Origin of the sequence: Xanthomonas sp. BRIP62409 (genome assembly GCF_003992965.1) — a bacterium.
GTDB lineage: Bacteria > Pseudomonadota > Gammaproteobacteria > Xanthomonadales > Xanthomonadaceae > Xanthomonas > Xanthomonas euroxanthea.
On the sequence record NZ_QEZJ01000012.1, the window covers coordinates 168,671 to 210,840 of the forward strand.

The 42,170-nt window shown below is 65.7% G+C and carries 39 protein-coding genes, 10 tRNA genes and 1 other RNA gene (1 of these 50 cut by a window edge); 34 read left to right on the forward strand and 16 right to left on the reverse strand.

Annotation, left to right across the window (positions count from 1 at the left end; all coding sequences use genetic code 11):
* Window positions 1-51: the 3' end of a zinc-dependent metalloprotease gene (locus tag EO170_RS03150; RefSeq protein WP_126942412.1), read on the forward strand. It extends 1,203 nt beyond the left edge of the window; 51 of the gene's 1,254 nt are visible here — the last part of the coding sequence; its start codon lies off the left edge, out of view; its stop codon occupies window positions 49-51.
* Window positions 52-183: 132 nt separating this feature from the next.
* Window positions 184-603, forward strand: a complete 420-nt coding sequence (locus EO170_RS03155) for a hypothetical protein (RefSeq protein ID WP_104582294.1) — start codon at window positions 184-186, stop codon at window positions 601-603.
* Between the two features lie 250 nt (window positions 604-853).
* On the opposite strand, the gene lpxH is transcribed toward EO170_RS03155, so the two are convergent.
* The 8 genes from lpxH to EO170_RS03195 form a co-directional block, all read right to left on the reverse strand.
* Entirely contained in the window at window positions 854-1,597 is a 744-nt protein-coding gene (gene lpxH / locus EO170_RS03160; protein WP_104582295.1) for a UDP-2,3-diacylglucosamine diphosphatase, read from the reverse strand.
* A gap of 198 nt (window positions 1,598-1,795) precedes the next feature.
* On the reverse strand, window positions 1,796-2,338 hold the full coding sequence (locus tag EO170_RS03165) for a phosphatase PAP2 family protein (protein WP_126942415.1): 543 nt from the start codon (window positions 2,336-2,338) through the stop codon (window positions 1,796-1,798).
* Window positions 2,319-3,455, reverse strand: coding sequence for a glycosyltransferase family 1 protein (locus EO170_RS03170; protein ID WP_126942418.1), 1,137 nt, complete (start codon window positions 3,453-3,455; stop codon window positions 2,319-2,321). The genes EO170_RS03165 and EO170_RS03170 overlap by 20 nt, the downstream gene beginning before the upstream one ends.
* A gap of 229 nt (window positions 3,456-3,684) precedes the next feature.
* Window positions 3,685-5,205, reverse strand: coding sequence for an exopolyphosphatase (gene ppx, locus EO170_RS03175; protein ID WP_026064255.1), 1,521 nt, complete (start codon window positions 5,203-5,205; stop codon window positions 3,685-3,687).
* A 62-nt stretch (window positions 5,206-5,267) separates the two neighbouring features.
* Window positions 5,268-7,370 (reverse strand): polyphosphate kinase 1, encoded by a 2,103-nt coding sequence (ppk1, locus tag EO170_RS03180; protein WP_126942481.1) that lies wholly within the window; start codon window positions 7,368-7,370, stop codon window positions 5,268-5,270.
* A gap of 121 nt (window positions 7,371-7,491) precedes the next feature.
* The gene (phoR, locus tag EO170_RS03185; RefSeq protein WP_164740269.1) at window positions 7,492-8,820 is read right to left on the reverse strand and encodes a phosphate regulon sensor histidine kinase PhoR; all 1,329 of its coding nucleotides are present in this window, start codon (window positions 8,818-8,820) and stop codon (window positions 7,492-7,494) included.
* Window positions 8,821-8,897: 77 nt separating this feature from the next.
* Window positions 8,898-9,587: a phosphate regulon transcriptional regulator PhoB gene (gene phoB, locus EO170_RS03190; protein ID WP_104582300.1), complete on the reverse strand. Its 690-nt coding sequence runs from the start codon at window positions 9,585-9,587 to the stop codon at window positions 8,898-8,900.
* A 172-nt stretch (window positions 9,588-9,759) separates the two neighbouring features.
* Window positions 9,760-11,466 carry a M48 family metalloprotease gene (locus tag EO170_RS03195; protein ID WP_180496891.1) on the reverse strand — a complete coding sequence of 569 codons (1,707 nt, stop codon included), beginning with the start codon at window positions 11,464-11,466 and terminating at the stop codon, window positions 9,760-9,762.
* Between the two features lie 88 nt (window positions 11,467-11,554).
* Between EO170_RS03195 and grxC the strand changes: the two genes are divergently transcribed.
* The 3 genes from grxC (at window position 11,555) to EO170_RS03210 (ending at window position 13,635) form a co-directional block, all read left to right on the forward strand.
* A complete protein-coding gene (gene grxC, locus EO170_RS03200) occupies window positions 11,555-11,863 on the forward strand; it encodes a glutaredoxin 3 (RefSeq protein ID WP_104582301.1) in 309 nt (102 codons plus the stop codon).
* Window positions 11,860-12,255, forward strand: a complete 396-nt coding sequence (locus EO170_RS03205; protein WP_104582302.1) for a carboxymuconolactone decarboxylase family protein — start codon at window positions 11,860-11,862, stop codon at window positions 12,253-12,255. The genes grxC and EO170_RS03205 overlap by 4 nt, the downstream gene beginning before the upstream one ends.
* A 372-nt stretch (window positions 12,256-12,627) precedes the next feature.
* Window positions 12,628-13,635, forward strand: coding sequence for an isocitrate dehydrogenase (locus EO170_RS03210; protein ID WP_104532882.1), 1,008 nt, complete (start codon window positions 12,628-12,630; stop codon window positions 13,633-13,635).
* A 144-nt stretch (window positions 13,636-13,779) separates the two neighbouring features.
* Here the strand turns inward: EO170_RS03210 and EO170_RS03215 are convergent, their stop codons facing one another.
* Window positions 13,780-14,541, reverse strand: a complete 762-nt coding sequence (locus tag EO170_RS03215) for a Bax inhibitor-1/YccA family protein (protein ID WP_126942421.1) — start codon at window positions 14,539-14,541, stop codon at window positions 13,780-13,782.
* A 153-nt stretch (window positions 14,542-14,694) separates the two neighbouring features.
* On the opposite strand from EO170_RS03215, the gene EO170_RS03220 reads away from it, so the two are divergent.
* From EO170_RS03220 to EO170_RS03240, 5 genes are all read left to right on the forward strand, one after another.
* Window positions 14,695-14,771: transfer RNA gene (locus EO170_RS03220), tRNA-Pro, on the forward strand.
* 42 nt (window positions 14,772-14,813) lie between these two features.
* Window positions 14,814-14,890: transfer RNA gene (locus EO170_RS03225), tRNA-Arg, on the forward strand.
* A gap of 31 nt (window positions 14,891-14,921) precedes the next feature.
* Window positions 14,922-14,998: transfer RNA gene (locus tag EO170_RS03230), tRNA-His, on the forward strand.
* Between the two features lie 83 nt (window positions 14,999-15,081).
* Window positions 15,082-15,157, forward strand: a tRNA-Lys gene (locus EO170_RS03235).
* Between the two features lie 227 nt (window positions 15,158-15,384).
* Entirely contained in the window at window positions 15,385-15,822 is a 438-nt protein-coding gene (locus EO170_RS03240) for a hypothetical protein (RefSeq protein WP_126942424.1), read from the forward strand.
* Between the two features lie 127 nt (window positions 15,823-15,949).
* On the opposite strand, the gene EO170_RS03245 is transcribed toward EO170_RS03240, so the two are convergent.
* The gene (locus tag EO170_RS03245; protein WP_126942427.1) at window positions 15,950-17,245 is read right to left on the reverse strand and encodes a PAS domain-containing sensor histidine kinase; all 1,296 of its coding nucleotides are present in this window, start codon (window positions 17,243-17,245) and stop codon (window positions 15,950-15,952) included.
* Between the two features lie 267 nt (window positions 17,246-17,512).
* Between EO170_RS03245 and EO170_RS03250 the strand changes: the two genes are divergently transcribed.
* From EO170_RS03250 to EO170_RS03295, 10 genes are all read left to right on the forward strand, one after another.
* Window positions 17,513-17,597 (forward strand) — tRNA-Leu (locus tag EO170_RS03250).
* Between the two features lie 200 nt (window positions 17,598-17,797).
* The gene (tig, locus tag EO170_RS03255) at window positions 17,798-19,090 is read left to right on the forward strand and encodes a trigger factor (RefSeq protein WP_126942430.1); all 1,293 of its coding nucleotides are present in this window, start codon (window positions 17,798-17,800) and stop codon (window positions 19,088-19,090) included.
* A gap of 98 nt (window positions 19,091-19,188) precedes the next feature.
* Complete coding sequence (clpP, locus tag EO170_RS03260; protein WP_002806026.1) at window positions 19,189-19,815, forward strand: ATP-dependent Clp endopeptidase proteolytic subunit ClpP; 627 nt, start codon at window positions 19,189-19,191, stop codon at window positions 19,813-19,815.
* A 125-nt stretch (window positions 19,816-19,940) separates the two neighbouring features.
* Window positions 19,941-21,227, forward strand: coding sequence for an ATP-dependent Clp protease ATP-binding subunit ClpX (gene clpX, locus EO170_RS03265; protein WP_104582306.1), 1,287 nt, complete (start codon window positions 19,941-19,943; stop codon window positions 21,225-21,227).
* A 144-nt stretch (window positions 21,228-21,371) separates the two neighbouring features.
* Window positions 21,372-23,843 (forward strand): endopeptidase La, encoded by a 2,472-nt coding sequence (lon, locus tag EO170_RS03270; RefSeq protein WP_126942433.1) that lies wholly within the window; start codon window positions 21,372-21,374, stop codon window positions 23,841-23,843.
* Window positions 23,844-24,057: 214 nt separating this feature from the next.
* The gene (locus EO170_RS03275; RefSeq protein WP_024938423.1) at window positions 24,058-24,330 is read left to right on the forward strand and encodes an HU family DNA-binding protein; all 273 of its coding nucleotides are present in this window, start codon (window positions 24,058-24,060) and stop codon (window positions 24,328-24,330) included.
* An 11-nt stretch (window positions 24,331-24,341) separates the two neighbouring features.
* A tRNA-Val gene (locus EO170_RS03280) sits at window positions 24,342-24,416 on the forward strand.
* Between the two features lie 28 nt (window positions 24,417-24,444).
* Window positions 24,445-24,521 (forward strand) — tRNA-Asp (locus EO170_RS03285).
* Between the two features lie 96 nt (window positions 24,522-24,617).
* Window positions 24,618-24,694 (forward strand) — tRNA-Asp (locus EO170_RS03290).
* Between the two features lie 165 nt (window positions 24,695-24,859).
* A complete protein-coding gene (locus tag EO170_RS03295; protein WP_126942436.1) occupies window positions 24,860-26,830 on the forward strand; it encodes a peptidyl-prolyl cis-trans isomerase in 1,971 nt (656 codons plus the stop codon).
* Window positions 26,831-27,467: 637 nt separating this feature from the next.
* Here EO170_RS03295 and EO170_RS03300 read toward each other — a convergent pair.
* Entirely contained in the window at window positions 27,468-28,652 is a 1,185-nt protein-coding gene (locus EO170_RS03300; RefSeq protein WP_126942439.1) for a lytic transglycosylase domain-containing protein, read from the reverse strand.
* On the reverse strand, window positions 28,649-29,416 hold the full coding sequence (gene gloB, locus EO170_RS03305) for a hydroxyacylglutathione hydrolase (RefSeq protein WP_126942442.1): 768 nt from the start codon (window positions 29,414-29,416) through the stop codon (window positions 28,649-28,651). Before gloB ends, EO170_RS03300 begins: the two co-directional genes overlap by 4 nt.
* A 12-nt stretch (window positions 29,417-29,428) precedes the next feature.
* On the opposite strand from gloB, the gene EO170_RS03310 reads away from it, so the two are divergent.
* Genes EO170_RS03310 through dnaQ form a run of 3 tightly spaced genes read left to right on the forward strand, consistent with a single transcriptional unit; the run spans window position 29,429 to window position 31,316 of the window.
* The gene (locus EO170_RS03310; protein ID WP_104582311.1) at window positions 29,429-30,085 is read left to right on the forward strand and encodes a hypothetical protein; all 657 of its coding nucleotides are present in this window, start codon (window positions 29,429-29,431) and stop codon (window positions 30,083-30,085) included.
* Window positions 30,086-30,116: 31 nt separating this feature from the next.
* The gene (gene rnhA / locus EO170_RS03315) at window positions 30,117-30,569 is read left to right on the forward strand and encodes a ribonuclease HI (protein WP_104560340.1); all 453 of its coding nucleotides are present in this window, start codon (window positions 30,117-30,119) and stop codon (window positions 30,567-30,569) included.
* 12 nt (window positions 30,570-30,581) lie between these two features.
* Complete coding sequence (gene dnaQ / locus EO170_RS03320) at window positions 30,582-31,316, forward strand: DNA polymerase III subunit epsilon (protein WP_126942445.1); 735 nt, start codon at window positions 30,582-30,584, stop codon at window positions 31,314-31,316.
* Window positions 31,317-31,890: 574 nt separating this feature from the next.
* Here dnaQ and EO170_RS03325 read toward each other — a convergent pair.
* Window positions 31,891-32,595, reverse strand: a complete 705-nt coding sequence (locus tag EO170_RS03325; protein WP_024938430.1) for a PP2C family serine/threonine-protein phosphatase — start codon at window positions 32,593-32,595, stop codon at window positions 31,891-31,893.
* Between the two features lie 198 nt (window positions 32,596-32,793).
* On the opposite strand from EO170_RS03325, the gene EO170_RS03330 reads away from it, so the two are divergent.
* Window positions 32,794-32,884 (forward strand) — tRNA-Ser (locus tag EO170_RS03330).
* Between the two features lie 98 nt (window positions 32,885-32,982).
* Window positions 32,983-33,387, forward strand: coding sequence for a DUF6165 family protein (locus tag EO170_RS03335; protein ID WP_104582314.1), 405 nt, complete (start codon window positions 32,983-32,985; stop codon window positions 33,385-33,387).
* Window positions 33,388-33,621: 234 nt separating this feature from the next.
* On the opposite strand, the gene EO170_RS03340 is transcribed toward EO170_RS03335, so the two are convergent.
* Complete coding sequence (locus EO170_RS03340; RefSeq protein WP_126942448.1) at window positions 33,622-34,671, reverse strand: glycosyltransferase family 9 protein; 1,050 nt, start codon at window positions 34,669-34,671, stop codon at window positions 33,622-33,624.
* Window positions 34,672-34,691: 20 nt separating this feature from the next.
* Between EO170_RS03340 and EO170_RS03345 the strand changes: the two genes are divergently transcribed.
* From EO170_RS03345 to EO170_RS03370, 6 genes are all read left to right on the forward strand, one after another.
* Complete coding sequence (locus EO170_RS03345) at window positions 34,692-35,441, forward strand: 3-deoxy-D-manno-octulosonic acid kinase (protein WP_104582316.1); 750 nt, start codon at window positions 34,692-34,694, stop codon at window positions 35,439-35,441.
* Window positions 35,441-36,190 carry an MBL fold metallo-hydrolase gene (locus EO170_RS03350; RefSeq protein ID WP_126942451.1) on the forward strand — a complete coding sequence of 250 codons (750 nt, stop codon included), beginning with the start codon at window positions 35,441-35,443 and terminating at the stop codon, window positions 36,188-36,190. The genes EO170_RS03345 and EO170_RS03350 overlap by 1 nt, the downstream gene beginning before the upstream one ends.
* The gene (gene moaA / locus EO170_RS03355) at window positions 36,190-37,221 is read left to right on the forward strand and encodes a GTP 3',8-cyclase MoaA (protein WP_126942454.1); all 1,032 of its coding nucleotides are present in this window, start codon (window positions 36,190-36,192) and stop codon (window positions 37,219-37,221) included. The genes EO170_RS03350 and moaA overlap by 1 nt, the downstream gene beginning before the upstream one ends.
* Window positions 37,222-37,296: 75 nt before the next feature.
* On the forward strand, window positions 37,297-37,794 hold the full coding sequence (gene moaC, locus EO170_RS03360) for a cyclic pyranopterin monophosphate synthase MoaC (RefSeq protein WP_126942457.1): 498 nt from the start codon (window positions 37,297-37,299) through the stop codon (window positions 37,792-37,794).
* A complete protein-coding gene (locus EO170_RS03365; RefSeq protein ID WP_104582320.1) occupies window positions 37,791-38,036 on the forward strand; it encodes a MoaD/ThiS family protein in 246 nt (81 codons plus the stop codon). The genes moaC and EO170_RS03365 overlap by 4 nt, the downstream gene beginning before the upstream one ends.
* Window positions 38,033-38,482: a molybdenum cofactor biosynthesis protein MoaE gene (locus EO170_RS03370; protein ID WP_104582321.1), complete on the forward strand. Its 450-nt coding sequence runs from the start codon at window positions 38,033-38,035 to the stop codon at window positions 38,480-38,482. The genes EO170_RS03365 and EO170_RS03370 overlap by 4 nt, the downstream gene beginning before the upstream one ends.
* A gap of 48 nt (window positions 38,483-38,530) precedes the next feature.
* On the opposite strand, the gene ffs is transcribed toward EO170_RS03370, so the two are convergent.
* Together ffs and EO170_RS03380 are read right to left on the reverse strand one after the other, a co-directional pair.
* Window positions 38,531-38,627: signal recognition particle sRNA small type (ffs, locus tag EO170_RS03375), an RNA gene on the reverse strand.
* 69 nt (window positions 38,628-38,696) lie between these two features.
* Window positions 38,697-38,789, reverse strand: a tRNA-Ser gene (locus EO170_RS03380).
* A 235-nt stretch (window positions 38,790-39,024) separates the two neighbouring features.
* On the opposite strand from EO170_RS03380, the gene dnaX reads away from it, so the two are divergent.
* From dnaX to recR, 3 genes are all read left to right on the forward strand, one after another.
* Complete coding sequence (gene dnaX, locus EO170_RS03385; RefSeq protein ID WP_126942463.1) at window positions 39,025-41,052, forward strand: DNA polymerase III subunit gamma/tau; 2,028 nt, start codon at window positions 39,025-39,027, stop codon at window positions 41,050-41,052.
* Window positions 41,053-41,058: 6 nt separating this feature from the next.
* Window positions 41,059-41,379, forward strand: coding sequence for a YbaB/EbfC family nucleoid-associated protein (locus tag EO170_RS03390; protein ID WP_005913896.1), 321 nt, complete (start codon window positions 41,059-41,061; stop codon window positions 41,377-41,379).
* A gap of 97 nt (window positions 41,380-41,476) precedes the next feature.
* A complete protein-coding gene (gene recR, locus EO170_RS03395) occupies window positions 41,477-42,070 on the forward strand; it encodes a recombination mediator RecR (protein ID WP_119130890.1) in 594 nt (197 codons plus the stop codon).
* Window positions 42,071-42,170 lie beyond the last annotated feature (100 nt).

Here is a 42,170-nt window from a genome sequence, read left to right on the forward strand (position 1 = left end):
AATCAGCGCGTGCTGGTCAATACCAAGGCCACCATCGCCGGCTTCCGCTGAGGGCCACGCGTCTACCGCTGTCGGCCCGGCACCGCAGGTGCCGGGCCTTTGCCGCTACACGCAGGCGCAGTGATCGCGCAGACTAGAGGCACTGCCGGTTGTCGCCGGCGTGTCCTGCGGAGCGGAGCACCCATGTCCAAGTCCCTGCGTTACGCGGCGCTGTGCCTGGCCGCGCTGGCAGTTGCCGGCTGCAAACAGCAACCTGCCGACCCAGCCCCTGCGCCACCCACACCGGCCGTGTCCGCGCCGGCCGCGCCGACCGGCAACGATGCCCGCGCCCGCGCGCTGCATGTGCTGGAAACCCGGCTGCAGGCTGACCATTTCTATCCGGACAACTGCATCAGCATCGTCGAGGAAGACGACGCTGAGTCCGCAGCGGATGCGTTCGACTTCGCAGTGCGCGAGCGGCATGGCAACGAGTGCCCCGGCGACCCGCAGACCAACCCGGTGCGCGATCGTTTCCGCGTGCAGGCCGATGGCACGGTGCTCTGGTACGACGTGGTCAACGCCGACTTCGTCGACTATGCCGAACATGCGCGCAGCATGCAGTGATGCTTCTGGATACTGCATGACCGTGCGGTTACGTATCAGCAGGCTGTCGCGAGCAGGCGTGCCGACAGCGCGTCAAGCTGCATTCCAGCACGGGTGAGCAGCACGCCGAGGATGCGCATGCCTGATCTCGAAGCAAGACGCTCGCCTGCAGACGGCGCGGCCTGTGCCCATCGCGGTCTGTCGCTTGCAAACGGGTTCCGGACGAGCGGCCTGCGTCGAGCTGGCCGCTCGCTAGCTGCTGACAGCCACGTTAAAGACTCAGCTGCTCCAGCGAAACGCCGTCGGCATCCACGTGCAGTACCGAGCCTTGTTCGTACCAGTCGCCCAGCACGATGCGGGTGCAGGTCTGGCCGCCGGCCTGCAGGGTGTGGATCGCAGGGCGATGGGTATGGCCATGGATCAGACGGTCCAGGCCATAGCGCACGAAGGTGGTTTCCACCTCGGCCGGGGTGACATCGGTGACGGTCTCGAAGCGCGACTGGTCGCCTTGCTTGAGTTCTGCATGACGCGCCTGGCTGGCAGCGCGTGCCTGCTGCGCGAAGGCGACCCGCGCGGCCAGCGGCTGCGCCAGGAACTGCGCCTGGAAGACCGGATCGCGCGTCTGTGCACGGAACGCCTGGTAGGCGGTGTCGTCGGTACACAGCAGGTCGCCATGCATCAGCAGGGTCGGGTGTCCGTACAAGTCGACCACCGTGGGATCGGGCAGGATGCGGAAGCCGGCGCGTTGCGCGTATGCCTCGCCCACCAGGAAGTCGCGATTGCCCGGCATGAAGAACACCGGCACGCCGCTATCGGCCACCGCATGCAGCGCCACGGCCACCGCATCGGCAGCGGTCGATGGCGTGTCATCGCCGATCCAGGCTTCGAATAGATCGCCGAGGATGTAGAGCGCGTCGCTGCCCGGCACCTGCGTGCGCAGGAAGTCCAGAAACAGCTCGGTGATCGCCGGCCGGGCCGGATCCAGGTGCAGGTCGGAAATGAACAGGGTCGTCATTGCGCCATTGTACGGCGGCAGCGCGGGACGGGAATCGGGAATGGAGAATCGGGGTGGGGAATCGAGAATGGGGAATCGAGAATGGGGAATGGGGAATTGCTGGAGCGTTGCATTGCGGCGCGAGCGCCGGGAACGGCCGGCTGGGCGACGAGGGGCATCGGCTTGGTCAGGCAAGCACGGCGATGGCAGATCTCACGCTTAGCCGAGCAGCACCGGCACTCCCCACAGCGACAGACTGGCCAGCACCACGCCGATCGCCGTGGCAGCCAGCACATCGCTGGGATAGTGCAGGCCCAGCACCACGCGCGACAGCGCCACGCCGGCCGAAAACGGCACCAGCACCGGTGCCAGCCACGGGTAGTAGGCCACCGCCACGATGCTGAAGGACACCGCGTGCAAGGTGTGGCCGGACGGAAAGCTGAACTCGTCCAGCGGTGCCACCCAGGCGCGGATGCGCACGTCGGCCGCGTACGGGCGTGGTCGGCGCGTCCAGCGCTTGAGCGACTTGTACAAGCTCAGCGCGAGCACGCCGGTGGCGGCCATGTGCGCAGATGCACGCACGCCGTCCATGCCGTCGAGCAGCACCAGCAAACCCATCAGGCTGTACCAGAACACCCCATCGCCGAGCCGGCTGATGGTGGCGAATGCACGCCGCACCGGGTGGCGCCGGCACCAGTGATTGGCGCGCCGGCACCAGCGCGCTTCGTGACCGCGCAGGAGCTCAAGCCGCGTTGCCGACATAACGCCCCCGTGTCGCGGTGATGCCCATCAGCAAGGCCTCGAAGTCGGACACCACCGTGTCCGGATGCAGTTTCTTCATCGCCTGTGCGGCCGCAGCCCCCAGGCGCCGGCGCAGCGCATCGTCCTCGGTGAGTGCGACGGCGGCCTGGATGAACGCCTCATCGTTCTCCACAGCCGCACCGCTGTGGCCGTTGCGCAGATACTCGCGCGCGGCGCCGTAGTCGAAGGCGACCGTGGCCACACCGCTGGCCATTGCCTCCAGGGTCACGTTGCCGAAGGTCTCGCTGCGGCTGGGGAACAGGAACAGATCGCCGCTGGCGAAGTGGCGTGCCAACGCCGCGCCGCGCTGGACGCCGCAGAAGAGGAAGTCCGGATTTTCATGCGCGATCTTTTCGCGTGCCGGGCCATCGCCGACCCAGACGAAGCGCGCCTTCGGGCGGATCTGTTGCAACTTGCGGAAGGCGCGGATCGCCAACGGCAGATTCTTTTCATTGGCGATGCGTCCGACGTAGATCGCGGCGAAGCCTTCGCCTTCGATGCCCCATTCGGCACGCAGGGCCGGATCGCGCCGGGCCGGATCGAACTGCTGGCTGTCCACCGCGCGCGCCAGCAGCTGCACCCGCTCGAAGCCGCCGTCGCGCAGGAACTGCTGCAGCTCGCGCGTGGGCACCAGCGTGGCCTCGGCCTGATTATGGAAGCGGCGCATCCAGCGCAACGCGGTGCCCTGCAGCCAGGCGGCACCGTAGTCGGGCAGGTACTCGTCGAACCGCGTGTGGAAGCCGGTGGCGACCGGGATGCCCAGTCGGCGTGCCGCACGCATCGCCGACCAGCCCAAGGGGCCTTCCGTGGCCACATAGACCGCATCCGGTTGCGTGATCTGCCAATGACGCACGAGGCGTTGTGTTGCCGGTAGCCCGAATTTCAGTCCCGGATAGCGCGGCAGCGATGCACCGCGCACCAGCAGGGCCGTGGCCGCATCCGTATCGCCGCTCTGCCGTGGACGCACCACGTCCACCTGGTGTCCGCGTGCGCGCAGGCCGGTCTCCAGCCCGTGCACGGTCAGCGCAACACCGTTGATTTCAGGGGGATAGGTTTCGGTAACGATCGCGTAGCGCATGCCCGTTCTCCGGTTTTCGCTAGCTTCCGGGAGGGCGATGGCATGGATGTTGCGCCCACAAGTCGCGGTGGTGACAGTGGAGCCGGGAATGGGGAATGGGGAATGGGGAATCGCAAAGGCAGCGTGCTGCACTCGTTTAGCGCAATCGCCACCAGTCAGAACTTCTCAGAGCTCCGTGGTCGACTATTCCCGAATCCCCATTCCCGATTCCCGCCTGAGGCCGCAGGCCTCAGGTCACAAACGGTTTGAACGCAATCCCCAGCCCGGCCATGCTTTCGACTTCGCCGATCAGGTCGGCGCGCAGCAGCGGGCGCGAGTCGATCCAGCTTTGCGACAGGATCAATGACAGGCGGGTGTCATCGGCGGTGAGTTCCAGGGTCGGAATCGGGTCGGATTCGTGCGCGCGATGCAGCAGCACCGCCAGCCGCAGCAGTGCGGCCTTGCGTCGGGTTGGCAGCAGCAACCGATCCGGCAGCGCATCGAACGCGGTCTTGGGCACATTGCGCCGATGCGTGCGCACTAGCGATGCCAGTACCTGCTGCTCCTGCCGCGAGAAACCGGCGATATCCGAGTGCTCCAGGATGTAGCTGCCGTGCACGTGATACTGGCTGTGCGCGATGATCAGCCCCAGCTCGTGCAGGCGGGCGGCGCGGCGCAACACCTGCGCGTCGTCGCCATCCAGCTGCCAGGACTCGCAGACCTGGTCGAACAGGCGGCAGGCCGTGGCCTCCACGCGCTGCGCCTGCACTTCGTCGATGCCGTAACGCTGCACCAGCGAGGCCACCGAGCTGTCGCGCGGGTCGTTCTCGCCGCCGCGTCCGAGCATGTCGTAGAGGATGCCTTCACGCATCGCCGCCTTGCTGACCATCAGCTTTTCCAGCCCCAGGGCCTGGAACGCCGCTTCCAGCACCAGAATGCCGCCGGCGATGATCGGCCGGCGTTCGGCAGCCAGGCCGGGCAACTGGATGTCCTCGATGCGCTTGGCCTTGAGCAGTTCGTCGCGCAGCGCCGGCAGCGCCTCGGCAGTGATCGCGCCCTTGGTGAGCTTCATCGCCGCACAGATCTCGCCGATGGCCTTGTGCGTGCCCGACGAGCCGATCGCCTCGTGCCAGCCCAGCGCCTTGTACTGATTGGCGAATTGCTGGAACTCTGCGCCGATCTCGGTCAGGGCATCCTTCCATTTCTTCTTCGACAGCTTGCCGCCGGGAAAGAAGCGCCGCGTGCTGGCGATGCAGCCGGCCTGCAGGGACTCGCGTTCCAGGGTCTGGAACCCGCGGCCGATGATGAACTCGGTCGAGCCGCCGCCGATATCGATCACCAGCCGGCGTTGATCTGGCTTGGGCGGTTGCGCATGCGCAACGCCGAGATAGATCAGGCGCGCTTCCTCGCGTCCGCTGACCACTTCGATCGCATGCCCGAGCGCGGTTTCGGCCGGCATCAGAAACGCCTGCGGCGAGCGCAGCTGGCGCACCGTGTTGGTGGCCAGCGCGCGCACGCGCAACGATGGTACTTCGCGGATGCGCTGGCCGAAACGCGCCAGACATTCGAGCGCGCGCTGGCGCGCCTCGTTGGAGATGCCACCTTTGCCATCCAGGCCGTCGGCCATGCGCACGGTTTCGCGCAGGCGATCGACCACACGCAGCTGACCCATCAGGTAGCGCGCAATGACCATGTGGAAGCTGTTGGACCCTAAGTCGATGGCGGCAAGGAAATCGCCATCGCGCAGGGGCGGGATCGTGGGGGAGGGCATTGGCATGGGCGCATGGTAGCCGATGGGCCGTTGGCCCCGTGAGGGGCCGCGCCCGCGCCCCTTCAGATCCGCTCGAGCAAGGTCATCTGCGCCGAATGTGCCGGCTCGCCAGGGCCGGGGACGCGCTTGTGATAGACGCCTTCGGCATCCAGTTCCCAGGCATTGACGTTGTCGTCCAGGTAGTTCTGCAGCACTTCGCGGTAGACGCGCTTGGCCAGATCCGGATCCAGGATCGGGAAGCAGGTCTCCACGCGGCGCAGCAGGTTGCGTTCCAGCCAGTCGGCGCTGGCGCAGTACAGCTCTGCCGCGCCATCGTTGCCGAACCAGTACACGCGGCTATGTTCCAGGAAGCGCCCCACGATCGAGCGCACGCGGATATTGTCGGAGACGCCGGGCACGCCCGGCCGCAGCGTGCACGCGCCGCGCACGATCAGGTCGATCTGCACACCGGCCTGCGAGGCGGTATACAGCGCGCGCACGACCTGCGGCTCGTTGAGGGCATTCATCTTGGCGATGATGCGGCCCGGGCGGCCGGTGCGGGCCAGCCGCGTTTCGCGCTCGATCCGCTTCAACACGCCGGCATGCAGGGTAAAGGGCGACTGCAGCAATTGCTCCAGTTTCATGCGCGGCGCGAGCCCGGACAATTGCTGGAACAGCATGTGCACATCGTTGCCGATTTCCACATCCGCCGTGATCAGGCTGATGTCGGTGTACAGGCGCGCGGTGCCGCTGTGGTAGTTGCCGGTGCCCAGGTGCACATAGCGTTTGAGCTTGCGTCCCTCGCGGCGCACGATCAGCAGCATCTTGGCGTGGGTCTTGAAGCCGACCACGCCGTACACCACCTGCACGCCGGCCTCCTGCAGCTTGTCGGCCAGGCCCAGGTTGGCCTCTTCGTCGAAGCGCGCGCGCAGCTCCACCACCACGGTGACGTCCTTGCCGTTGCGCGCGGCCAGGATCAGCGCATCGACGATCAACGAGTCCTTGCCGGTGCGGTACAGCGTCTGCTTGATCGCCAGCACGTTCGGGTCGACCGCGGCCTGACGGATCACGTCCAGTACCGCGGTGAACGCATCGAAGGGATGGTGCAACAACACATCGCCCTTGCTGACGATCTGGAAGATGCCGTCGGTGTCGCGCAAGGTGCGCGGATTGAACAACGGATATTTCAATTCGGGGCGCTGCACCAGGTCGTAGACCTGGATGACGCGGCTCAGATTGACCGGCCCGACAATGCGATACACCGCGTTTTCGTTCAGGCCGAAGTTCTGCAGCAAGGTGCGCATGATCGGCGCCGGGCAGTCGTGCGCGATCTCCAGGCGCACCGCCGGGCGATAGCCGCGCGTGACCAGTTCGTCGCGCAAGGCCAGCGCCAGGTTCTCGACTTCTTCCTCGTCCACCACCAGTTCGGAGTTGCGGGTGACGCGGAACTGATACGAGCCCTTGACCTGCATGCCCGGGAACAGCTCGTCGACGAACTCGGACAGCACCGAGGACAGGAACACGAAGCTCTGCGCGCCCTCCGGCGACAGGCTCGCCGGCAGCTGGATGATGCGCGGCAACGACCGCGGCGCACGCACGATGGCCAGATGACCGGCGCGCCCGAATGCGTCCTGGCCCTCCAGCACCACCACGATGTTCAAGGTCTTGTTGAGGATCTTGGGAAACGGATGCGCCGGGTCCAGGCCCAGCGGCGACAGCACCGGCATGATCTCGTTGCGGAAATAGGCCCGTAGCCAGCGTTTCTGACGCGAATTCCAGGTCGAGCGCCCAAGTACCGCCACGCCTGCCGTCTCCATCGCCGGGCGCAGCACCTCGTTCCACACGTGGTACTGCTGCTCGACCAATTTGGCCGCGCGGTCGTGCACCGCGTTGAGGATGGCCGTCGGGCTTAACCCGTCCGGTGCCGGCGGCAGGCCGAATTCCTGCGCATGCCGCACGGTGGCCGCGCGGATTTCGAAGAACTCATCCAGATTGGTGCAGGAAATGCACAGGAAGCGCAGCCGTTCCAGCAACGGCACCTGGTCGTCCATCGCCTGTGCCAGCACCCGGAAGTTGAAGTCCAGCTGCGACAGTTCCCGGTTGATGTACAGCGACGGATCGCGCAGCGGATCGGTGGCGACGTCTTCGGAAGGGGTGATGTCGTGCAAGTGTTTGGCGTGGCCCATGGAATCGGTCATCAAGACGGAGATGGTGTGCGGCGTGACAGCGCGCCGGTCGCAGCGCAGGCAATGCAGCGCGTCCGGTGCGCGGGCATCGCACCGCGTTGCGGCGCGCACCCCCTACATATCACGCCGAACGTGACAGTGGCAGGGACTGATCGCGCTGTACGACGCGCGCAGCGACAAAATGACATGAGAATTCGCTGCCGCGTCCGACTTCGCTTTCGATTTCCAGGCGCGCCTGGTGCAGTCCCAGGATGTGCTTGACGATCGACAGCCCCAGCCCGGTGCCGCCGCTCTCGCGCGAGCGGCTGCTGGACACGCGATAGAAGCGCTCGGTGATGCGTGGCAGGTGCGAGGCGGGAATGCCGTAGCCGGTGTCGCGTACCGCCAGGGCTGCGCCATCGCCCTCGCGCACGAAGCGGATCGTCACCGTGCCACCGCCGGGCGTGTAGCGCACCGCATTGGTGACCAGGTTGGAGAAGGCGCTATGCAGTTCCTTGTTGGAGCCGAGCAGGTCCACGCCGGCCTCGTCCAGCACGTTCACCGTGTGGCGACCCTGGCTGTGCGCTTCGGCCTCGCGACGCAGGGTCGACAGCATCGGCGCCATCGCCACGTGCTCCTCGCCGAGTTCTTCCTGCGATTCCAGCCGCGACAGCGTCAGCAGGTCCTCGACCAGCTGCGCCATGCGCTGCGACTGCTTGCGCATCTCGGCCAGCATCGGGCCGGCATCGGGAAAGTCTTCCGGGTCGAGCATGTCCAGGTAGCCATGCACCACCGTCAATGGCGTACGCAGTTCGTGCGAGACGTTGGCCACGAAGTCGCGGCGCACCTGCTCCAGCCGCAGCAGCTTGCTGACATCGCGCGCCACCAGCAGCCAGTAATCGTCGGAGTAGGGAATCAGGCGCAGGTTCAGGCGCAGGTCCGGATCCACCGGCGAGGCGGCGTCGAGCATGGGTTCGGCATTGCGGCCGGCCGCCAGCCAGTGCGCCAGCGGCAACGGCTGCAGCCGCTCCACCACCGACACGCCCATGTCGCCCGGATGATGCAGGCCGAGCAGTCCGCCCGCGGCCCGGTTGAACCACTGCACGCGCTGGCTGTTGCGATCCACCACCACCACCGCATCCGGCAGCGCCTGTGCGGCGGCGCGATAAGTTCGCAGCATTTCGATCAGGCGACGCTTGCGCCCACGCATCTCGGCCTGGCTGCGATACAGCAGGCGGTCCAGTTCGTTCCAGGCCCCGATCCCGGCGGCGGGTTCGGCGCGCTGCCGGGCGGTCAGGCGACGCAGCACCTGGCGCAGCCGCCAGTAATGCCAGGCCAGCACGCCCAGGGCGGTCAGCGTCAGCGCCATCCACACATGCTCGATCAGCACGCCGACCAGCACGGCAGCGCCCAGCAACAGCGCGAGGGTGCCGAGCGTCTTGAGCCAGGCGGAACGGATATGTCGAGGCATGGAAGGCGTTACCACCGGGCGTCAGATGGGCGTGCGAGCCGGCCGGCCTGCGTGGCCGGCCGGCTGTGCGGCAACCACTAGGTTGCCGAAGAGAAACGGTAGCCCGAGCCACGCACGGTCTGCACCATGTTTTCCAGGCCGAACGGTTCCAGCGTCTTGCGCAGGCGGCGGATATGCACGTCGATGGTGCGCTCTTCCACGTACACGCTGCCGCCCCAGACATGATCCAGCAGCTGGGTACGCGTGTACACGCGCTCGGGGTGTGTCATGAAAAAGTGCAGCAGGCGGTATTCGGTCGGGCCGATTGGCACCGGCGCGTCGCCGGCAAACACCCGGTGCGCGGCGCCGTCGATGCGCAGGCGGCCCACCGACACGCTGCCGTCCTCGTCGTCCTCCCGGGTGCGCCGCATCACCGCACGGATGCGCGCCAGCAACTCGCGCGCCGAGAACGGCTTGACCACGTAATCGTCGACCCCGGCTTCCAGGCCGCCGACGCGGTCGTTCTCTTCGCCGCGCGCGGTCAGCATGATGATCGGAATCTCGCGGGTCAGCTGTTCCTTGCGCCAGCGCCGCGCCAGATCCAGCCCGCTGGTGCCCGGCAGCATCCAGTCCAGCAGGATCAGGTCCGGCACACGGTCGGCAATGGCGGTCTGCGCCTCGCGGGCATCGCCGGCATGGATGGGTTCGAACTCGCCTTTGCGCAGCGCGAACGCCACCATGTCGCGAATCGCGGGTTCGTCATCGACGATCAGAATGCGTTTTTGCACGCGGGGCTTACCGTCTGGCTTTGGTGATCGCCAGTAGACTACGGTTTTGTGACTCTAATGTGACATGCACGGTGACCAGGCACTCGGCGATAGCGGCCTGCACCGGGGGCCGGCGCAGTGCGGGACGCCTAGGCACACGTCGGGATGACCATTGCGCCAACCGTCACAAGCGCTAGCGGGTCGACAGATCCGGGTCGCGAATCCCTTGCCGGCGCAGTTCCAGCACGCTCGGGGTGATCGCCGCGATGCGCGCATCCACCCGAGCCCGTGTCACATAGTCGAGATCTTTCTTCTTCAGCGCTTCCAGCTGGATCAGCGCCTGTTCCGGGCGTCCGTTCAGATACGCAGATTCGGCATAGGCCTCGCTGGCGCGCAGATGGTCGCCGGACAGCTCGCAGGCGCGTGCGTAGGTCTGTTGCAACAAGGCATCCTCGCTACTGCGATGCAGCAGCGGCTCCAGCACCTGACGCGCGCGCTGGCCGGACTCCTTGCTGGCCTGCTCGTTGAGCGCGCCGGCGTAGGTCAGCGCCACCGCGCGGTTGTTCGGCAGTTGCTTGAGCAGCGCGTCGAAGCGGGCATTGGCCACCTCGCGCTGGCCCACCCGCGCCTGCGCCTCGCTCAGGCCCAGCGTCAGCCATAAATTATCCGGATGCGCCTCCAGCAGGCTGGTCAGTTCGGCCACCGGTTCGCTCGGCCGGCCGCCGCTATTGCGCAGGCGCGCCAGCGCCAGGCCGTAGCGCTGGGCATCGGTCAGGCCGTGCTTGTTGCTGCGACGCAGGGTCTCGTATTCGCGGATGGCCGCATCCGGCGTGGTCGCGCTGAGCACGCGCAGGCGCTCCTTGGCCCAGTCGAAGTTCTGCTGGTCGTCGCCGCGGCTCAGTGCATCCACCGGCAGCCGCAGCGCATACGGAAGGATCGCGTTGCCGTTGCGGCTCAGCGGTTCGGACAGCGACGGGTCGGCCGGGTCCACCCGTTCCTGGCGCGTTCCGCCCGGTACCGAGGTGGTCAGCACCACGGTGTTCTTCTTCATCTGTTCGGCGCGCGCCTTGGCCTCGCTGATGCGCGTGACCGTGACCGGGTGGGTCTGCAGGAAGTCGGGCGCGCTGTAGCCGCCCTCGTTGGCGCGCATTGCCACCGACATGCGTTCGAAGAAGCCGGCCATTGCATCCACGTCGTAGCCGCTGCGCACCAGCGTGCGGATACCCAGCCGGTCGGCCTCCGATTCGTTGGAGCGGGTGTAGTCGATCTGGCGTTGCTGCATCAGGCCCATCGCGCTGGTGATGCCGGCCATGGTGGCATCGCCCTTGGAATTGCCGCCGGCCTGTTGCGCGGCGACCACCGCTGCCAGCATGCCCAGCAGGATCGGGATCTGGTCGCGCTGGGCCCGCTCCACCCCACGCAGCACGTGCTGCTGGGTGACGTGGGCGATTTCGTGCGACAGCACCGCGGCCACTTCGTCCTCGCGCTCGGCGGTCAACACCAGCCCCGCATTGACCGCGATATAGCCGCCCAGCGTGGCGAAGGCGTTGATCTGGCGGTCGCGCAGCATGAAGAACGTAAACGGCTGCTGCGGCTGGTCGCTGTTGGCGCCGAGCCGGGTCCCCATGGTCTGCAGCCAGTCGGTGATCAGCGGGTCGTCCAGCACGTAGTCGTAGTTGCGCAACTCGGCCAGCATCATCTTGCCGTACTCGGCCTGGCGCGCCGGGGTCAGCAGCTCGCCGGCGGACGAGCCGATGTCGGGCAGGCGGTTTTCCTGCGCGGGTGCCACGCCCATGGCAACGGCCAGCGTGAGGGCAGTGGCGAGCGGTAGCAGGCGCAAGTGGAACTCCCAGGTAATGCGCGGAGCATGCGGGCAGCACGGCGCGATGGCGTGAATCATCGGTTAATCCACAGTGTTGCGGTGACGACATGGAAATTCCAGTCGCCCGGTACCATTGTCAGACCTCAGACCAACCGCGGAGTTTCCCGTGAGCCAAGACCCCAATGTGCAGGATGCGGCCGCCGGCCCGCAGATCACCCTGTATTCCTCTGCGATCTGCCCGTACTGCGTGGCGGCCAAGAACTTCCTCAAGAGCAAGGGCCGGACCTGGACCGAGGTGCGCATCGACCTGGACCCGGCCGAGCGCAACAAGATGGTCGCGCTGGCCAAGCGCACCAGCGTGCCGCAGATCTTCGTCGGCGACGTCCATGTGGGCGGCTACGACGACATGATGGCCATGCACCGGGCCGGCAAGCTCGAACCGTTGCTGGCCGGCACTGCAGGCGGCCAGGCATGAGTGAGCATGACGGCAGCAGCGACGACCGTCTGCGCGAGTTCACCGAATTTCGCCAGCGCATGAACCAGCGCATTCTGGCCGAGCCCAACCAGGTGGTGCGCCGGTTCTTTGCGCTGGACACCCAGACTTACCAGGCCGGCGCGCTGGACGTGAAGACCAAGGAGCTGCTCGGTCTGGTCGCCTCGATGGTGCTGCGCTGCGACGACTGCATCAGCTACCACGTCGCCCAATGCAAGGAAGCCGGCGTGACCCGCGAAGAGTTCTTCGAGACCTTCTCAGTCGGCCTGGTGGTTGGCGGCTCCATCGTCATCCCGCATCTGCGTCGCGCGGTGGATTTCCTCGACCAGCTCGAGGGCGGCGCCCAGGCACCGGCGCAGCACGCGCACGATTGATGTGTCGAGCGGGAGTCGGGAGTGGTGATTCGGGATTCGTAAAAGCGAGCGCGCGCGTGCTGCCCTAGTCGGCGGCACAGACTTTGTGCGCTCTGGTTTTGTCCGGTGCCGGCTGTAGGCGAGGGCGGTGCGTCCAGAGCGCCTCCACACGCTGGGTCCTGGTGCGCCTGGAGGCTGCGGGCGCGCACTGCGGTTGTCTGATGCCACTGACTGCACCGGGTTTCCGCAGCAGTCATCCGGGCCGCTCTTAGACCAAGGTCGGTTTGGGCGCCTTCACCGGCATCGGGCATAATTGCCTGTGAAACCTCCTTGCGCCGCTCTGCCGGGTATTGCGGCTGGCGCTCCCCCCTTCAAGTTCGGAAACCCAACGTTATGACGCAGACAATCACGGTCATCCGCGGCGACGGTATTGGCCCGGAGATCATGGATGCCACGCTGTTCGTGCTCGACGCGCTGCAGGCTGGCCTGACCTACGAGTACGCCGACGCTGGCCTGGTCGCGCTGGAAAAGCACGGCGATCTGCTGCCCGAGTCCACCCTGGCCTCGATCACCAAGAACAAGGTGGCCCTGAAGAGCCCGCTGACCACGCCGGTCGGCGAAGGCTTCAGCTCGATCAACGTGGCCATGCGTCGCAAGTTCGACCTGTATGCCAACGTGCGTCCGGCCAAGTCGTTCCCCAACACCAAGTCGCGTTTCGCCGATGGCGTGGACCTGATCACGGTGCGCGAGAATACCGAAGGCGCCTACCTGAGCGAAGGCCAGACCGTGTCCGAGGATGGCGAGACCGCGTTCTCCGGCGCCCGCGTCACCCGCAAGGGCTCCGAGCGCATCGTGCGCTACGCCTTCGACCTGGCGCGCGCCACCGGCCGCAAGAAGGTCACCGCGGTGCACAAGGCCAACATCATCAAGTCGACCTCGGGCCTATTCCTGAAGGTGGCACGCGACGTGGCCGCGCAGTACCCGGAAATCGAGTTCCAGGAAATGATCGTCGACAACACCTGCATGCAGCTGGTGATGCGTCCGGAACAGTTCGACATCATCGTGACCACCAACCTGTTTGGCGACATCATCTCCGACCTGTGTGCCGGCCTGGTCGGCGGCCTGGGCCTGGCCCCGGGCGCCAACATCGGTGTGGACGCGGCGATCTTCGAAGCCGTGCACGGCTCGGCGCCGGACATCGCAGGGCAGGGCAAGGCCAACCCGTGCGCATTGCTGCTGGGTGCCGCGCAGATGCTGGACCACATCGGTCAGCCGCAGAACGCCGAGCGCCTGCGCGAAGCGATCGTGGCCACCCTGGAAGCCAAGGATGCGCTGACCCCCGACCTGGGCGGCACCGGCAACACCATGGGCTTCGCCAAGGCCATCGCCAGCCGCCTCTGAGCGCGCCGGTAGGTCGCACAAGAGAAAGGGCGCCGACGGCGCCCTTTCTTTTTTGCTGGAAGCGGGTTGCTTGAAGTTAGTGTCACGCCATCAGGCGAAGGGGGCGCTGTTGCGATTCGCCACTCCCGATTCCCGATTCTCCAATCAGTTACGCGACTGCAGCTTCGACAGCAAGCGCAGGAACTCGATGTACAGCCACACCAGCGTGACCATCAGGCCGAACGCGCCGTACCACTCCATGTGCTTTGGCGCGCCGTGTTCGACGCCGCTTTCGATGAAGTCGAAGTCCAGCACCAGGTTCAGCGCGGCCACCACGACCACGAACAGGCTGAAGCCGATTCCGATCAGGCCAGAGTCGTGGATGAAGGGAATGCGCACGCCGAAAAAGCCCAGCACGATGGTCGCCAGATACACCAGTGCAATGCCGCCGGTGGCCGCCACCACGCCCAGCTTGAAGTTCTCGGTGGCCTTGATCATGCCGCTGCGGTAGGCGAACAGCAGCGCGAACATGGTGCCGAAGGTCAGCAACACCGCCTGGAATACGATGCCGTTGAAACGCGCCTCGTACACCGCCGAGATCGAACCCAGGAAGAAGCCTTCCACCAGCGCATACAGCGGCGCGGTGACCGGGGCCCAGGTCGGCTTGAAGCTGGTCGCCAGTGCGAATACCAGTCCGCCGATCGCGCCGGCGATCATGTACAGGCGTGCTGCCGGTAGCGGCATGCCATCGGCGCCGATCGATTGCGACCAGGCGAAGGCGGCAGTGAGTACCGCCATCAGCAATAGCAGGCCGGTCTTGTTGACGGTGCCGTTGAGGGTCATCGCCTCACCGTCGCGCGTGACCACCGCGCCGGAGCCCAGGTCGAGGAAGGTGGATTCCCGAAGGGCGGGATTGCCGCTACGCATGCGTATTCTCCATGAATGTAGGTGCCTGCCGACTTGGCGAGCAATTGGGTGTGAGGATACCGGATCGTCCAATTTACACAGAGTGATTGACAGCAAGGCCAATCATTCCCAAAATAGCCGACCTTTCCAGCCTTCGGGATTGAAAGGTCCCGCCGGGGTATAGCGCAGTCTGGTAGCGCGCCTGCTTTGGGAGCAGGATGTCGGGGGTTCGAATCCCTCTACCCCGACCATTCCGAGCTCTTGACGGCGTGGGAATGCGAAGTTCGGTCCGGGCGCCCGTAGCTCAACCGGATAGAGCACCGGCCTTCTAAGCCGGCGGTTACAGGTTCGAGTCCTGTCGGGCGCGCCATCGGCGGTGCGGTAGGAAGTAGGTTTCAGTGGTGGCTGTAGCTCAGCTGGTTAGAGTACTGGATTGTGATTCCAGATGTCGGGGGTTCGAGTCCCCTCAGCCACCCCACTGATTGCAGGAAAAGTTGGACCCGATGCATCGCGGGTGTTGCAACGAGGCAAAAACGCGCATACAATGTGCGACCAGTTTCAGGGCCGTTAGCTCAGTTGGTAGAGCAGTTGACTCTTAATCAATAGGTCCAAGGTTCGAATCCTTGACGGCCCACCAAACAAAAGCACTTAGGCAGCAGCCTAGGTGCTTTTCTTTTTGTGCTGCGGAAAGCGATGGTGCAGGGATTGGCTGCAGCGTTGTCGTCGTCTCGGTCGGTGGCCGCGCAACCGCAGTGACCCTCCCGGCTCGGTGCGATGGATTGCCTGCGTCAGGTGCGCAATCGCCACCGACGGCCGTCTCCGCCCGGATGACGCAGGCGAATGAGGACTGATGTGTCTGGAGTAATGCGGCATTCCATCCTGGGCCAGATTGGCGTCTTCGCGATCGTCGGTCCCCCGCTGGGTGGGCTGCTGGGCCTGGTGCGGTGGAGCCGGCTCGATCTGCAGGCCGTGTTGACGATCGTCGCCTGGTCGTATGCGCTGGTGCTGCCGGTGATTGCCTGTGCTGCCGCGGGATGGCTATGCGCGCGCACCTGCGCCTGGCGGTACCGCGGGCGCCGGCCCAACCCCTTGGTCCACATCGGCATCGGTGCCTCGAGCGGTCTGCTCTCGGCCGGGGTGATGGTGCTGCTGCTGGCGATCATCGGCGGCTGGTCGTGGCTGTCCGATCGCGCGGTGATGCTGACGCTGCTGCAGTGTGGGCTGGCGGCAGGCAGTGCCTGCGCCGCGATCGTCTGGCTGATGTGGTCGCGCCTGACAGGCTCTCCCCGGGCCGGGGGATAGGCCACCAGCGCTCCCCAGGATGCGCAGGAAGACGTTCCCTGTTGCGTCGGGCGGCGCTTTCGATACGCCTGCTGGTGATGCGCTGCGATGCGCAAGGCAGCTGCGGGCAACGGCAGCCGTGGTCGCCTTACGGCAATGCAGCGGGCGCGGGCGGCTGGCTTTGCTGCATGCGCGGAAATGCCAGCGTAAAACACGCGCCCTGGCCGGGCGCCGAGGTCACTTCGACAAAGCCGCCCGCCTGGCAGACCGCGCTGTACACCTGTGCCAGCCCCAGGCCCGCGCCTTTGTCGGCATCCTTGGTGGTGAAATACGCTTCGAACAGATGCGCCTGCACGTGTGCATCCATGCCATGCCCGTTGTCGGCCACGGCAATGGTGACGTAGTGCCCGGCCGGCCTGGCCAGGTTGGCCTGTTCCTCGGCGACCACGGTGTCGCCGGTCTCCACGCGGATGACGTCGCCCCGTCGGCAGGCATCGCGGGAGTTGATCACCAGGTTCAAGATGGCGCGTTCCACCGTGTGGCGATCGACCATGGCGCAGCATCCACCTTCGGCGGTGCGCAGCTGCAGCTGCAGGTCTGCGCCGATCACCTGTTCAAGCAATGGGCCGAGCTGTTCGGTCAGGGCGGCCAGATCCACCGATTCCGGGCTATACGGATACTGCCGGGAAAAGCCGACCAGACGCTGGGCCATGACCGAGCCATGTTGAAGCGCCGCATCGGCCACGCCCAACAGCTTGGCGTCGTGCGCGTCGATCCTGGCGCGCCGTACCACCAGGTCGATGGCCGAGGTGGCCGCCTGCAGGACGTTGTTCAAATCGTGCACGACGCCGGCCAGCAGCTGTCCCACCGCTTCGCCTTTTTGCGCCTGCTCGGAAATCTTTTCGGCAGCGCCTTGCGCGGCGCGCGCGATGTCCAGATCGCCTTCGATGCGCTCTTGCAGGTCGCGCAGGCTGTGCAGCTCGGTCGACAGCGAATGTTCGCGCGCGCGTGCCAGCCGCAGCGCGCCGTTGGAGAACGCGCGCTCTGCCGCCAGGGTCGAATCCAGCGTGCGGAAGGCAATCTCCAGCGCTCGGCGGTCGGAGATGTTCTTGCTCACGGCCAGGATCGCTTCGACCTTGCCAAGCGCATCGAACAGCGGGCTGGTGACGACCTGCCAGATCTGGCGCACGCCGGCGAAGTTCACGTTGGCAGCTTCGAATTCCTGGATCGAACCGGCGCGGGAGCCGGCGATCGCCGCGTCCACCAGCTCGGCCGCTTCCGGTGGCCACAGTTCGCGCCATGTCCGCGCGATCAGCTGATCCTGGTGGCTGGCACCCAATTCGGTCAGGCCATTGACGTTGATCGCGGTAATCCGCCCGTCGAGGTCGATCTCCTTGATGCAATCGCGGGACAACGCCACGATTTGCCGATACCGATCTCTCATCGCGATGACTGCCTCTCAGGTGTTAACGGAATTTTAGCTAATCTCGGCTTTACCCAACGCTAGCGGAGCAAACCAGGGGCGCGCGCAGGTGATGCCTCGCATAATGAATGCGTTTACCGTCGGCGCGCCGGGTGGGGCATCGGCTGGGGTCAGTTTGCCCGCACCGGCAGGCGGCATCCATTCGCGGCCAATGGGCGGCATCATTACGCCCGCGATGCTTTTTCTTTGCCGGCATCCCTGCAACAATGGCCGGGCAACTGCAGCATCGCGAAAGTGGCGGAATTGGTAGACGCACCAGATTTAGGTTCTGACGCCGCAAGGCGTGGGGGTTCGAGTCCCCCCTTTCGCACCATGCAGTGCGGCCGTGTGTCGTCCGGCCGCTTTCAGCCATAGGCCTGGCGCCTCTGCCTTGCGCGCTGCGGTGACGCGTATTCCGCTGGCAGCGGCCGCCATTATCGGCGAAACTACAAGGCTCGGCGGCTTTCTCGCCATCCGTCAACCCGCATCTTCCATCTCGTGCCGACGCTTGTGCAGTCGGTGGCAGGAGTCAACATGCAAGCATCGATCGAATCCACCGGCAATCTGGAACGCCGCCTGACCTTCACCCTGCCACAGGAGCGCCTGGAGACGCATGTCGGTGGCCGCCTGCGCGAACTCGCGCGTACCACGCGCATCAAGGGTTTCCGCCCGGGCAAGGTGCCCACCAAGGTCATCGAGCAGCGCTTCGGTCAGCAGGTGCGTGCCGAGGCGATGGAAGGCCTGCTGCGTGAGACCTTCGACTCGGCAGTCCGCGAGCATTCGCTGCGCCTGGCCGGCAACCCGCGCATCGATCAGGGCGAGAGCGATTTCGACTTCGTCGCCACCTTCGAAGTGGTGCCGGATTTCGGTGATATTGACGTGGCCAAGCTGTCGGTGGTGCGTCATACCGCCGAGGTGACCGATGCCGACATCGACCAGATGATCGAGAACCTGCGCCTGCAGCGCCGCACCTGGAACCCGGTCGAGCGTGGCGCGCAGGTCGGTGATCTGGTGTCGCTGGAGACCTGGTCGCAGGCCGGCGACGAGCGTCTGCCCGCCGAGGGCGTGGAGACCGGCAGCAGCGTGCTGGGCTCGGGCGTGATGTTCGACCAGATCGAAAAGGGCCTGGAAGGTCTGGCCAAGGGCGAAGACAAGACCCTGACCATCGACTTCCCGGCCGAGTGGCGCGTGCCCCAGCTGGCCGGCAAGACCGTGCAGGTGCACGTCAAGGCGGTCGAGGTCTCCGAGCCGGTGCTGCCGGTGGTGGACAAGGAGTTCATCAAGAGCTTCGGCGTGAAGAGTGGCGATGCCGAGCAGTTCCGCGCCGACATCCGCATCAACCTGGAGCGCGAGCTCAAGGGCGCGCTGATGAACCGCCTGCGTCGCGAAGTGGGCGAGCAGCTGATCGCCGCCTATGCGCACGTGGAGATGCCGCCGCGACTGGTCGAGAACGAAGCCCGTTCGATGCTGGCACAGCAGGTCGAGCAGGTCCGTCGCAGCGGCCGCAACCCGGGAGAGATCCCCGCCGATGCCCATCAGGGGTTCATGGATGCGGCGGCCAAGCGCGTGCTGGTCGGTCTGCTGGTGGGCGAGGTGGCCCGTCGCAACGAGCTGCGCCTGGAATCCAAGCGCGTCAGCGAAACGCTGCGTCTGATCGCTTCGACCTACGAAGAGCCGGAACAGGTCATTGAGATGTACCGCAACGACCCCCAACTGATGAGTGGACTGCAGAGCCGTGTCATGGAAGAGCAGGTGATCGACTGGATCGCCGAGCGCGCCCAGCACACCGAGCAGTCGCTGTCGTTCCAGGACGCCATTCGGGTCTAAGGTAAGCGACCGCGTGACACCAACCCGCATCCCGATGGCTGGGATGCGGATGTCAAACCCGGGCATCGGCGCACGCCGCTGCCACTACAGGAAGACTGATGAGCATTGTGACCAAAGCCCTGAACCTGGTGCCGATGGTGGTCGAACAGACCAGCCGCGGCGAGCGTGCGTATGACATCTACTCGCGTCTGCTGAAGGAGCGTCTGATCTTCCTGGTCGGTCCGATCGACGACCACATGGCCAACGTGATCGTGGCCCAGTTGCTGTTCCTGGAAGCCGACAACCCGGAAAAGGACATCAGCATCTACATCAACTCGCCAGGTGGCGTGGTCACTGCCGGCATGGCGATCTACGACACCATGCAATACATCAAGCCGGACGTGAGCACCATCTGCGTCGGCCAGGCCGCCTCGATGGGCGCGCTGCTGCTGGCATCGGGTGCGGCCGGCAAGCGCTATGCGCTGCCGAATTCGCGCGTGATGATCCACCAGCCGCTGGGTGGCTTCCAGGGCCAGGCCACCGATATCGACATCCACGCGCGCGAGATCCTGACCTTGCGTTCGCGCCTGAACGAGATCCTGGCCAAGCACACCGGCCAGTCCCTGGAGACCATTGCGCGCGACACCGAGCGCGACAACTTCAAGAGCGCGGTCGATGCGCAGGCCTATGGCCTGGTCGACCAGGTGCTGGAACGCCGTCCGGAAGAGTCGATCCAGCCGTCTTGATCGCCAGATTGCTGAAATTGCAGGAAAAACCGGCAGGGTCGGGCTGGGCGGATGTCCTCCCGACCCTGTGCTATTCTCGAAATCGAACCCCCGTGCATCGGGTGGGGTAACTGGGTAACAGAAGCATGAGCGAAGACCGCCAAGGTCGTTCCGGCGACAGCAACAAGATTCTCTACTGCTCGTTCTGCGGTAAGAGTCAGCATGAAGTCCGCAAGCTGATTGCCGGTCCCAGCGTATTCATCTGCGATGAGTGCGTGGAGCTGTGCAACGACATCATCCGCGAGGAACTCGAAGAGAAGGCGCAGTCGGCACGTTCCAGCCTGCCCAAGCCGCGCGAGATCCTCGAGGTGCTGGATCAATACGTGATCGGGCAGTTGCGCGCCAAGCGCACGCTCGCCGTGGCGGTGTACAACCACTACAAGCGTATCGAGAGCCGCAGCCGCAACGATGACGTCGAGCTGGCGAAATCCAACATCCTGCTGGTCGGCCCGACCGGTTCGGGCAAGACGCTGCTGGCCGAAACGCTGGCGCGGCTGCTCAATGTGCCGTTCACGATCGCCGATGCCACCACGCTGACCGAAGCCGGCTATGTCGGCGAGGACGTGGAAAACATCATCCAGAAGCTGCTGCAGAAGTGCGATTACGATGTCGAAAAGGCCCAGCAGGGCATTGTCTACATCGACGAAATCGACAAGATCTCGCGCAAGAGCGAAAACCCGTCGATCACCCGCGACGTGTCCGGCGAAGGCGTGCAGCAGGCGCTGTTGAAGCTGATCGAAGGCACGGTGGCCTCGGTACCGCCGCAGGGCGGCCGCAAGCATCCGCAGCAGGAATTCCTGCAGGTCGACACCAAGAACATCCTGTTCATCTGCGGCGGTGCATTCGCCGGACTGGACAAGGTGATTCAGCAGCGTTCCAACGATGCCGGCGGCATTGGCTTCGGTGCCAAGGTCAAGAGCAGCGAGCGCAAGCAGGAAGTCGGCAAGATCCTGGCCGAGGTCGAGCCGGAAGATCTGATCAAGTTCGGCCTGATTCCCGAGTTCGTCGGTCGCCTGCCGGTGGTCGCCACGCTCGAGGAACTGGACGAGCCGGCGCTGATCAAGATCCTGACCGAGCCGAAGAACGCCATCACCAAGCAGTTCAAGAAGTTGTTCGACATGGAAGGCGTGGAACTGGAGTTCCGCCCGGACGCCCTGTCTGCGATCGCCAAGAAGGCGCTCAAGCGCAAGACCGGCGCGCGTGGTCTGCGCACCATCGTCGAATCGGTGCTGCTGGACACGATGTACGAGCTTCCCTCGCAGGAAAATGTCAGCAAGGTGGTGGTGGACGAGTCGGTGATCGAGCACAAATCCGAGCCGTACCTGATCTACCAGGCGCAGCCGGCTCCGGCCAAGGCAGCGTCCGGCGATTGAGTCCCTGAGGCCGCTTCGCCGGGCCCTGGCCTCGCTCGCGGATAAAGGGTTTCCGAACGCTACTTGCAACACCTCGCCGATGGCCCCATAACGGGGCCATCGGCTTTTTTTACGCCCAAAACCCCCATTCCTGCGGAGCGCCCCATGGCCCAGTCCCAATCAGAAGTTCTCGATCTGCCGGTGTTGCCGCTACGCGACGTGGTGGTCTTTCCGCACATGGTGATTCCGCTGTTCGTCGGCCGTGACAAGTCGATGCGCGCGCTGGAAAAAGCCATGGAAGCGGACAAGCGCATCCTGCTGGTCGCGCAGAAGTCGGCCGAAACCGACGACCCGGCCGCCAGCGACCTGTATACCGTCGGCACGCTCGCGCAGGTGCTGCAGCTGCTCAAGCTGCCCGACGGCACCATCAAGGTGCTGGTCGAAGGCCTGTCGCGGGTCACTGTCGACAAGGTCGTCGAGCTGGATGGTGCGCTGCAGGGTCAGGGCATCGAAATCGAAGCCAGCGACGCGCGTGAGCCGCGCGAAGTGGAGGCCATTGCGCGTTCGCTGATGTCGCTGTTCGAGCAGTACGTCAAGACCAATCGCAAGCTGCCGCCGGAGTTGCTGCAGACCCTGGCCGGTATCGACGAGCCGGGCCGTCTGGCCGACACCATCGCCGCGCACATCGGCGTGCGCCTGGCCGACAAGCAGCGCCTGCTGGAAATCACCGAGATCGGCGAGCGGCTGGAGTTGCTGGTCGGGCTGGTGGACGGCGAAATCGACGTGCAGCAGCTGGAAAAGCGCATCCGCGGCCGCGTCAAGTCGCAGATGGAAAAGAGCCAGCGCGAGTACTACCTCAACGAGCAGATGAAGGCGATCCAGAAGGAGCTGGGCGATCTGGACGATGCGCCGGGCGAGCTGGAAGAACTGGCGCGCAAGATCGCCGAGGCGGGCATGCCCAAGCCGGTCGAGACCAAGGCCAAGGCCGAGCTCAACAAGCTCAAGCAGATGTCGCCAATGTCTGCGGAAGCGGCCGTGGTTCGCAACTATCTGGACTGGCTGCTGGGTGTGCCGTGGAAGAAGCGCACCAAGGTCCGCAAGGACCTGAAGGTCGCCGAGGACACGCTGGATGCCGACCACTATGGCCTGGACAAGGTCAAGGAGCGCATTCTCGAGTACCTGGCGGTGCAGTCGCGCGTGAAGCAGATGAAGGGGCCGATCCTGTGCCTGGTCGGGCCGCCGGGCGTGGGCAAGACCTCGCTGGGCCAGTCGATCGCCAAGGCCACCAACCGCAAGTTCGTGCGCATGAGCCTGGGCGGTATCCGCGACGAGGCCGAGATCCGTGGCCATCGCCGGACCTACGTTGGTTCGATGCCCGGCCGCCTGGTGCAGAACCTCAACAAGGTCGGCAGCAAGAATCCGCTGTTCCTGCTCGACGAGATCGACAAGATGTCGATGGATTTCCGTGGCGACCCGTCCTCGGCGCTGCTGGAGGTGCTCGATCCGGAACAGAACAACTCCTTCAACGACCACTACCTGGAAGTGGACCTGGACCTGTCGGAGGTGATGTTCGTCGCCACCTCCAACTCGCTCAATATTCCGGGGCCGTTGCTGGACCGCATGGAAGTCATCCGCATCCCCGGTTACACCGAGGATGAGAAGCTCAACATCGCCATGCGCTACTTGGTGCCCAAGCAGATCAAGGCAAACGGCCTGAAGCCGGAAGAGATCGAGATCGGCAGCGATGCGATCCAGGACATCGTGCGTTACTACACACGCGAATCCGGTGTGCGTAACCTCGAGCGCGAAGTGGCCAAGATCTGCCGCAAGGTGGTCAAGGAAATCGCTCTTGCCGGTCCGCAGCTCGTTGCCAAGAAGGTGCCTGCCAAGAAGGGCACGCCCAAGGCGCTGGTCACGGTCAATGCGAAGAACCTCGACAAGTACCTGGGTGTGCGTCGCTTCGATTTCGGCCGTGCCGAAGAGGAAAACGAAATCGGCCTGGTGACCGGCCTGGCCTGGACCGAGGTCGGCGGTGAACTGCTGCAGGTCGAGTCCACGCTGGTGCCGGGCAAGGGCAACCTGATCCTGACCGGTCAGCTTGGCAACGTCATGAAGGAATCGGCATCGGCTGCGCTGTCGGTGGTGCGTTCGCGCGCCGAGCGCCTGGGCATCGATGTGGATTTCCTGCAGAAGCAGGACGTGCACGTGCACGTGCCCGATGGCGCGACACCGAAGGACGGCCCGAGCGCCGGTATCGCGATGGTGACCTCGCTGGTGTCGGTGTTGACCCGTGTGCCGATCCGCGCCGATGTGGCGATGACCGGCGAGATCACGCTGCGCGGTCGCGTGTCGGCGATCGGTGGCTTGAAGGAGAAGTTGCTGGCCGCGTTGCGCGGCGGCATCCGCACCGTGCTGATCCCCGACGAGAACCGCAAGGATCTTGCCGACATCCCGGCCAATGTCACGCGTGACCTGGAGATCGTGCCGGTCAAGTGGATCGACGAAGTATTGGACCTTGCATTGGAGCGTCCGTTGGCACCGAAGAAGGCGAGCAAGGAAAAGGTCCGCAAGACCGCCTCGCGGGTTGCGGTTCGCGGCAAGTCACGCACTACTCCGGGTGCCCGCGTCAAGCACTAAAACCGCTTGTCTAAACCCAGGCGAAACAAGCCAAAACCCGCGTCGTTATTGGGTTTTGGCTTGCGTGCGGTTGGGGGCGCTGGTATAAATGCACGACTCGTGGGCGCGGCAAATTGTGATGCGTCACGCGATACCACTTGTGTCGGGTTCTTCGCTAACGGCAAGAGCGCCGATTGTCGATTCCGCGGCATCTGCCGCAAAGGGAGTTTCAAGAATGAATAAAACCGAATTGATCGATGGCGTTGCCGCTGCCGCTGACATCTCCAAGGCTGAGGCCGGCCGTGCTGTTGACGCGGTTGTGAGCGAAATCACCAAGGCGCTGAAGAAGGGCGATGCCGTCACCCTCGTTGGCTTTGGCACCTTCCAGGTCCGCGCGCGCGCTGAGCGTACCGGCCGCAATCCGAAGACCGGCGACAGCATCAAGATCGCTGCTTCGAAGAATCCTGCGTTCAAGGCTGGCAAAGCCCTGAAGGATGCAGTAAACTAATCGACTCGCTAGGGTGCTTAGCTCAGCGGTAGAGCGTCTCCCTTACACGGAGAGGGTCGGGGGTTCGAAACCCTCAGCACCCACCATTAAGCACCAGGCAACTGTTTCAAGCGCGGAGCGGTAGTTCAGCTGGTTAGAATGCTGGCCTGTCACGCCGGAGGTCGCGGGTTCGAGTCCCGTCCGCTCCGCCAGTTACACCGAAGCCCCTGAGCGATTGGGGGCTTCGTCATTCTTCACCGCATTCGCAATGCGGTTGCGGTGAAGAAGCAGAAGTCCAAGTTTAAAGCGGAGCGGTAGTTCAGCTGGTTAGAATGCTGGCCTGTCACGCCGGAGGTCGCGGGTTCGAGTCCCGTCCGCTCCGCCAGTTATACAAGGCCCCCGGCGTCATGCCGGGGGCTTTTTTTTGCGGCCATGGCGGTCATTACGCATCGAAAGCCATGCCGTAACCCGGTGCAGTGCGGGATTGGGCTGGGTGCCCGGCGTCAGGCGCGTTACACTGCGCGGCTCGCCCACAGGCCGTGATTTGCCAATGCTGCAGAAACTTCGCGACAAGACGTCAGGCTGGATCGCTACCGCCATCCTGGGGTTGCTGATGATTCCGTTCCTGTTCGTCATCGACAACAGCTACCTCGGCGGCATTGGCGCCAATAACGTGGCCAAGGTACAGGCACCACCGACATGGTGGAAATCGGCACCGTCCTGGTGGCCGGTGTCGCTGCTGTGGCAGCACCATGAAATCAGTACGCAGGATTTCCGCGCACGCTTCGAGCAGGCGCGCATGCAGGAGCGGCAGCGCCAGGGCGAGAAATTCGATCCACGCACGTTCGAATCCCGCGAGAACAAGTTGCAGGTGCTCGACCAGCTGGTCGACGAGCAAGTCGTGCGTCTGGGCGCCGAAGATGCCGGCATCGTGATCGGCGATGCGACGGTACGCGATTACATCGCCGGCATTCAGGCGTTCCAGGTCGATGGCAAGTTCAGCCCCGACCAGTACCGCGCGGCCCTTGCGCAAGGCACGCCGCCGCGCACGCCGGCGCAGTTCGACGCACTGGTGCGCGACAGCTTGCAGCAGTCGGTCATTCCGCAGGCGATTGCCGAGTCGGGCTTTGCGACCAAGGCCGAGTTCGAGCGCCTGCTCAAGCTCATGGGCGAAACGCGTGACGTGCAACTGGCGATGCTGCCGCCGCCGGCCACCGATACCGCCCCGGTCAGCGATGCGCAGATCAAGCAGTGGTACGACGGGCATACCCAGGATTTCCGTCAGCCGGAGACGGTGACGATCGAGTATGTCGAGCTCGATGCCGCCAAGTTGCCGCCGGCAACCGCCGCTGACGAGGCGACGCTGCGCAAGCGCTACGACGAAGAGAAGGCACGCTTTGTGGAGCCGGATCAGCGTCTGGCATCGCACATCCTGATCAGCGCCGGTAGCGATCCCGCCGCGCAGAAGGCCGCTGAGGAAAAGGCGGCCAAGTTGGCCGCACAAGCCAAGCAGCCGGGTGCCGATTTCGCCGCGTTGGCCAAGGCCAATTCGCAGGACCCCGGTTCCAAGGGTGCCGGTGGCGACCTGGGATGGGTCGAGAAGGGCACGATGGTCAAGCCGTTCGAAGATGCCTTGTTCGCGATGAAGGCTGGCGAGGTGGTCGGCCCGATCAAGAGCGAGTTCGGCTACCACGTGATCCAGTTGCGCGAGGTCAAGGGCGGCCAGGGCAAGTCGTTCGAGCAGGTGCGCGACCAGCTCGCCGCCGAGCAGCTCAAGGCCGATGCCGACAAGGCGTTTGCGGATGTGAGCGGCAAGCTGGTGGATCAGGTCTACAAGAATCCCACCGCGCTGGAGCCTGCAGCCAAGCAGGTCGGTCTGCCGGTGCAGACGCTGGGCCCGTTCTCGCGCGCCGATGCTAGCGGAATCGCGGCCAACCCGGCGGTGCTGCGCGCGGCATTTTCCGAGACACTGGTACAGGACGGCACGGTGAGTGATCCGATCACCATCGCGCCAAACCACAGCGTGGTGTTGCGCGTGACCAACCACACCGCCGAGGCGGCCTTGCCGCTGGACAAGGTGCGCGACAAGGTGATCGCGGCGGTCCATGCGGACCGCACCGAAAAGGCGGCCGCGGCGGCTGCCGATGCCTTGCTGGCACGGGTGCAGAAGGGCGAGACCCTGCAGGCGCTGGCCGCGAGCGAAAAGTTGCAGGTGCAGCCGATCCCGGGCTTGCCGCGCACTGCGCCGATTCCGACGCCGGCGGCAAACCGCGCAATCTTCAGCGCGCCGCGTCCGAGCGAAGGCAAGCCGTCGGTGGGCAAGGTGGAACTGGATGGCGGGCGCTTTGCGGTCTTCGTCATCAGCAAGGCGACTCCGGGCGATCTGAAGCAGATGCCGGCCGAGCAGCAGACCATGCTGCGCGAGCAGCTGAGCCAGATCGACGGCAACAACGCGGCGCAGGCCTACGTCAAGGAAATGCGCAAGCGCTACAAGATCCAGATCGAAGAGGCGCAGCTGTAACAGCTGCTCTTGGACTGGAGGAGAAAGAGCCCGGGTGACCGGGCTTTTTCTTTGGCCGATGCCGCAGGTCGCTGCCCGCTTTCCCTGCGGGGCGCTGCGTCATCCGGCTGCCGGCGTGACTGCGAGGCCGTGGTCGCATGGAGCCGGGCGCATGGCGGCAACCGAGCTCAGGTTCTGCGCGGCGTTACCGGTTGGCTGCATGTCCGCCGGACGTGCGGGCTGGCCAGGTCGGGACTGCGGGTGGCAGCCGCGACGACGTGCATGATTCAGCGTGCTGATCTGCCAGACCAGGAAGTGCCGGGGGTCGGTTTGCGCAGTTGGCGCCGTGGCGGAAGACTACCTGCGTGGGGTTGGTAACTGGCACTGCAGGCGCGCAATCAACGGCGATGTCCGGTTGGCTTGCAGCGATGACGGGGCCAGTCGACCGCGAGCATGCCCGCTCTCGATCCCGTCCGGGTTTTCTATTCCGCTAGGCCTCGCTGCAGCCACGCAAGCGACGGGCAAATGTCAGAGGCTCGGTTCGCATCCGGCCTCCGTCCGGGCAGCGCGGCATGGGTCTTCCGCGTGTGCAATGTCGAATCAAGCGAGCATCGCTGGGGCGGTAGCCGTCAGCGGCGCGGGAAGCAGGCCGGTCGCGTCAGCGTGCGTCGTCGAACGACAACACCATGCCGGGCTTCAGCACGGCGCGCTTGTCCAGGCCATTGCTGGTGAGCAGGGTGGTGACGGTGACGCCGTAGCGACGTGCGATGGCCCAGGCGGATTCGCCATTGCGCACCGTATGCGTGGTGCGCGCTTGCGGCCTGGATGCCTTCGTCGCTGCGGTGGCAACGACCGTGGGAGCGTCAGCGCTGTGGTCCGCAAGGCTGTCCGTTTCGGCGGATGCGACCACAGTGCCTGTCGCGCCCGGCTGTGCGGGTGCGATCGGGGCGAGCACGTGCACGCCGCGCGGTGCGGCGCGCGCGCTGGCCAGCGCCGGATTCAGGCGGGCCAGCAGTTCCGGCTCGATGGCACGTTGTCCCGCAAAGGCGTTGAGGCTGGTGCCGGCCGGCAACGCGTGTTCGGTGAGTACTGGCACCGGACGGTCGAGCGAGCTCAGCAGATTGCCTTGCTGCTGTGCATGGTCGAGCACACAGGCGAGTGCGTGCAGCTTTTCCACATATTCATAGGTGACCTTGGACATGCCGGGCAACTCGGACGGGCGGGCATTCTGCGCGTTCATGCCGGCACTGCGCATGGCCTGCAGCACGCGATACTCGCCGGCGTTGTAGGCCATCAGGGCCAGGCGCCAATCGCCACCGAACATGCCATACAGCGTCTTGAGATAGCGCACCGCCGCCGTGGTGGAATCCACTGCCGAGAGCCGACCGTCGTACTGCGCGCCGACCGGGACATGATGGTTGCGGGCAGTGGTGGCGATGAACTGCCAGAGGCCGGCCGGGCCGCTGCCGTTGCGCGCTCCTGGACGATAACCGCTTTCGACGAACGGAATCAGCGCAAATTCGGTCGGCATGTCCGCTTCGCGTAGTTCATCGACCACGTAGCCGAACAGCGGCAACACATCCTGCGCGTCGTCGGCCAGACGGGCCGGTGCACGCGAGAAGTGTTGTTCCCAGCGCGTATCGCTATGGTCGCTGTCGCAGCCAGGGTCGGCGCGGCCGTCCAGAAACGAGGAAAAGATCTCCCTGCCATTGCGCACCTCGGGTGCGACGGTCTGGGTGATCGAGCTCTGTGCGGGGGTGAGGCGGCTTGCGTCGTTGGACGATGCGGCTGCAGGTGCTATGACCGCCGATGCGGCCAGCACTGCCAGAAGCAGGCGCCTCATGCGCGAAATTCGTCTTTCCAGCGCCGAAGTTCGGCGAAAACGTCAACTTCAGAGGAAAGTGCGCCGGCTGCACGCGATGCTACTGCGGCACGGATTTCAGGACTGCTGGTGCGTAGGAAAGGATTGGTGGCCAGTTCACTCTTGAGCGAAATCGGCAGGGTAGGACGGGCTGCTTGACGCATGGCCTGGGCTTCCTGTTGACGGCGCTGCAAGGCAGCGTTGGTGGGATCGACGTGCAGCGCAAAGGTCGCGTTGGCCAACGTGTATTCGTGGCCGCAACACACAAGCGTTTCGCCGGGCAGGGAGGCCAGGCGCTGTAACGCGTCGAACATCTGAGGAGCGGTACCTTCGAACATCCGCCCACAGCCTAGGCTGAACAGGGTATCACCGCTGAACAGATGGTGGTCGGTGACGAAGGCGATGTGGCTGCGGGTATGGCCCGGCACGTCCAGTATATCGAAATGGGTGCCAAGCAGGCTCAAGCGCTCGCCCTGGCCCACGCGGCGCGCGTCTGAGGGGATGCGTTCGTCGGCCGGGCCGTACAGCGCAAGGTCCGGCCAACGCTGCTGCAGCGCTTCCACGCCGCCGATGTGGTCGGCATGGTGGTGGGTCAACAGGACTGCGCAGGGACGGAAGCCGTCGCGCTCCGCGGCGGCGAACACCGGCTCGGCCTGGCCCGGATCGACGATGACCGCGCGGCCATCGGTGGCGACCAGCGCCCAGATGTAGTTGTCGTCGAATGCGGGCAGGGCGGTCAGTCGCATAGAATTGGGACCATGCCTGTCACGCCATTCTCCCGTCAAGCTGGCGTCTCATCCTGGTTTGAAACAGGTGCAGGGCGCAGCCTGCTCCAGCTGGAGCGCCGATTGGCGCTTGCAGCGCTGCAGACGCGCCCGTCGCAGCCCTGGCTGTGGCTGACGCCGACTACCGAGTTGCCGCCGCGCGAGGTCCTGCAGGGGCGCGGGCTGCGGCTGTCTCGCAGCGCTGGCCGCTTTGTCGGCGACGCATGTTGCGCCATGCCGTTTCCGTTGCCGACCGAAAGCCTGCAGGCCATCGTGGTGCAGCATGCAGTGGTGGGCGGCGCGGCGGACTTCCTGGCCGAATGCGAGCGGTTGCTGATGCCGGGCGGGCGGCTATGGCTGTTCGCGCTCAATCCGCTGAGCCCGTACCGCTTTCGCTGGGCACGGCGTGGTCCGGTGGCGTTGCGGCCGGATCGCTGGCGGTTGCTGGCGCAGCGTGCGGGCTTGCAATGCGTGCAGACCGAGCGCTATCTGGGACCGATCTGGCGCACCGGGCGTGGCGCGGCCGACATCGATGGCGCACCCTGGCGCGCGGTGTATCTGCTCGAGGTGGAAAAGCGCGCCGCAGCGTCGATCGGGCCGACCCCGATCGCGATGCCCTCGCGCTGGCCGCAGCCCGTGGCCACGATCTGACTACCGACCACTTTCCAAACACCAGAACCTGATGAAATCCATTGAAGTGCATACCGACGGCTCCTGCCTCGGCAATCCCGGGCCGGGCGGTTGGGCGGCCTTGTTGCGTTACAACGGCCGCGAGAAGGAACTGTCCGGCGGCGAAGCCACCTCCACCAACAACCGCATGGAATTGATGGCGGCGATCATGGCGCTGGAAACGCTCACCGAGCCGTGCCAGATCGTGCTGCATACCGACTCGCAATACGTGCGCCAGGGCATTACCGAGTGGATGTCCGGCTGGGTGCGCCGCGGCTGGAAGACGGCCGGCGGCGACCCGGTCAAGAACCGTGAACTGTGGGAGCGGCTGCATGCGGCCACGCAACGTCACCGCATCGATTGGCGCTGGGTGAAAGGCCACAATGGCGACCCGGACAACGAGCGCGTCGACGTGCTCGCCCGCAATCAGGCCATCGCCCAGCGCGGTGGCAGCGCAACCGCGTAAGCAAGAGGATTCATGCGTCAGATCATTCTCGATACCGAAACCACCGGCCTGGAATGGCGCAAGGGCAACCGCGTCGTCGAAATTGGTGCGGTGGAGCTGCTGGAGCGGCGCCCGAGCGGCAACAACTTCCATCGCTACCTGAAGCCCGATTGCGACTTCGAACCCGGTGCGCAGGAAGTGACCGGGTTGACCCTGGAGTTCCTGGCCGACAAGCCGCTGTTTGCCGATGTGGTCGAGGAGTTCCTGGCCTACATCGACGGCGCGGAGCTGATCATCCACAACGCCGCGTTCGATCTGGGATTCCTGGACAACGAGCTGTCGCTGCTGGGCGACGACTACGGCCGTATCGTCGATCGCACCACCGTGGTGGATACCTTGATGATGGCGCGCGAGCGCTATCCGGGGCAGCGCAACTCGCTGGATGCCTTGTGCAAGCGCCTGGGCGTGGACAACTCGCATCGCCAGTTGCATGGCGCCTTGCTCGATGCGCAGATCCTGGCCGATGTGTATATCGCACTGACCTCGGGCCAGGAAGAAATCGGCTTTGCCAGTGCCGATACCGGCCAGCGCAGCGAGCACGGCGAGGGCATGATCACCTTCGATCCGGCGCTGCTGTTGCCGCGCGCACGGGTGGTGGTAACCGCCTCGGAGTCGCAGGCGCACGAGGCGCGCCTGGCGTATCTGCGCAAGAAGGCTGGGCGCGCGTTGTGGGATGCGCCGGTCGAAGAGGTGACTGCTGCCGGGTAGTGCGGCTTTCGGCAACTGGTGTCCTGCTGTCGCGCGGCGGGCGATGTGGTGGGAGTGCAGTGCGCAGTTGGTGCCGGCGAGGCCGCGAAATACGCGCCCGGAATGGCTACCGCGCGGGTTCGATGTCCGTGCCTGGCTCTACCAACGAAGCTGATGTCTCTCTGGTCTAGTGCGGAGCGGAATGATGTTGCTCTTCGCTGCAGGCCGGTGATCTGCGGCTTTGCCGAGGGGCCCTTGCCCGCCCACCATCGCGGGACACGCCGTGAATCCATCCATGCCGCGTAAGGTCCCGCGACGGTGGGCGGGCAAGGACCTGTCGAGATGGTCGGTGAGCAGGGTATTCGACCAGGCAGCCCACTCATGCTCTGGTGCAGTGCTCTCGGCGGTTCCGGGACCATTGGCAGCATGGATGCCGCCAGGGAGTTTTTAGGATTAGATTCACGGCGTGGCCCGCAGGCGGTGAGGACGTCGCGCCCTCGACCGACCAGGCATTTGTCTGCATCGCACAAGGTGCGGCCGACGAAACTCCCGTGCTCACCGCCTGCCAGCGCTCGCTAAGCTTCGTTGGCCGTTTTCAGTAGCTGCGCACCAATATCGCGGTGATGTTGTCCGAGCCGCCGCCATCGAGCGCGGCGGCGACCAGGCACTCGACACACTCCTGGGCGCTGCAATCGGCCTGCGACAGGGTTGCGGCGATCGCGGCGTCGTCGACTTCTTCGGTGAGGCCGTCGCTGCACAGCAGCAGCTGCATGCCGGATTTGAGTTCGCCCTGCATGGTGGCGACATTGAGGTGGACCGGATCGGTGACGCCCAGCGCCTGGGTCACCACGTTGCGATGCGGATGTGCACGCGCCTGCTCGCTGGTTAGGGTGCCCTGGGCGATGAGTTCCTGCACATAGCTATGGTCCTGGCTCAGTTGCGCCAGCCGCCCGTCGCGCCACAGGTACGCACGGCTGTCGCCGACCCAGGCCACTTCGAAGCGCTGGCCGAGTACGCGCGCAGCGACGACCGTGGTGCCCATCGGCAAGGTGTCGTTGCAGCGGCGCGAGGTCTTGATGATCTCTTCGTCGGCGATGCGTACCGCCTGCGCCAGCGGGGTGCCGGCGCGCACCTCGCGCACGATGGTTTCGCGCGCCAGCGCGCTGGCCACTTCGCCGCAGGCGTGCCCGCCCATGCCGTCGGCCACCAGCCACAGCCCCAATTCGCTGTCGCCGTAGTACGTGTCCTCATTGAGGTCACGGCGCAGGCCGACATGGGTAAGGTGTCCGAATTCGAGCATGGGGGCGGGTCGCCAAAGAGAGGAGGTGCGTGACCATCATCGCGGGGCGGCCGGCCAGCAGCAACACGCCGATCGCCGATGCCGCAGGGCGGGTTCACGCCCGGAGCCTCGATCGTGCCGGCGATGCCGGCCCGGGCCGCTTGTGGCCGGGCGCCCGTGCCCGTATGATGCACGGCCCCGGGACACTGGGGACCATCTGGAGAGGTGGCAGAGCGGTTGAATGTACCTGACTCGAAATCAGGCAGGCGTTTATAGCGCCTCGGGGGTTCGAATCCCCCCCTCTCCGCCAGATTCGCATCAGCCCCCGCAAGGGGGCTTTTGTTTATGTGTCGCCGCCGCGCGCTGCTGCGCTGGCTACAATCGCCCGATATCCGTTGGAGGCCTGTCATGTCCGAGATCCTGGTACCCGTGTCCTTTGGCGAGCTGCTCGACAAGATCGCGATCCTGCAGATCAAGTCCGAGCGCATGCGCGACCCCGCCAAGCTGGCCAATGTGCGCAGCGAGCTGTCCGCGCTGGAGACCAGCTGGATGGCGCATCCGGCCGCCGGCCACGACATCGTGCGCCTGCGTGCCGCGCTCAAGGCCGTCAACGAGCGGCTATGGGTGATCGAGGACGACATCCGGCTCAAGGAGCAGGCGCAGAGCTTCGACGACGGCTTCGTGCAGCTGGCGCGCAGCGTCTATATCGAAAACGACGAGCGCGCGCGCATCAAGAAAGAGATCAACCTGGCGCTGGGTTCGTCGTACGTGGAAGAGAAGTCGTACCAGGACTATCGCGCCACCGGTGCCTGATGGCCGCTGATCGCAGGCCTGCGTGACCGGAGGCATGACGGCGGCCGGTCCGTGAGCCGCGCGCCCTGGCGTGTCGCCAGGGTGTACGTCATCGGGTACCGCAATGATTGGTTGCCGCGCGTGCCGGGTCGGGACTTCGCCGTTGTTTCCCGGCTGTTCCGGGCAAACGGGCCGCAGCGCGGACCGTCCGGCAGCGATTGACTCCCCGTTCCGGCGACGATCCGCCGCCGGTCTTCAGCGCGGATGATCACCACGATAACGCTCGAATGCGGCGATCGCATCGTCCACGGTGATCAGTGCCATCACCTCGTCGAACTCGATCTTGGTGCCCCATTTCAGCTGGTCGGCCGGCTTGCCCAGGTACTTGCGGGCGGCCGCGTCGTACCGGTCCACGCAATAGCGCACGTCCGAATACGGGCCGCTGCGCAGTGGATTGCTGGCCGCATGCAGGCCCAGCACCTTGGTGCCCATCGCGTTTGCGATGTGCATCGGCCCGGAATCGGGGGTGACTACCAGATCGGCGCGGGCGAGCAGGGCGGGGAGTTGCTTGAGCGTGTCCTTGCCGACCAGGTCCAGCACCGGCGCGCGTGTGGCCGCGACGATGGCATCGGCGGTGCTGCGTTCCAGCTCACTGCGGCCACCGCACAGTACGACCCGCCAGCCCTGGGCTGCTGCATGGTCGGCCAGCGCGGCATGCCGGTCGGGATACCAGTTGCGGCGTGCGTGGCTGGAGCACGGCGAAATCATCAGTACCGGGCGGCCGTCGTCGTCCCATTGTGCGCGTGCCCAGTGATGGGCCTCGTCGGGAACCGGCAGATCCCAGCGCACCTGGCGCTGGGTCAGGCCGAGCGGCTGGGCGAAGCTGCCGATGGCGTCGAGCACGTGGATGCCGGGGCGGTCGGCGATGCGCTCGTTGACGAACAGGCCGTGCAGGTCCTTGGAACGGCTGCGGTCATAGCCGATCCGTCGTTGCGCCGGCACGAAGGCCGACAGCACGTTGGCGCGCAAGGCCACCTGCATCTGCAGCAGCGCATCGAAGCGGCCCAATGGCGCCAGCGACTGGCGTAGCGCGCGCATGCCGGCCACGCCGGTGCGCTTGTCGTAGGCGTGGAACTGCACGCCGGGCAGGCCGTCGAGCAATTTCAACCCGGCCTTGTCGATGATCCAATGCAGCTGGCTTGCCGGAAATCCCGCCTGCAAGGTGCGCACCAGCGGCACCACATGGGTGACGTCACCCAGGGCGGACAGGCGCAGCAGACATAACGAAGCGGGCGTAGAAGCCATGGTGTTGTTAGACTCGATGGATGGTTGCTTTCGACGCCACTGAAGCGCTGACGCCGTACCGCGAAGGCCGCGGCTACGGCGCCATTCTGTTCGACCGCGAACGGCTGCGGCAAGCCGATGCCGGGCTGTTTTCGCCGCAACGCTGGGGTGACAGGGCACGGCCGGTCGACGAAGGCGGGCGGGGTGGGGCCTGGTTCGTGGATGCGCCGTTCGGTCGTAGCGTGTTGCGGCAGTACCTGCGCGGCGGCATGGCCGCGCGCGTGAGTCGCGATCACTATCTGTGGAAGGGAGCGGGACGCACGCGCAGCTTTGCCGAGTTCCGGCTGATGCGCGAACTGGTCCAGCGCAAGTTGCCGGTGCCGCGTCCGTTGGCGGCCTGCTACCTGCGCGAAGGGCTGAGCTATCGCGCTGCCTTGTTGATGGAACGCCTGGAGAACGTGCGTTCGCTTGCCGATCACGCGCAGGTCGCCGGGCGTGGGGCGCCGTGGGAAGAAACCGGGCGGCTGATCGCGCGCTTTCATCGCGCTGGCCTGGATCATGCCGATCTCAACGCGCACAACATCCTGTTCGATGCCGGCGGGCATGGCTGGTTGATCGATTTCGACCGCGGCGTGTTGCGCATTCCGGCCACGCGCTGGCGCGAACGCAATCTCAAGCGCCTGCACCGCTCGCTGCTGAAGTTGCGCGGCAGCCGCAGCCGCGAAGAGGTGGACAAGGATTACGAGCGCCTGCATCGCGCTTACGAACTGGCCTGGGGCCGGGGCTACTGATGAACTGGGCGTTGCGTGTGCAGGGGGTCGGCAATGCGTCGGCGGTTGCGCTTGGTTCGCCGATGGCCACCATCGAGCGCGCCGGCGCGCCGTGGCTGACCATCGACTGCGGCAGCGAAGGGCTCACCGCTTATCAGGCCCATTACGGTCATCTGCCGCATGCGGTGTTCATCACCCACGTGCATCTGGACCACGTGGGCGGGCTGGAACGGCTGTTCGTGGACAGCTATTTCTCCGGACGCCGCGGGCGCACACGCCTGTACGTGCCGGCGCCGGTGGTGCCGTTGCTGCAGCGGCGGATCGCCGACTACCCGAACGTGCTGGCCGAGGGCGGTGCGAACTTCTGGGACGCGTTCCAGCTGGTACCGGTCGGCGAGGCGTTCTGGCACGACGGGGTGCGGCTGGAGGTGTTCCCGGCGCGCCACCATTGGCCGGAGACCGCCTACGGGCTGCGGCTGAAAGGGGCCCTGGTCTGGAGCGGCGACACCCGGCCGATCCCGGAGATCCTGGCCCGCTACGCCGATGACAGCGAGCTCATCGCGCATGACTGCGGCGTTCACGGCAACCCGTCGCATACTGGGGTGGACGATTTGGAGCGGGAATACCCGCAGGACCTGTTGAGCCGCATGCTGCTGTACCACTACGCCAGCGACGCCGACGGCGACGTGCTGCGCGCACGCGGCCATCGCGTGGCCGTGCCCGGCCAACATCTGCCGCTGGCGGAGCCGACTGCCGCCATGGTGCCCTGATGGCGGCCTTGCTGTTGCCGAACCTGACCGCCGCGCCGATGCAGGACCGCTACGGCAGGCCGCTGCGCGATCTGCGCCTGTCGGTCATCGAGGCCTGCAACTTCCGTTGCGGCTACTGCATGCCGGCCGACCGCGTGCCCGACGATTACGGATTCGATGCGCAGCAGCGCCTGAGTTTCGACCAGCTGGAAACGCTGGTGCGTGCCTTCGTCGCGGTCGGGGTCACCAAGGTGCGCCTGACCGGCGGCGAGCCGCTGTTGCGCCGCGATCTGCCCAGCCTGATTGCGCGCCTGAGCACCATCGAGGGCATCGAGGATCTGGCGCTCACCACCAATGGCACCTTGCTCGCGCGGCAGGCGGCGGCGCTGCGCCAGGCCGGGCTGCGCCGCATTACCGTGAGCATGGACGCCCTGGAGCCGGAGCTGTTCAGACGCATGAGTGGCAACCGCGGCGAGATTGCGCAGGTGCTGGCCGGCATCGCCGCCGCCGAGCAGGCCGGCTTCCAGCGCCTGAAGATCAACTGCGTGGTGCAGCGCGGCGTCAACGAAGATCAGGTGCTGCCCCTGGTGGAGCACTTCCGTGGCAGCGGCCACGTGCTGCGCTTCATCGAGTTCATGGATGTGGGCAGCTGCAATGGCTGGACGGCCGATGCGGTGGTGACCTCCGCGCAACTGCACGCGCGTATCCACGCGCGTTGGCCGCTGGTGCCGCTGGATGCCAATTACACCGGCGAAGTGGCGCAGCGGCATGCATTTGCCGATGGCGCGGGCGAGGTGGGTTTTGTCAGTTCGGTCAGCGTGCCGTTCTGCGGCGATTGTCAGCGTGCACGCGTGTCGGCCGACGGGCAGTTGTATACCTGCCTGTTCGCCAGCCAGGGACATGACCTCAAGCCGGCCTTGGCCGAGGGCGAGCATGGACTGTCCGAGCATCTGCGCGCGCGCTGGAGCGTGCGTGGCGATCGCTACAGCGAAGTGCGTGCATTGACCCCACGGCGCGGCAAGCCGGTCGAAATGTTTTTGATCGGCGGGTAGGGAATGCGGTTCCATCGAGGCGCCGCGTTCACCGAGAATGCCGCATCCTGAGCGCCTGTCATCGTGTCGTTTCCCATGCCCGCAAACTCCCGTTCCGCACGCCTGACCCACCTGGACGCTTCCGGACTGCCCACGATGGTGGATGTCTCGGACAAGGCGGTCGCCGCGCGCAGCGCCACCGCCCAGAGCCGGGTGCGTTTTCCGGCCGCTGTCGCCGCGCAGCTGCGCGCCAATGGCTTGCGCAGCGCCAAGGGCGGCATCGTTGAAACGGCGGTGATCGCCGGCACCATGGCGGTCAAGCGCACCCACGAGTTGATTCCGTTCTGCCATCCATTGCCGATCGACGCGTGCCGCTTCGAGATCGACTGGGCGGGCGAGCAGGTGCTGGACATCCATTGCACGGTGCGTTGCGTGCATCGCACCGGCGTGGAAATGGAAGCGCTCACCGGTGCCAGCGTGGCGGCCTTGACGGTCTATGACATGTGCAAGGCGTTGTCGCACAGCATGAGCATCGGCCCGACCAAGTTGGTGTCCAAGCGCGGCGGCAAGCGCGATATCGGAGCAAGACAATGAGCGCCACGGTGACGGTGCTGTATTTCGCCAGCCTGCGTGAGGCGGCGGGCATTGCCAGCGAGCAGGTGCAATCAGCGGCGCAGGACCTGCGCGCGCTGTATGCCGAACTCGAGACGCGTCACGGCCTGCGCTGGACGCCGGCGCAGCTGCGCGTGGCGGTGGATGGCGCATTCGCGCGCTGGGAGGATGGCGTGCGCGATGGCAGTGAAATCGTATTTATTCCGCCGGTGTCGGGAGGTTGAGCATGAGCGAGCAGACAACCGCCCTCTTCGCGCTGTCCGATGTGCCATTGCCGGTCGACAGCTTGCGCGCCGCGCTGGAGCACCCGCACGCCGGCGCGTTCGCCAGTTTCGAAGGCTGGGTACGCAATCACAATGAAGGCCGCAGCGTGGCCGGGCTGCGCTACGAAGCCTATGCCGCACTTGCCCAGGCCGAAGGCCAGCGCGTGCTCGACGAGGCGATGCACCGGTTTGCCATCGTCAATGCCTACTGCGTGCACCGCGTGGGCGAGCTGCGCATCGGCGACATGGCGGTGTGGGTCGGGGTCAGCGCGGCGCATCGCGGCGCCGCATTCGATGCCTGCCGCTTCATCATCGACGAGGTCAAGGCACGCGTGCCGATCTGGAAGCACGAGCATTATCTTGAAGGCGACGCGGGCTGGCTGCATCCGGAATCGCAGGCGCAGTAGACGCTTGCAACTCAAGCGCTGCGGGGAACCCAGGGAGTTGGGGTGGTGTCCCCGCCGGTTGACCTCGGCGCCCGCATCAATCGATACCGTTGCTGCCTTCCGGCCCTGGCGGGATTTTCGATCTAGCGTCGCGAGGGACCGACGGGGCCACCATAAGACGTGGGCCACTGGCGCGGCCCTGGATCCATGCAAGCGCGTTGCAGGATCATGAAACTGGCGGAGAGAGGGGGATTCGAACCCCCGAAGCGCGGTTTAGACGCTTACACACTTTCCAGGCGTGCTCCTTCAACCACTCGGACACCTCTCCGTACCTGCCGTGCGACTGGGTCGTCGGCAGGAGCGGGATTCTAGCCGCCGCGGGCGCCATTAACAAGGTAAGTGATCCGCCGGGCCGGCACGACGCTGCCAGCGCGGCTGTCTGGCCGGTCACCGACCCTGCTGCGGCGGTCCACCGGTCCGGGCGGCGGCGGGCACGACGGCCGCTGAACGACCCACTTGACGCGCCGTGGCACAATATCGGTTCAGAGGAAGCTGGTTGCCCGATGTCTTATCTCGTTCTCGCCCGAAAGTGGCGCCCGAAGCGTTTTGCCGAACTCGTAGGCCAGGAACACGTGGTCCGCGCGCTCAGTAACGCGCTCGACAGTGGGCGGGTGCACCACGCGTTCTTGTTCACCGGCACCCGCGGCGTGGGCAAGACCACGATTGCGCGCATTTTCGCCAAGTCGCTGAACTGCGAGACCGGCACTAGTGCCGATCCGTGCGGCCAGTGCCCGGCCTGCCTGGATATCGACGCCGGCCGCTATATCGACCTGCTGGAAATCGACGCCGCGTCCAACACCGGCGTGGACGATGTGCGCGAGGTGATCGAGAACGCGCAGTACATGCCCTCGCGCGGCAAGTTCAAGGTCTATCTGATCGACGAAGTGCACATGCTCTCCAAGGCGGCGTTCAATGCGCTGCTGAAGACGCTGGAAGAGCCGCCGGAGCACGTGAAGTTCCTGCTGGCCACCACCGACCCGCAGAAGCTGCCGGTGACCGTGCTGTCGCGCTGCCTGCAGTTCAACCTCAAGCGGCTGGACGAGGACCAGATCCAGGGCCAGATGACCCGGATCCTGGCCGCCGAGCAGATCGAGTCGGATCCGTCGGCGATCGTGCAGCTGTCCAAGGCCGCCGACGGCTCGCTGCGCGATGGCCTGTCGCTGCTCGACCAGGCCATTGCCTATGCCGGCGGTGCACTGCGCGAGGAGGTGGTGCGCACCATGCTCGGCACGGTCGATCGCACCCAGGTCGGGGCGATGCTGCAGTCGCTGGCCGATGGCGATGGCGCGCGCCTGATGCAGGTGGTTGCGGCGCTGGCCGAATTCTCGCCCGACTGGAGCGGCGTGCTGGAGGCGCTGGCCGAGGCCTTGCACCGCATCCAGGTGCAGCAGTTGGTGCCGTCGGTGGCCTTTGTCGGCGATGGCATCGACCCGACCGCCTATGCCGCGCAGCTGCGTCCGGAAGTGGTGCAGCTGTGGTACCAGATGGCGCTCAACGGCCGCCGCGATCTGTATCTGGCGCCGAGTCCGCGCGCCGGGTTCGAGATGGCGGTGCTGCGCATGCTGGCCTTCCGCCCTGCGGCGGCGGTGCCGGCTGGCGGCAGTGACGATGGACGTGGTGCCAATGCCGGCGGTCACGCGCGTTCTGCGGCAACTGGCGTGCAGGCCGCCGCACCGGTGGCAGCCGCGCCTGCGCCTGCAGCCGTGGGACAGCCGGCAGGGTTGAAGGAAGCCGTACCTGCTGCCGTGGCTGCGGTCGTCGCACCGGCCCCGGCCACTGCTGCGCCAGCCCCCGTCGTGGTATTGCCCGCTGTGGAAGCAGCGACCGATAGCCGCCCAGCGACAGCGTCAGCGCGCAGCGACGACACGCCGCCTTGGGCGATGGACGATGCGCCGGTGCGCGCCAGCGCTGCCCCGGTCCCCGCAGCGGCGCGTGCGCCTGCGCCGGAAGCGGCAATGGCGCCACCCGTGCCAGCCGATACGGCATTGCCCGCTGCGGTTGCGCCCGACGCTGCCGTGGCAGTTCCTGCCGCCGCCGTGGCTCCTGCATCTGCAGCGCCGGTGCTGCAGATGCCACCGGCGGCTGCGCCCTCGGCGCCGGCGCCGGCAACCGAGCCGTCGGTCCTGCTCGACGACGGCCGCATCGCCGACGCCGAGCAGTGGCTGGAGCTGGTTACCCGCAGTGGCCTGAACGGTCCCTCGCGACAGCTCGCTGCCAATGCCGCCTTCCTCGGCCATCGCGACGGCGTACTGCGTCTGGCGCTGGCGCCGGGCTTCGAATACCTCAATTCCGAGCGTTCTATCGCCAACCTTGCGCAGGCACTCGCGCCCGAGTTGGGAAATACGCCGCGCATCGTCATCGAAACCGGCAACGCCGATGTCGAGACCCTGCACGAGCGGGCCAATCGCCAGAAAGGCGAGCGCCAGAGCGCGGCCGAAACAGCATTCATGAACGACCCGAATGTGCAGCAGCTGATCCAGCAGCAAGGCGCGCGGGTCGTCCCCGATTCCATCCGCCCTTACGACGAGTAACGAGACATGCGTGGGAACATTGCCCAATTGATGCAGCAGGCGCAGAAGATGCAGGAAAACCTGCAACGCGCCCAGGAAGAACTGGCCAAGCTGGAAGTCACCGGCACCGCCGGCGGCGGCATGGTCAGCGTGACGCTGACCGGCGCCAAGGAGTGCCGCAAGGTCCGTATCGACCCGAGCATCCTCTCCGACCAGGAAATGGCCGAGGACCTGATCGCCGCCGCCTTCAACGATGCCTCCAACAAGATCGACGCCGAGTCCAAGGACCGCATGGGCTCGGCCACCGCCGGCATGCAGCTGCCGCCGGGCATGAAGTTGCCGTTCTGAGCGGCGCGGAATCGGGAGTGGGGAATCGGGAATCGTAAGAGCGAGATTGTCTTTGGCTTTTGCGATTCCCCAATCCCGATTCCCGATTCCCAACCCAATGTCCTCTCTTCTCGAACAACTGATCGAGGCCTTCCGGGTGTTGCCGGGTGTGGGCCAGAAATCGGCGCAGCGCATGGCCTACCACGTGCTCGAACGCGAGCGCGAGGGTGGGCGTCGGCTGGCTGCCGCGTTGGCCAATGCGGTGGAGAAGGTCGGCCATTGTGTGCAATGCCGCGACTTCACCGAGTCGGAGATCTGCGCGATCTGTGCCAGCAGCAGTCGCGACCGGCAGCAGCTGTGCGTGGTGGAATCGCCGGCCGATCGCCTGGCGATCGAACACGCCACCGGCTACCGCGGGCTGTACTTCATCCTGCAGGGCCGGCTGTCGCCGCTGGATGGCATCGGCCCGCGCGAGCTGGGGCTGGACCGGCTCGGCGAGCGTCTGGCTACCGGTGAAGTCACCGAAATGATCATCGCCACCAATGCCACCGTGGAAGGCGAGGCGACCGCGCATTACCTGGCGCAGCTGGCCCGCCAGCATGCGGTGCGCCCGAGCCGGCTCGCGCAGGGCATGCCGCTGGGGGGCGAGCTGGAATACGTGGATCGCGGCACCTTGTCGCATGCCTTTGGCACCCGCAGTGAGGTGCTTTGAGCGCCGTGATTGGGGAGTCGGGATTGGGGATTGGTAAGAGCGAAAAGCGGAGGCATGCGCGGTAAGCTCTTGCCAATCCCCACTGACCAATCCCCAATCC

Excerpts from the sequence above, each read along its gene's own strand:
- EO170_RS03310 (WP_104582311.1), top strand. The coding sequence starts at position 29,429 with ATGCCTGTCACGCCATTCTCCCGTCAAGCTGGCGTCTCATCCTGGTTT.
- EO170_RS03155 (WP_104582294.1), top strand. The coding sequence starts at position 184 with ATGTCCAAGTCCCTGCGTTACGCGGCGCTGTGCCTGGCCGCGCTGGCA.
- gloB (WP_126942442.1), bottom strand. The coding sequence starts at position 29,416 with ATGCGACTGACCGCCCTGCCCGCATTCGACGACAACTACATCTGGGCG.
- EO170_RS03205 (WP_104582302.1), top strand. The coding sequence starts at position 11,860 with ATGAGTGAGCATGACGGCAGCAGCGACGACCGTCTGCGCGAGTTCACC.
- phoR (WP_164740269.1), bottom strand. The coding sequence starts at position 8,820 with ATGCCTCGACATATCCGTTCCGCCTGGCTCAAGACGCTCGGCACCCTC.
- EO170_RS03350 (WP_126942451.1), top strand. The coding sequence starts at position 35,441 with ATGAACTGGGCGTTGCGTGTGCAGGGGGTCGGCAATGCGTCGGCGGTT.
- EO170_RS03345 (WP_104582316.1), top strand. The coding sequence starts at position 34,692 with ATGGTTGCTTTCGACGCCACTGAAGCGCTGACGCCGTACCGCGAAGGC.
- EO170_RS03325 (WP_024938430.1), bottom strand. The coding sequence starts at position 32,595 with ATGCTCGAATTCGGACACCTTACCCATGTCGGCCTGCGCCGTGACCTC.
- ppx (WP_026064255.1), bottom strand. The coding sequence starts at position 5,205 with ATGCCCTCCCCCACGATCCCGCCCCTGCGCGATGGCGATTTCCTTGCC.
- rnhA (WP_104560340.1), top strand. The coding sequence starts at position 30,117 with ATGAAATCCATTGAAGTGCATACCGACGGCTCCTGCCTCGGCAATCCC.
- lpxH (WP_104582295.1), bottom strand. The coding sequence starts at position 1,597 with ATGACGACCCTGTTCATTTCCGACCTGCACCTGGATCCGGCCCGGCCG.
- EO170_RS03240 (WP_126942424.1), top strand. The coding sequence starts at position 15,385 with ATGCGGCATTCCATCCTGGGCCAGATTGGCGTCTTCGCGATCGTCGGT.
- EO170_RS03340 (WP_126942448.1), bottom strand. The coding sequence starts at position 34,671 with ATGGCTTCTACGCCCGCTTCGTTATGTCTGCTGCGCCTGTCCGCCCTG.
- EO170_RS03170 (WP_126942418.1), bottom strand. The coding sequence starts at position 3,455 with ATGCGCTACGCGATCGTTACCGAAACCTATCCCCCTGAAATCAACGGT.
- dnaQ (WP_126942445.1), top strand. The coding sequence starts at position 30,582 with ATGCGTCAGATCATTCTCGATACCGAAACCACCGGCCTGGAATGGCGC.
- EO170_RS03245 (WP_126942427.1), bottom strand. The coding sequence starts at position 17,245 with ATGAGAGATCGGTATCGGCAAATCGTGGCGTTGTCCCGCGATTGCATC.
- EO170_RS03275 (WP_024938423.1), top strand. The coding sequence starts at position 24,058 with ATGAATAAAACCGAATTGATCGATGGCGTTGCCGCTGCCGCTGACATC.
- EO170_RS03365 (WP_104582320.1), top strand. The coding sequence starts at position 37,791 with ATGAGCGCCACGGTGACGGTGCTGTATTTCGCCAGCCTGCGTGAGGCG.
- moaC (WP_126942457.1), top strand. The coding sequence starts at position 37,297 with ATGCCCGCAAACTCCCGTTCCGCACGCCTGACCCACCTGGACGCTTCC.
- EO170_RS03195 (WP_180496891.1), bottom strand. The coding sequence starts at position 11,466 with ATGATTCACGCCATCGCGCCGTGCTGCCCGCATGCTCCGCGCATTACC.
- lon (WP_126942433.1), top strand. The coding sequence starts at position 21,372 with ATGGCCCAGTCCCAATCAGAAGTTCTCGATCTGCCGGTGTTGCCGCTA.
- EO170_RS03165 (WP_126942415.1), bottom strand. The coding sequence starts at position 2,338 with ATGTCGGCAACGCGGCTTGAGCTCCTGCGCGGTCACGAAGCGCGCTGG.
- EO170_RS03390 (WP_005913896.1), top strand. The coding sequence starts at position 41,059 with ATGCGTGGGAACATTGCCCAATTGATGCAGCAGGCGCAGAAGATGCAG.
- EO170_RS03215 (WP_126942421.1), bottom strand. The coding sequence starts at position 14,541 with ATGCGTAGCGGCAATCCCGCCCTTCGGGAATCCACCTTCCTCGACCTG.
- EO170_RS03300 (WP_126942439.1), bottom strand. The coding sequence starts at position 28,652 with ATGAGGCGCCTGCTTCTGGCAGTGCTGGCCGCATCGGCGGTCATAGCA.
- EO170_RS03210 (WP_104532882.1), top strand. The coding sequence starts at position 12,628 with ATGACGCAGACAATCACGGTCATCCGCGGCGACGGTATTGGCCCGGAG.
- clpP (WP_002806026.1), top strand. The coding sequence starts at position 19,189 with ATGAGCATTGTGACCAAAGCCCTGAACCTGGTGCCGATGGTGGTCGAA.
- moaA (WP_126942454.1), top strand. The coding sequence starts at position 36,190 with ATGGCGGCCTTGCTGTTGCCGAACCTGACCGCCGCGCCGATGCAGGAC.
- clpX (WP_104582306.1), top strand. The coding sequence starts at position 19,941 with ATGAGCGAAGACCGCCAAGGTCGTTCCGGCGACAGCAACAAGATTCTC.
- EO170_RS03335 (WP_104582314.1), top strand. The coding sequence starts at position 32,983 with ATGTCCGAGATCCTGGTACCCGTGTCCTTTGGCGAGCTGCTCGACAAG.
- EO170_RS03295 (WP_126942436.1), top strand. The coding sequence starts at position 24,860 with ATGCTGCAGAAACTTCGCGACAAGACGTCAGGCTGGATCGCTACCGCC.
- ppk1 (WP_126942481.1), bottom strand. The coding sequence starts at position 7,370 with ATGGGCCACGCCAAACACTTGCACGACATCACCCCTTCCGAAGACGTC.
- recR (WP_119130890.1), top strand. The coding sequence starts at position 41,477 with ATGTCCTCTCTTCTCGAACAACTGATCGAGGCCTTCCGGGTGTTGCCG.
- tig (WP_126942430.1), top strand. The coding sequence starts at position 17,798 with ATGCAAGCATCGATCGAATCCACCGGCAATCTGGAACGCCGCCTGACC.
- dnaX (WP_126942463.1), top strand. The coding sequence starts at position 39,025 with ATGTCTTATCTCGTTCTCGCCCGAAAGTGGCGCCCGAAGCGTTTTGCC.